Genomic DNA, 51536 nt, shown 5'->3' on the forward strand with positions numbered 1-51536 from the left:
GAACGGCCCCACGGATCCCTGGACGGCATGACGCCGAAACGCTACTGGGAAACCTGGACGCAAGAAAACCAATTAGCTATCGCATAAACGCTGGACTGCTAACGGGGGCCCAACCACTTCGTCTCCGACAACGCCTACTCCCCCTATGACAGCGAGCCCGGCCAAGACGTCAGCCTACCGATCAGCACAACTGAATACAGTCGCGTCAATGCGGAATTCATCTACCGCGGCAGCACCATCGACCCCACCAACCGAATCATCCTCCCAACACCTACCCACGAAGCAGACCACGCCATTGCCGTCGAAAACTGCATGAACACCATCCGAGCCCAGGCACCGCATCAAGCCGCGCTACAAGCCAGCAAGGTCTGGACAGCCATGCTCGACAGCAACGACTTCCCCACCGACGAGGACTGCACCACCCTCATCGCAAACTTCCAGTTCCCCCACATCCGCGACCGGCTCATGGCAGACATCCCAGGCATCGACGAACCACCACAACACATCCTCTTCGCGCAAACCGAGAGCGCGCCTAAATGGTCACGTATCGAGTGGGCACAACAACTCCTCATCCATGCCTACACCAGGACCAGTCCGCAACATGCCGCAGCCATCCTCACCACCATCGGCTATATCAACTGGTGGGAAGGCAGAGGCTCGAAAGCACATCAATACATGCAACTCGCCCTCGACACGGATCCGGGCTACCGCTTCGCTCGTCTCACGGACCAAATGCTCGGAGCCGGCATCATTGCCGGCTGGAACACCAACAAAGACACCGCCTACAAAACCCGGCTCGACATGCCTTGAAGGTTACAGCCGACCGATGATGCTCTGTGGGGTATCGGACTAGGGCTGGGCCTCTACACAGTCCCGTGTCCAAGCCCTGGCACCGTCCGGGAGATTGAGTTCATGGATCGGAGCGCGGAAGTGAGATTAACGAACTTCCATGGATCATCCACCGTCCCGCCATCCGAAAAAATCAAAACGCCGAAGCGCAATCAGTTCACCCGCTACTGGCGCGAAAAGCCTGGCTAGTGATCGATGCCGATGTGATCCTCTGGCTCAAGTGCCCACGCAACGCGATGGAGTATCGTTGCAACGCGCCCGCGTAGGGCATCCAACCAACGCGGTGAAGATTTTTCAGCGTAAGGGACGACAGGAGCGTTTGGCAGAGCACTGGTTGCGGTTTCAAAGGCGCTTTGCGCAGCTTCTTGTCGAGCGAGTAGAAGAGCGAGCGGGTAATAGCTGTTCATTCGAGTCTCCAATAATGGGAACGGCAACTAGCGGAGCATTTTCGGTAAGGAATTTCAGATTCCGGCAAGTCCTATCGAGGATCAGTCGACATTCTGCCGGCCCAGCCTCGCATAAACGTTGGGACGCTTGGATCGGAGGAAGAGGGCGTACAGGATGCCACCCAAAAACAGCGCGAAGGTAAAACTCATGAAGATCACAGTGAGAACGGCTGAACCGCCAATGAGTTCCGGGTAGTTGGCGATCGCCAAGTAAGTGATGACCCCTAGGAAAACGACACTGATCAGTGGCGCTATGATGCTCTTCCAAAGAGACTCCGGAGCAAACCGGCGGCGGCGAAGGAAGTAGACGAATACCGCAAAACTCGTGATAAACATCAGCAGCAGAACAGCAAAAGTGCCGCTTCCGCTTGCGATCGGATAAAGGTCATCCGGCGAGACACCCAGCGCAGTGAAGATGACCGTGGCGGCAGCCCAGATGAGTCCAACAGCCAAGGCCGAAATATAGGGAGACTTGTGCTTGGGGTGCACCCGACCGAGAACCGATGGCAAAGCATGATCGGTGGCCAATGCGAAGCTATATCTGGCAGCAATGTTCTGAATCGAAAGCATGCAAGCGAGTACCGAGGTGATAAGCAGCACTACAGCGACATCGGCAAAGACTTTTCCGACCAACGCCCCAACGGCGTCATCGAAGAGATTCACCGTGTTCGCCTCCGCTGCCGACTGCACATTCTCGGGTCCCAAAAACGCGATAAACGCCCACGCAGCGACCGCGTAGAAGAGCCCGATGCCGACGACGGCAATATAGGTGGCCCGGGGTATGGTCCGGTCGGGATTCTGTACTTCGTCCCGATAGATGACTGTGGCTTCAAATCCGAAGAAGTTACCGACGGCGAACAGGAGCGCCAAGCCTAGGGTTGCGTCACTTGGAGAGGGAAGGGCAAAGACCGCTCCCTGTACCGCCTCCATCCCCATTGCTAAGAACGACGCAATGTCAAACGTCACCACCACGGCCACTTCCAGGAGCATGACGACAGTGAGCACCTTCGCCGAGAGATCGATGCGGTTATACGCGAGGAGTGTGGTCACGGCGATAATGGCTAGCGCATACCAATACCAAGCGACATCCGGGCCATTCAGGGAATTCATAACGAAGCCCTGAAGGGTCACACCGAAGAACGAAGGTGCAAAGAATCCGATGAAGATGTAGCCAAACAGCGCGAGAAATGCGCCTCCAAGACCGGCAGGCTTTCCCAATCCGGCCGTAACGAAGGAGTAGAAGCCGCCTGGTCCTTTGACACTGCGACTCATCTTCACGAAGCCGACAGAAAATATCAGCAACATCAGAGTAATAAGTACATAGATGGCAGGTGCTGTCTGCCCGCTGAACATCAAGAGAACCGGCAGAGTTCCGGCCACTGTGGCCAGAGGTGAGGAGAAGGCCAGCACGTTCATTACCAGCTCTCCCACCCCCATGTTGCCGCTGAGCCGGGTTTCTTGGCTATGACGCGTCGCCTGAGGAGCGTCAATTGTGGTGTTATTCATGTCGTCCTCGTCACTGAGTTGTGAGTTCTGAATCACAGTATCGACGCCGATTGCCGTGGTGGTGTGCCAGCTTGAGACACCGCTTGCAGCGGCGCAGTCGCCTGGGGTCGACAACGGAGCACGCCGCTGACTAAGCGGGGCTGCGAATTCCGCTGCTGACATTGAGGAGGGTGCGTGTCAGCGCAACAGAACGGTCGCCTAACTGAGCAAGCTCCCCATCACTTCCGCTCCAATCGGCCCATCGCCGGGCACCATCCAGGAAAGTAAATATCACTCGGACGGTCTGAACAGATAGCTCGAAGCCCATCTCCTCCGCTGCGGCAATGTACATGTCCTCGTGCAGCCGCACCCATTGGTCAAGATCGGCGCGGACCTCGTCTTTGAGGAATCGTGCAACTTTGTCAGTGGCGACCAATAGGTCCCAGAGACCTGGTTCAGGTCTCTGGAGCTGTTGGGCCAGGTGGCCTCTAACGAGCGCAGCCCAGTATTCCTCGGCTGACGTCGCCTTCTCTGCTCCCGCAAGAAGGTCAAAAGCGAAGGCATGTGTAAACGACCGGAGCGCCTCAGCTACGATCTCGTCTTTTCCCTCGGGAAAGCTCGAGTAGATGCTGGGTGCCTTCACGCCTACCTCCCGAGCTAAAGTTCGCATGGTGACTGACTCAAAGCCGCGGGCCGTGGCGAGTTGCAGGAAGCCTGCCACGATTCGGCGCCGGGCCGGAGTCTGAATTGACCAATCACGCCCCGCCAAGAACCTTCTGACAGCGGCATTTGCTTGCACACGCGGCGATTCGCTCACATCATCCACTCCGTTTATCAACAGTGATAACTCCAGCTTAGCTAACGAACACTCGTTAGCCTAGGGGATGAATCTAACCGTCCTCTCAGCCATACATGATCGCCCATTCTCAAGAGCACGGAGGCCTCGACCGAATTGTTGTTCACCCGTCCCAAGATGAGTTCGTCCGAATAAGATGCGCGGCTGGCAATAGTCAGGCCAGCCCCAGACAGTGTCAGCGACCCCGGAGGCACAGCCCGTTTGCATCTGCTCGCCTGTACGGTTTGGAGGCCACCGTCCGACCATGGCAATTCGAGGAGCGCAGATGCCCCGGGCTCCGAAAACATTCTTACAGTGTGTCTACTTCGGCAGATCCGCCTGATCAGGGTGTTCTCCGATGTACCTAAAAGGACACCTGCCACAGCCAGGTCCGGACCGGCTGGACCTCCAAACGTGACCGGCAAGATGTGCGTTGCTGGGCAATGCTTACCAGAGTCATAGGTGACCGTTGAATAGGCAGCCGCTAAGAAGGCCTTGAGGTCCTGCGCATCTATAGAACGCTCGTCGTATTCGAGAAGGACGCCATCCTTCATCTTCTTGAAACTATTGATAGCGACTGATTCAAGGGACTGGACGGCCTCCACAAACGCTTCTACGGGCGGACGCGGAAAGGCTGGAGCCAGTATTTCCACCAGCAGCTTTCCCGGTTCACAGGCAATGAAAGCCATATCTTGGAGATTCACAATGCCCTCAGATCTCCGCGCGAAAAAGGAAAGCGGGCCGTAGCGCTTGAACACAGTGCCAGGAACAAGCGCTACGGACCGCAGCTTGCAGGGCTAAATGCCCCGAGTTGGCCACGGCCACGCATCGCTCGTGTCGCGGCCCTCCGACATCTCCTGCAGGAGTCGATGAACAGTCCTGCCAGAGCGCTTTAGTGCATGGTCGCTGCGCTCTCCGGGATCCGTCTCACTGGAGTGAGGTGAGGTTCGCAGCCACTCAACGTGCCGTCCTTGTGCGAGCTTCCTGTTCATCATCGGGATCAACCCTTAAGAATTAGTTGTGCCGTTTGGTCCCTTCCAGTTTGGGTTTTTGCGGACCTCTCCATCCGTGTCAGTTTGAGACACCGCAAAAGAACTCAGTGACTCAAACGCGAGCTGATACTGATAACAAAGATGAAGATCCCAGATGCAGCAATCAGAAGCGCCGCTGCACCAGGCGGCACGCTGTGGATACCTCGCATCGTTGCTGTCGCTCGCGGTTGAGGCCCAGGCTTGGTCAAATGGTCGCCGAATAAACGCAGCCCGGCAGCAACTAGGACCAGGAAGATGCCGAAGTACTCCATTTAGCCAACCCAGCGGGCGCTATAAGGATCCAGCGCCACGGCCAGATGCTTGGTTGTGTAATTCGCGTCTATCTGCGAGACCTGCATGGCACAGCTAAAACCGTCCGTGAGAACAAGCGCCGGGCTATCTCCTGTCGCAAGGGCAGGAATGATCGAGTGCTCCGCGACTTTCATCGACATGTCAAAGTGCTCAGCCTCGAAACCGAAGTTGCCGGCCACACCACAGCACGAGGACGATTCCACCAGTTTGGAAACCCCCCAGGCTTCCAGGACCCGTTTCTGGGCACCCGAGCCGAACACGGCATGCTCATGGCAGTGCGTTTGCAATACTGCTGATTCAGGCGGCAAGGCCTTCGGTTTCCATCCTCCCGCAACGGCTTCATCCAAGGCGACTGCGAAGGATCGCACCCTGGCCGCGACCCTCGCAGCAGCGGCGCCGCCGACCAGTTTCGGACCTTCGTCGCGGATGGTGGCAGCGCAACTGGGTTCGAGGACAACAATGTCCCGGTCTGTGCCGTCATCGAGCTTGCTGATCAACCGGGCCAGCCGTCGTCGAGCCCCTCCGCGCTGACCCGTGGAGATCCAGGTCAGACCGCAACAGGCGTCCGGCGTACAGCCTACGGTTTTGCCTGTGTCACCGAGCACTCGGGCAGCGGCCGGAACTACCTCGGGCCTGAAAGCGCGGGTGAAGCTGTCTATGAACACAAGGATGTCGGCGTTTTCCACGAATTTGGCCTCAGTCACCCGCCTTCGGATCTTGCCATTAGCCGCAAAAGCGGGAAGCCGTCGTCGAGCACTGATGCCCAACCACTCCCCCACAAGCCTGAAGGGCCGGAATGAGGTTCCCAAGTTGGCCAGTGGCGCCACCCGCGTCAGCACTGGAAGCCACCGGGGCAGCCACCCGATGGAGTAATGCGTGAAGGGCCGGATCCGTCCACGATAGTACTCATCGACCAATTCTGATTTCGCCTCGGCAATGTCTACGCCAGTTGGGCAGTCAGTGGAACAGGCTTTGCAAGATAGGCAAAGGTCCAGGGCCTCCCGGACTTCCGGGCTTGACCAACCATCCTTGCTGCTGCCATTTGCACGGGTCAGTTCCTGTAATACCCGGGCCCTGCCGCGAGTCGAATCCTTTTCATCCTTGGTAGCCCGGTAACTGGGGCACATGAACCCCCCGGTGGTGGAACGGCATCTGCCTACGCCGATGCAGGCGTGGGTATTACCCACAAAAGGACTCGAGACCGGTAGCAGTTCGCGATTTCCAGAGGAAAGTACGACGGCGCCACCCGGGTCTGCGCTTAGCTCAGCATGGTTGGGTCCGGGTTTGACGACACCTTCCAAAGCCAGCGATGCATCGAAGGGAAGTGGATGAACGATGATCCCGGGGTTGAGAATTCCGGCCGGATCCCAGATGTGTTTGAAGGCCCTGAAGATGCCCATCATCTCCTTGGAATACATCAATTCCAGCAATTCGCTGCGTGCCCTACCGTCTCCATGCTCACCGGACAGAGAGCCGCCATGAGCCACTACCAGCTTGGCCGCTTCACGGGTGAAGTCACCAAATACCTGGCGTCCAGCGTCGCTGCGAAGATCGTAGTCCAGCCGCATGTGAACGCAGCCCGCCCCAAAGTGGCCGTACATCAGGGCGGTGTATCCGTACCTTTTCACCAGTGGAAGGAGGTCCGACAGATAGTCGGCAAGCCGTTCCGGGGCTACCGCAGAATCTTCCCAACCCGGCCACGTTTGCACTCCGTCGATCCGCAGGGACGAGAGTCCGGCGCCGTCTTCACGCACACGCCACAGTTTTGCCCGCTCAACGGGGTCGGCGACGATCCTGAAATCAACAACGCGCCCATTCGCGCCGAGCCTGTCAGCCAGTTCCTGACACGAAGCGCCCGCCTGCTGCAAGGTGTCAGCCGAAAACTCCACCATGAGGAAAGCGCTGCCATCAGGCAACGACTCAACGCTGGCGGCTCCTCGCCGGTGCCGCATGATGTCCACGATAGAGACGTCCAGCCCCTCGATAGCGCTCGGCTTTGCAGCCAAAATGGAAGTGACATCACGCGCGGAATCGATGGTGTCGCGGTAGCCCAAACACAGCAGGGCTGTGCTGAGGGGCTTCGATACGAGGCCCACCTGTGCCCGCACAACAACTGCGCACGTACCTTCGCTGCCAGCTAATGCCGCGGCCACATCAAATCCGTGTTCCCGCAGCAGGTGGCCCACGTGGTAACCAGAGACCTGCCGGGGAATGGTCTGCAGCTCAACGCGGAGCCTGGCCATGTTCTCAGCGGCCAAGGCTTTCAGGCAGTCCGTGAGTTCCAGCGCTCGGGCAACTGAGTGGGTGTCAGTTTCGTCAACAGCGCGGAGGAAATTACGCCCGGCCTTCAAGTAGGCACCGTCCGCGGTGACCAGCTCCACTTCCCGCACATGATGCGTCATTCGCCCATAGGCCACCGAGTGATTTCCGCAGGCGTCATTGCCGATGGAACCGCCGATGGTGGCCCGGGTCAGAGAGGAAGGGTCCGGTGCAAATGTCAGAGTCCCCGTGGTGGCCTTTTCAACGTGCGCGCGCAGCTCACCGAGGACAACCCCTGCGTCGGCCCAAACTGTCCTATCTTCGGCGTCGAGAGCTCCTACCGTCTTCATGCGGCGAGAGAGGTCCATTACCAAACCGTCGCCGATGGCGTTCCCGGCCATCGAGGTACCCCCGCCGCGCGTAGTCATGGGAACTCCCAGGGCCGAACATACGCGCATAACTGTTCGTACGTCGTCGACGTTCCTTGGGAAGGCGACAGCGGCAGGTCTTACCCGATAATTCGATGCATCGTAGGAGTACTCAGACCGCCTTCGCGGAGAGTCGTCCACCTCTACGCCGTGATGTTCCAACCGGGCGAGCAACTGCCTCAGAGCCGTGTCGCCGTTGTCACCATGGGACATGGTTGCGTTCTCCATTCGTAGGGTTCCGGAAGAAGTTTAGGCAGCTGGGGTGCGCGCCAGACTGTGCCAAAACAGAACGGGCACAGCGGACGAATCCGCTGTGCCCGTTGGACTGATCAGCTGCTTACTTCAAGAACTCGGAAAGGTTGTCCTTGGTGATGAGCGTGAACGGCAGAGTGTAACGATTCTCCACATTTCCACCATTGAGGAAGTCAGTTACAACCTCAACTGCCTTGACGCCCTGCCCAGCAGAGTCCTGTCGGACCGTAGCTGACATTGTTCCGGCTTTGATGTCCTGCATGGCTGGTTCAGTACCATCAACGCCAACTACTGCCTTGAACTCGGCCGTCCGTCCCGCGTCAGCAATGGCAGAGGCTGCACCAATAGCCATCTCGTCATTGTTGGCCACTACGGCATCGATTTGGCCAGCGCCAAAGCGCTGAAGGGTGTCTTCCATATTGCGCTTGGCGTCGTCACGGCTTCCCTTCGCCTGGAATTCCGCCACGACCTTGAAATTCTTGTTGATCTTGCTGTCGAAGCCGTTCTTGCGGCGATCGGTCCAGGAGGCGCCGTAAATGCCGGCGGCGAACACGATATTGCCGCCTTCCGGAAGGGCCTTGTTCAGGTACTCGGCCTGCATTTCACCGGCCACGGTGTCATCCACGCCAATGTAGCTCTTGTACTCAACGTCTGAACCTTCGGCGAACTCGGTGGACAGGATGAACAGTGGAATGTTGGCGGCAATGACGCGCTTCGCCGCATTCTGGCTGGCCTCCCCGTCCAACGGCTGCATGATGACGGCGTCAACCTGTCGGGTGAGGAGATCCTCAACCTGGTTCAGTTCACTGCCAACGTCCTTCTTGGAGTCGGTGATGTTGAGCTTGACGCCCTTTTCATCAGCCGTCTTCTTCATGGCATCCGTCATGTGTGCCAGATCAGGGTCTTGGAGGTCAAGGACCACAACGCCGATGTTGTAGGACTTGCCTGCAGCCTCCGAGGTCCCGGGGGTACTGCTGCCCCCGCAGCCGGTGAGGGTAAGTGCCCCTGCGGCCAGCATTGCGGTGGTCACGGCGAGCTTTTGTCGAATTCCCATGATTGTTCCTTTCAGTGGTTCTGATTGCTTGGGGAGATTGTTTACTGCTTGTTGGTGGGCGCCGTCAGTCGGATTTCCACCGGTTCAGCAGGACGGCGAGGACCAGGATGATGCCTTGGACACCTTGCTGGTAGTACGACGAGACACCCATGAGGTTCATGCCATTCATGACCACACCCAGTAGGAGGACCCCGATGACCGTTCCGCGAATGGTGCCTACGCCACCGAAGAGACTCGTTCCTCCGATAACGACGGCGGCAATCACCTGAAGTTCATATCCGGTGCCGGCAACCGGTGCCGCGCCGTCCAGACGCGCAGTCAGAACCAGACCTCCCAGAGCCGCCGTCACGCCACCAATGAGGTACACGGTGAAGAGCACGCGGCTGGTTGAGATGCCCACCTTTTTGGCGGACTCTTCGTTGCCACCCACGGCATACACGTGCGAACCGAATTTGGTTCGGCTGAGAACAAATTCACAGATAACTGCGGCGATCAAGAAGATGATGACCGGGACAGGAACCGGACCGATGAAGCCCGAACCAAGCCATTCAGCAGGTCCGCTCAGCCCGGAAACAACCTGCCCGTCGGTCATGACCAGGACTGCCGTGCGGGCAATTGCCATGGTCGCCAGTGTTGCCAGGAATGGCAGGATGGCTCCCCAGACCACCAACGCTGCGCTCAGGAATCCAACCAGCAGGCCTACTGCGAGGCCTGCAACCAGGGGCAACCAGAAGGCGCCACCGCTTGCCGGGGCCAGCAATGCGAAGGTCATACCGGCCAAACCAACAATCGAGCCGACAGATAGGTCGATGCCGGCTGTGATCATAATGAACGTCATACCGAGGGCGATAAGCCCAATGATGGACGACTGCCGGACGACATTGACGATATTATTCACAGTCAGGAAGTTTGGTGCAGCGACGGCGAGAAAGACGAGGATTACTACGAAAAGAATGATGATCCCATAGTCACCAATGAAGCGCTTGACCTTGGTGGCCGTCATTCCTTCTTTCAGGTCAGCGGGTCCGAGCTTGGTCTTGATATTTTCCATTGTGAGACTCATGAGTGGCTCCCATTCGTAGTACCTGGAGTGGCCAACGCATCAACGACATCCCTTGATGAGGTGCTTCCGATTTTGCGGCGTTCTTCGGAGATGCCTGCACCGTCGTCGATGTAGTCATCCAACGTGCCGTGGGAGATGAGGTGCGCCACCTGCGCTTCGGTAACTTCACCTACCCGGAAGCGGCCCACTACTTGGCCTTGGCGCATGACTGCGAAGCGGTCTGCCACGGCAAATGCCTCATCCAGTCGGTGAGTGATGATGATGACCGCGATGCCAAGATCCTTGAGTCGCTGGGTCACTTCAATGAGCTTGTCCACCTTGGCTACCGACAGGTTTGCCGTTGGCTCATCCATGATGATCAGGCGGGCATCGAATGCCAGTGCCCTGCCAATCGCTACTGCCTGGCGCTGTCCGCCGGACAACCGCTTGACCTTAAGCCGCGGATTGATAGGGATATCCAAACGTTCGAGCACCCGCTTGGTCTCGAGTTCCATCTTTTTACGGTCAATAATCCGCAACAAAGGGCCGAGAATGTTTTTCTGCGGCTCCCGGCCCAGGAAGATATTGGACCGAACATCCAAGTTATCCGCCAAAGCGAAGTCCTGATAGACCATCTCCACGCCCTGATCGCGGGAAGCCGACGGGGTTGGGAACTCAGTCGCCTTGCCGTCCAGTTCAATCGAACCTCGGTCTGGTTGGTACACACCCGTAAGTACCTTCATCAGCGTAGATTTGCCGGCGGCGTTGTCGCCTAGCAGGGCAAAGGTTTCGCCGGGCTGGACATCGATGCTGACGCCGCGCAGGGCGGACACCGCTCCGAATGTCTTGTGTATGTCCTTCAGGGCGACCAGTGGAGGGGTCGCCGGTGGTGCTTCGGTCATCTCATCCTCGTTCGTTAGGGCCATGTGAATGATCCGGTGAAACACTTGAGTCGCGGCCAATCAAACTACGTTGTTTGACCTGCTGAGTCGGGATGGTTCTAAAGCCCCGAATCCGCGTGACCTTCGCCACACTGTTTCACTTACTAGAACTTTGACGGACTGGCGTTCAGAGGATGTGTGCCACTTTGGAACACGGAAATGATTCGTTTCAACTACAAGCCAAATGTAGCTTCTAAAGTGAATGAAGGACGCTAGAAGCAGTTACTTATGGCCACACCACAAGGCTGTAGCCATCGGCTTTGTGAAATAGTCGACGCTCACCTAACGAAAGAACCCAAACGATATCACCGTCGGGAGTCCTATCGTCAACGTATCCGTCATAGGGTGGCCATCCAGGCCTCTGCAAGCGGACAGCGTCCCCTGGCTCCGTCTTCTCCCAGAATCCGGCTGGCGGTGTCCAGCTGGCCCGCATTTCGTTCTCTGACTTATGTGCTGCGTTCATGTCCAGTTACCCATCCTTCCCATTGGCAACGGATCACCAAGGTGCTTTCAATGAAAATGCCTGCTCTGGGCCGCAAATGTCGTTGCGAGAACATCTGCGGCCCAGGCAGGCGGCCTTGTTACCTGATTAGCTCAGGTCTACTTCAACGGCAGTGCCGGTTCGGGCGGATTTCTCGGCGGCATCCGCAAGAATCAATGCAGCGCGGCCGTCCTCGAACCCGGGACTCCTGGAAGGCAGTCCTCGAACAGCACGGAGGAACTCTGCAACTTCCAGACGGTAGGCCTCTGCATAGCGCTCCAGGAAAAAGTCCTGGTAGGGCCCTATGGATTCAACGGATCGAGGTCCCCAGTGCCGAACGAGGTTATCGTTCTTATTCCCCACCTGCAGCAGTCCCTTTGACCCGAAGGCTTCGATCCGCTGGTCATAACCGTAGGCTGAGTGGCGCGAATTGATGATCGTCACGAGTTCGTCGTTGGACCCCCGCAAAGTGACAGCGGTGGAATCGAAGTCCCCCGCGAGACGGATGGCGTCGCTGAAGACGTTTGCACCATGCGCTGAAACTTCAACGATGTTTGGGATGAAGTATCGCGCCATATCAAGGTCGTGGATGGTCATATCCCGGAAAATTCCGCCGGACTGGGGAAGATAGGCTGCTGGCGGCTCGCCCGGGTCCCGGCTGGTGATCAGCAACTGCTCCAAGGCCCCGATTTCTTCGGCAGCCACGCGACGCTTCAGTTCGACGAAGTGCCTGTCAAAGCGCTTGTTGAAACCAAGAGCAACCGGAACGTCTGATCCTGCGGCTTTATCCCGGAATGCATTTACGCGGGAAATCTCCAAGTCGATTGGCTTTTCACACAGTACTGGCACGTTAGCGTCGATCGCCTTCTCCACAAGGTCCAAATGAGTCGCCGTGGGAGAGGCAACAATGACAGCATCGACCTCGCCGGAAGCGAACACTTCATCAGGATCGTCAGTCACCCGACCACCGAACTCGGCAGCTGTTTGTTTTGCCCCCTCAATGAACGGATCACAAACCCAGGACAGCGTTGCCTCGTCCAAGGTGGCCAGGCTCATGGCATGTACTTGGCCTATACGCCCGGTTCCGAACAGGCCGACTCTGCTCTGTTGCGTCATTGCAGATCTCCAGTTGTTGATGTTGAAGTACGTTTTGTTTACTAGTCGATCTTTTGCCGGCCCAGGCGCGCATAAACATCTGGTCGTTTGGACCGCAGGAGATATGCGTAGACAATCCCGCCAAAGAACAAGGCAAAAGTGAAGCTCATGAAGATCGCGGTCATGACTGCAGAGCCGCCGATAAGTTCCGGGTAATTGGTGATGGCGAGGTAGGTGATGAGCCCAAGAAAAACGACACTGACAATCGGAGCCACGATGGTCTTCCAGACCGAATCCGGGTTCAGACGCCGGCGGCGAACGAAATAGACAAGGACGGCAAAACTGGTGATGAACATCAGAAGCAGGACTGCGAAAGTGCCACTCCCGCTTGCAATCGGATACAAGGCCTCCGGGGCAACCCCAATGACGGTGAAAACGACGGTCGCGACGGCCCACAGTAGGCCAACGGCCAACGCTGAAAGGTAGGGCGACTTATGACGGGGATGCACCCGGCTTAGAATCGAAGGCAACGCTCCGTCTGCGGCCAGCGAGAAGCTATACCTGGCGGCGATGTTTTGGATCGACAGCATTGACGCCAGAATCGAGGTGATGAGCAGGACAATCGCAATATCTGCAAATATCTTTCCAACCAACACCGTGGCACCATCATTGAACAAGTTCACTGTGTTTGCTGCAGCTTCGCCTTGGACTTTGTCAGGCCCGATGAAGGCCGTGTAGGCCCATGCCGCCACGGCGTAGAACAATCCGATTCCCACCACTGCAATGTAGGTGGCTCTGGGAATGGTGCGGTCCGGGTTTTTGACTTCATCCCTGTAGATGACAGTCGCCTCAAATCCGAAGAAGTTCCCAACGGCAAACAGCAGCGCCAACCCCAGGCCGGCATCTGTGATCCACGGCATGGAGAAGCCGATCCCCTGAACCATCTCCCCTGATCCAGTTGCAAAAGCTGCGACGTCGAAAACAATGACTACTGCCGATTCCAGCAGCATGACGACGGTCAGAACCTTTGCCGAGAGATCAATACGGTTGTAGGCGAGGAGGGTAGTGATGGCAATGATGCCAAGCCCGTACCAATACCAGGGGATGTCAGGGCCGTTGAGTGTGTTGACCACGAAACTCTGGAGCGTCAGCGCGAAGAGGGACGGCGCAAAGAACCCGATGAAAATGTAGCCAAACAGCGCCAGCAGCGCTCCCCCAAGGCCCGCCGGTTTACCGAGGCCGGCTGTGACGAATGAGTAGAAACCGCCCGGAGCTTCAACGCTGCGGCTCATTTTGACGAAGCCAACTGAAAAAATCAGCAGCATGAGCGTCACCAGAAGGTAGATGCCCGGTGCCGTGTGGCCGCTAAACAGAAGCATCACAGGCAGCGTGCCTGCAACGGTAGTCAGCGGTGAGGAAAAGGCGAGAACATTCATCACTAACTCGCCTACGCCCATGTTGCCGCTGAGCTTGTGTTCCCGGGGTTGGGTCGGCGTTTTCGTCGTACCTCTTGTTGTGCTTGACATGTAATCCTCGTCACGAAATTTAGAGTGCTGAATCACACTATCGACGAGGATCGTGGAAGCACTGTACCAGCTTGAGACACGGGATCCCATGGGATATTCCACTCTGATTCAAGTCGTGGAATATCCCATGGGATTGGCTTTATCAGGTCCTTTTCTGCGCTGTAACCGAAGCAGACGGATCGAGTTTTTTCAGGTCCACAACGTCCTTCAACGGCTCGTGGGCCTTCCAACGCCTCAGGTTCCGGGCAAAACAGTCCACCACTTCTCCCCGCCAACCGATCAAGTCCCCGGAGGCATGCGGTGACACCAGGATGTCCCGCCGGCCCCACAGCGGATTAGCGGCGTCCAACGGCTCATGCTCAAAGACGTCCAAGGCCGCCCCACCCACGTGCCCGGAGTCAAGAGAGTCCATAAGGTCCTGCTCTACCACTACCGCCCCGCGGCCCACGTTCACCAAACGAGCTCCAGGCTGCATCTTTCTGAATCGGGAGGAGTTGAACAGACCCCGGGTTTCTTCTGTCAGCGGCAAGGTGAGCACCACATCATCAACGTTCCCCAGAAGCCGGTCAAGATCATCAAAGCCGGAGATCTGTCCCAGTTGTGAATCATTTCTCGCAGACCGACCCACAATGTCAACGTCCATTCCAGCAGCACGAAGGAGAAGAACGGTTTCGCGGCCAACCGGCCCCGGCCCCACAACCAGTACCTTGCGTCCCAACAGCGGCTGGGTTTCGCGATGCTGCCACGTCCGGGCCTGCTGAAGCTCGATGGTGCGGCGCAGGTCTTTGGTGAACATCAGCAATACCCCGAGTACCCATTCAGCTATGGGACGCTCACACACGCCGCGGGAGTTGCTGACGACAATGTCGCTGTCGATGATCTCGCGGGTCATGAGGCTGTCAACACCGATGCTGGATGTGTGTATCCAGCACAATTCGCCGGGTCCTACCTCTCGAAGAAGTTTGGTCCGGAAATCGTTCAGGAACAGGATCTCTGTTCCTGGCTGAGCGTCCCGAAATTCATCTGCAGTGCGCACCACGGAGACCTCAGCCTCAGCTTCCAACCGTTCAAGCGGAGGCAGCGGCCTGCCCTCCTGAACAATCACCATCACTTTCGGTCGTGACACCGTTTCCACTTCCCGGCCTCTCCCCTCAACGGCACTCCCCCGGTTGTTCTCGTGTTTGAACGCGTAGCTACTCACCAGCCACCCTGCCAACCGCTCATAAGGCCATACGGCAAGCGCTGTGGCTCCTCGTCGTGAAGGCCCTTCAGGAAGTCAAAGTCACAGCCTTCGTCGGCCTGGTTGACGTGATCTATAAAGAGCCGTCCGTAGCCCCGCCGATACTTCGGCTCCGGCAGTTTGAGTTCCGCGAGCCGGTTCTCAATCTCCTCGGCTGGGATATCCAGGTCCAGACGCTGGTTCTCTACGTCCAGCACAATAGGATCCCCGTCCCGAACAATGGCCAGCGGTCCGCCCACGGCGGCTTCGGGAGACACGTGCAACACTGTGGTTCCAAAGGCGGTGCCGCTCATTCTGGCGTCGGATATACGGACGATGTCACGGATACCGCGCCGCAACAGCCTCTCGGGTATAGGCAACATACCCCATTCAGGCATCCCGGGAGCTCCAACGGGCCCGCTGTTCCGCAAGACCAGAACGGAGTCCTCGGTGATATCCAACTCAGGATCGTCAATCCTGCGCCCAAGATCGTAAATGTCCTCGAACACCACCGCCGACCCCTTGTGCTGCAGCAGATCCTTCGACGCCGCACTACGCTTAATCACCGCGCCGTTGGGCGCGAGGGAGCCGCGGACGACGGCGATGCCTCCGGAGGCATCAAACGGGGCTTCGAGGGTGCTGACCACTACACCATCGGGTTCGGGGGCCGAACTGTAACCATTTTCAAGAGACTGTCCTGTGACGGTAATGGCGTCCTTGTTCAGCAGCGGCCCCAGTTCCTTGAGAACCGTGGAAATACCGCCCACCTGGAACAGCTGCTGCACCAAGTACTCGCCCGAGGGGCGGACGTTGACAATTCGAGGCGTACGTTGCGAAATCTCATGGAAGCGATCCAGCGGCAACTCGTTACCGACGCGCCTCGCGAGCGCCAGAAGATGCACTACGGCGTTGGTGGAACCACCCACGGCCATCAAGAGGGTTATGGCGTTATCGAACGCCTCTTTCGTCAAAACTTCGCTGGGTTTTGGTCCCTGTGACATGGCCATTTCCACGGCCCGGCGTCCTGTGGCTTCGGCCGCTTGGGCACGACGCGCGTCCACGGCCGGTATTGACGCAGTGCCCGGCAAACACATGCCAAGTGCCTCAACCAGCGACGTCATGGTAGAGGCGGTTCCCATTTCGCTGCAGTGTCCAGCAGAGGGCTTGGCCGCCGACTCAAGCTCGTCGAAGTCCGCCTCGGTGATTTTCCCTGCACGCAGCTCATCTGCGTACTTCCACGTGTCCGTGCCGACACCGAGCTGCTTACCCCTGAAGTGCGCGGGCTCTTGGGGCCCACCGGTGAGCATAATGGTTGGAACATCTGCACTAGCAGCACCCATGAGCTGGGCTGGAACGGTCTTGTCGCAGCCGCCCAGAAGCACAATGGCGTCCAACGGGTAGGCGCGGATGGACTCTTCAACGTCCATCGCCATAAGATTTCGGAATTGCATAGCCGAAGGCTTCATCAAGCTCTCGCCCAAGGAAATGGTGGGGAACTCAAGCGGCAGCCCACCGGCCATGAGAACACCACGCTTCACCGCGTCGGCCAGCAGCTTGAAGTGGATGTTGCAGTTGACAAGCTCCGACCATGAGTTCGCGATACCGATGACCGGCTTGTCCTTGAGTGCGAAGCGCGAGAAGCCCTCAGCCTGAATCGCCGTCCGGTGAACGAATCCCGTGAGGTCGTGGGGTGCAAACCACCGCGCACTGCGGAGGTCCTTATAGCTTGACTCTTCCATGTCTTATAGCTCCTTGGGTTAGATAGGTCTCGACAGGTAATTTGGTGACGATGACTACGCGGCAGATGTGCCGCCGTCGAACGCCATGCTGGTTCCGGTGGCAAAGGTTCCGTCGACCGCCAGGAAATATATGGCTGCCGCCACCTCGTCAGGATCCGCGAGCCGATTCAGCGGCACTGTGCGCTCTTTCAATGTGCGGGCTTCAAATGGATCCGGTGCCGCAGCAAGCTCGGCCCGCTGCATGGCCGTGTCAATTGGCCCAGGACAAACAACGTTCACCCGCACATGCGGGGCGAGTTCCATCGCCATGGCGCGGGTAAGTCCCACAACGCCTGCTTTCGCAGCGCAGTAGTGAATAAGCCCCGGCACACCCATGGCGGCGAGATCGGACGCCACATTGACGATCGACCCTCCACCGGAGCGCCTCATGTGGAGTGCCGCCTCCCTGGCCACATAAAAAGTGCCGGACAGGTTTGTCTGCAGCACCTCGTGCCAGTGGTCCTCGGTGAGGTCTTCCAAGGCAATATTCCCGGCTACACCCGCTGCATTGACCGCTACGTCCAAGCCACCCATTGCGTGCACCGCGCTCTGGACGGCATTCCTGACTGCCAGGGCATCGGAGACATCCGCAACCACGATGTGCGCACAGGTGCCGATCTCCCCGGCCACTCGCTGCAGTTCGGCAGGACGCCGTCCCAACAGTGACACAGTTGCGCCGCGTTTGGCGAAGAGCCTTGCGGTCGCTTCCCCAAGTCCTGAACTTGCCCCGGTGATGAGAACCCGAAGGGGTTCCGTTCGAAGTTGTTGCTCGCGGTCCATCATCAGTGACGGGCTCCTCTTGCTTGGCGGCGGACTAGTACGTCCCACTAAAACAGCGCGCAGCTGCCTCCAGCTGTCTCACATTGAGACACAGAGCACACGGACAACGTTCCTAGGCTAATCAACAGATGCCGCCGTCAGTCTGCGGCACTGCACCGCCGGACAGCGGTAGAGACTAAGGAGCGCTCTTGGAACAGCAAAACCGCATTGGAGTTGGCCTGATTTCGGTCGGATGGATGGGGAGACTGCATTCCCGCGCGTATCTGGCGACCAAGCAGTTCTTTCCTGAGTTGCCGCGTCATCCAGAATTGGTGATCGCGGCCGACCCGGACGATGCCGGACGCCATCACGCCGAAGACGCACTCGGCTACAAGGAAACGGCCACGGATTATCGCAAGGTGCTGGAAAACCCGGACGTGGACGTTGTATCTATTTGCTCGCCCAACTTCCTTCATCACGAGATAGCACTTGCCACCATTGAGGCAGGAAAACACTTTTGGATTGAGAAGCCCATGGGCCGCAGCGCCCATGAGTCGCGCGAGATTGCCCAAGGTGCCGAGGCCGCAGGACTCATTACCTCGGTCGGGTTCAATTACCGGCATGCACCCGCCGTGGCGGAAGCGCGGAGGCTGATCCGGTCCGGAACTCTGGGCAAGATCACCAATGTGCAAATTCGCCTCCTTACCGGATACGCCTCGGATCCGAACCAAGTCTTCACCTGGCGCTACGAGCAGGCACGTGCAGGATCCGGCGTCTTGGGCGACGTACTGAGCCACGGCTTCGACCTGGCTCAGTTCCTGGTAGGTCGCATCACGTCCTTGAACGCCGTCACCGAGACTTTCATTAAGGACCGACCGCTCCCCGCTGGCAACTCCTCGAATTCCTTCGATATGGGCCAGGCTTCCGAGGTCACGCAAAAGGTGGAAAATGAGGATTACACTGCCATGCTTGCCCGCTTTGAGGGTGGAGCAATCGGTATGTTTGAATCCACCCGCGTCGCCATCGGCCCGCACGCGGAATACATCATCGAGGTCTACGGCACCGAGGGATCATTGCGCTGGAATTTTGAACGTATGAACCAGCTGGAACTCGCCACCGACCGCACTGGCTATCGCACCATCATGACTCCCCCGTCCTTCGGCGAGTTCGGCCGCTTCCAGCCCGGCCCCGGCCCCGGCATCGGCTTCAATGACCTCAAGACCATTGAAGCGGCATTGTTCTTGCGTTCGGTGGCCGAAGGGAAACAACTAGGCCCGTCTGCCGCGGACGGCTGGTCAGCGTCCGAGCTCGTTGATGCCTCGCTGCGTAGCGCTGGCTCCGGCGATTGGGTCCAGGTCCCGGAGGTCTCCGGGAAGACGACCTACCAGGCTTAAGCACCCACAGTCATCTGCAAACAAGACGAGGCCGGATCATAATGATCCGGCCTCGTCTTTTGCGTATCTGATTACTTGGCGAAGCGGAACAGCTTCTTGTTGGCGAACTCGAGCATGCCAACCTTGCCCAGTTCACGTCCATATCCGGACTTCTTGACGCCGCCGAACGGTACGTCGGCTCCGCTGAGGTCGTAGGCGCCAATGAAGACCATTCCGACGTCGAGCTGGTTCCCTACCCGCTCGGCACGCTCGTGGTCGTCACAAATAACTACGGATCCGAGACCATACGGCGACGAGTTCGCGAGCTTGATGGCTTCCTCGTCACTGCTGACCTTGTAAAGCTGGGCAACGGGTCCGAAGAGCTCTTCACTGTAGACGTCCATGGCAGGGGTGATGTTGGTAATCACTGTCGGCGTGAAGACGTTGCCCTGCGGTTCATTATTGCCCACCAGGATTTCGGCACCCTGATCGAGGGCTCCCTGCACCTGCTCTTTCAGGAACTTGGTGGCAGAGTCTGAAGATAGCGGTCCGAAGTCGCCGTTCTCGTAAGACTGGCCGGCAATGGCTGCTTTGAACTTTTCGGAGAACTCGTCGAAGTACTTGTCCAGCACCACGATCCGCTTGGAGCCATTGCATGACTGACCGGTGTTGCCCATACGACCCATGACAGCCTTTTTTACGGCCTGATCCACGTCGTCAGTGTCAAGCACAATGAACACGTCGGCGCCGCCGAGCTCCAGCACACACTTCTTCAAAGCACGGCCAGCTTGCTCCGCCACGATTGCGCCCACTTGCTCGGAGCCAGTGAGAGAAACGCCTTGGATGCGGTCGTCAGCGATGATGTCTGAGATCTGCTGATGTGTGGCGAAGAGGTTGACGTAGGCGCCGTCCGGGAAACCTGCGTCGCGGAACAGCTCTTCAAGTGCCAGGGCAGATTCCGGGCATTGGCTCGCATGGCGAACTATCACGGTGTTGCCCAGGATGATGTTGGGAATCGCGAAACGTGCCACCTGATAGTACGGGTAGTTCCACGGCATGATGCCCAGAACTACGCCCAGGCCTTGGTAGCGGAAGAACGTCCGCAGACCATCGGCCACCTCGAACTCCTCGTCAGCCAGCCATTCCTCTGCGTGCTCGGCGAAGGCTGCGGCGATGGAACCGGAGAATTCTGCTTCTCCGGCTGCTTGCGCGAGGGGCTTGCCCATCTCCCGGTTGATGATGGCTGCAAGTCTGTCCTTGCGTTCTACGAACAGTTCGGCCAGGCGCTTGGCCATGGCAGCCCGCTCAGCCACAGTGGTGGTGCGTGACCAGTTCTGGTACGTCGTCTGGGCTGCACTCAGGCCGGCTTCGACCTCTGCGTCCGTAGCCGCCGGGTATTGGGCGTGGGTAGTTCCCGTGGCTGGATCAATAACGGCAAATGCGCTCATGATAGTACTCCTTGTCGGAAAATAGGGCTTGGTTGACCCGGTAAAAGGGTCAGGCGGGACCGTCGCATGACGATCCCGCCCGTTGCGCTTAGCGCTCGTCAGGTGCAGTGGTTGCTGCGTAGAAACGCTGGCGGGCGCGACCCTCCAGGTGCTTTGCAGTACCTTCCTGGCTGCCTGGGCGCTGCGAGGTCATGGGTACTCCCACGTCCCAGAAGGCTCCGTTGCCGGACAGGTACCGCCAAGGCTCTACGCGGGCAACGATGACTGCGGGCCCGTCCACTTCTTTGGCCTCCGTGAGCGCGTTCTGAAACTCCTCGACCGTGGAGGTTGACCAGGCTGCACAGCCCATGCTGGCGGCGTTGGCTGCAATGTCGAAGTCCAAGATCGCACCGTCAAGGCGGCCTGACTCATTGCTGCGTTCCCGGTACTGTGTTCCGAACTCCCGGCCAGGGCCACCTTTGGAAACCTGCAGCGGCCAGATGCACTGGTGCCCCCGGTTGTCGATCACAATGGTGATGATCTTCTTCCGTTCCTGTACAGCGGTGACCAGTTCCGTAGGCTGCATGAAGTAGGTGCCGTCACCGATCAACACGTACACCTCACCCGGTGCTTCTCCACGTGCGATCCGGTATCCGAGGCCGGCCGGAATTTCATGCCCCATGCAGGAGTTGGCGTACTCGAAATGGATTTCGGCACCGTTGGAAGGATCCCAAGCCTTGTGGATACCCTCAACCACACCACCGGAGCCCAGGATCAGTGCGTCCTGGTTGGTTGCCGTGCGGTTCAGAACATCGATGACCTGGGCCTGGCTCATGTTTTCACCGGGGAATGCCTGCAGATCGTGCTTGCGTACCTCGAAGGTGGCTTTTCGCGCGTCCGCGATGTCGCTGCGGTAATCATCGGAGGTGCCGTAATTAACGGCTGCCAGGCGGTCCCGCAGGGCTGCGAGGGACAGTTTTGCATCTCCGATGACGGGGAACGAACCCATCTTGTGGGCGTCGAACGAGCCAACGTTGAGGTTTACGAACTTCACGTTGGGGTTCTGGAACAACGAGTGTGATGCGGTGATGAAGTCCTGGAGGCGTGAGCCAACGGTGATGACAACATCAGCTCCGTCGGCGATCTCGTTCGCTCCAACTGTTCCGGTCACACCCAGCGCGCCCAGGTTCAGCTCGCTAATGGGCCCGCTGCCCTTACCTGCGTAGGTTTCCGTAACCGGGATGCCGAACTCAGCGCTGAAGCGTGCCAGTTCTTCCTGTGCCTTCGAGTACCGAACACCGCCCCCTGAAATCAGCAGGGGACGCTCGGCGTTGGCAATGATGTCGGCAGCATCGTTGTATTCGTCCTCCACAGCCGGGCGACGACGGATGTGCCACACCCTCGGGGTGAAGAAGGATTCCGGGAAATCGAATTCGGCGCCCTGGATGTCCTGCGGCAGACAGACCACGACGGCGCCGGTCTCCACGGGATCGGTGAGGACACGCATGGCCTCTGGAAGGGTGGACAGCAGCTGGGCCGGATGAGTGATCCGGTCGAAGTAGCGGCTGACCGGACGGAAGCAGTCGTTAGCGGAGACATCCCGCTCTACCGGATGTTCGATCTGCTGCAGCACCGGATCACCAAAACGGTTGTTGATGATGTCAGCAGGAAACAGGAGCACGGGGAGCCGGTTGGTGGTTGCCGTGGCGGCACCGGAAACCATGTTGGTGGACCCCGGCCCTGCAGAGGCCGTGCACGCAAGGGTAGCTGCGCGGTTGGAAGCTTTCGCAAACCCAATGGCCGCATGGACCATGGACTGCTCGTTTTTGCCCTGGTAGTGCGGGAAGTCCACACCATACTCGTCGATTCCCTGCGCCAAGCCAACGGAGTTGCCGTGGCCAAAGATGCCGTACATGCCGGGAACGAGGCGCCGACGTTCACCGTCCAATTCGCTGTACTGGACCTGAAGGTATTCAACGATTGCTTGTGCGACAGTGCGGCGGCGGACGGCCTTGTTGCCGACCACGGTGCCGATGTCGGCAGCGGCTGTGCTAGTCATGCGATCTCCTAAACTCGAAGGTGCGTCGGCATTTGCAAACCGATTCGCCCGAACTTCAGGTTTTCACCGTCGTGGGGCCGTGGTGTGTCCCACTTTGATACGCGGCTGTATCTGCAGCGGAAAATCGGTAGCGACCGGAAAACAGCAGCCGACGGCGGTACGCGTGTACCGCCGTCGGCTGCTGTTTTCTTGATGTCTCTTTAGTCGAAGCGATAAGGCTCCTGCGGTCCCACAGATGGCAGCGGCCGAGGACGCTCACAGGTGCTTTCGATCTCGATGTGGCGGCTCTGTTCCGAGGAGGCCTCGAAGGCGAGCAGGACTTCGAGCACGTGGTACGCGAAGTCCCCTCCGGTGCGAGGTTCCACGCCCTTACGGATGGCGTAGCCGAATTCAGCCAAGCCAATGCCGCGGTAGGCGTCGTCCCGATGCGTGATGGGCGTTTCGCGCCAGTCACCCCCACCCGGAGGAGTCATGTCCAGTGCCAGGTCACCGGGTTCGCCCCGGCGGAGGACGGGCGCGCCCGAGAAGTGGTCCGGGTTCGGTGCGGACAAGGAGCCACCCGTTCCGTAGATTTCCAAATGCGGCAGATTGTGGTTCCAAATGTCCCAACTGACCATGACGGTGGCTGTCGCACCGGACTCGAAGTCGAGGGTGCCGGTGACGTGTGTTGGGGTTTTGATGTGGATCACTTCACCGTCTTTGCCGGGGCGTGGGCGGGTCTCAGATGAACGCGGTGTAGTGGCAGAAACCCGTTTGACGGGACCGAAGAAGTTCACCAGGTTGGTGATCAAGTACGGCCCAATGTCCAGCATTGGGCCGGCTCCCGGGCTGTAAAAGGGGTCAACGTTCGGGTGCCAGTGCTCGTAGCCGCGGCAGGCGAAGGATGCAAAGGCAGCTACCGGCTCTCCGATCCATCCGTCGTCGATGAGCTTGCGGCTTGTCTGCATGCCGGAACCAAGGAAAGTGGTGGGGGCGGATCCAACTTTGACGCCTGCCTCGCGGGCGGCATCCAGGATCTGTTGTGCTTCCTCGAGTGAGGTGGCGAACGGCTTTTCCGAGAGGACGTGCTTGCCGGCGGCGATCGCTTGCAGCGTCACCGGCGCGTGGAGCTTGGGCGGAGTGAGGTTCAGGACCAACTCAACCTCATTATCGGCCAGCAGTTCATCCGGTGTGAGCGCTTTGGGAACCGAGTACTCAGCTGCCCGGGCTTTCACAGCTTCCGGATTCACGTCCGCGAGTGCCACGACGTTCACGTCCGGGTGGACACCGATCTTGTCCAAATATTGGTTGAGAACGTTTCCGACGCCGATTATGCCGACTCGAATGGGTTCCATGTGAATCTCCGTCAGTAGTTGGTGAAACCTTCCGGGGCGAGGACTATACCCCGCCCCGGAATCAGTTGCTATGGCTGATACTTTTCAGCTGGCCAGACGCGATTCGCGCGTCTTTGCCGTGGCTGTTTCGTCAACGGCGCCGTCGGTAATAACGACGCCATGCTTGGCGGCAGCCGCTTCCAAGGAAATCCGTGATTCGCGGTAGTCGTCCAGGACTGCGAGGACGTCGCGTTCCAGCGGATCACCGTATCCACCACCTCCAGGGGTGATGGATACAACCTTTTCACCGGACTGGAGATCGTAACGACCCACCACAGGGATCTCGCGTCGTTCGCCGGTTGTGAGATCTTCAACCCAGGTTGACGGCTCGGCACCGTCGTGGCCGCCGCGAACACCCTTCGGCGGGTTGATTTTGCCCTCGATTCCGTAGGTGAGCGTGACGCTTTCACCACGAGGTTCCATGGTCACGCGGGTCGCGAGTCCGCCTCGCTGCCTGCCGGCTCCGCCGGTGTCAGGAACCAGGGTGCGTTCGTGAACCAAAATGGGGTAGCGCTGTTCATCTACTTCGACGCTGTCGTGGTACAGCAATGCGCCGCATACGGGTCGCTGATACGTCGGCCAACCATCAACGTAAGGTGTTGCCGGGCCGCCTACGCCGCCAACAAGAATCTGGTTGACATAGGCGTTACCGTTGCGTTCGTCAATACCGGAGATGACCGACTTTGCCGGAGCCTGTCCGGCCGCTCCCTCAGCCGTACCGTAGCCGTCGTCGATTTGGGAGAAGGCGGCTTGAACAATGTTGACAACCCGATCGGCAAGGTTAGTAGTTCCCGATGAACACGAGTAGGGGTGTTTCGGGACTCCCACGGCGCAGCCGTCGCGCAGAAGCACTTCCACCCGACGGAAGGTGCCCGCGTTGCTCGGCAGGTTCTCCGGGATGCCGGAGAGGATGCCGGCCAAGGCAGCACCCGTAGCTGTAGCCTTTGTGAGGTTCAGACCGTTGGGGAGATTGTCCGGGTTGTCGCGCAAATCAATGACGATCTTGCCCTGCTTGGGCTTCACCTCAAGGGTGGCCTGCAGGTGCACGCCGTCTGCGCTGGTCCCGGGGAAAGGATCGTGAACCGAGGTGCCGTGGAGTACGTACTCGGGCAGCGTTTCGATCGCAGTCGCGGTGAGGCGTTCCGAATAGTCAAACCAAGCATCCACAAAGTCCACCAGGTCATCTACACCAAATTTTTCGGCGAGTTCGTGAATCCGGCGTTCGGCGATGCGCGACGCACCGACCGAGGCCAGGTAGTCGCCGTACCACTGGTCAGGTACACGGATGCGGGAACGACACATACGGATGATGTCGTCGATGTCCTTATGGTCGCGCTGAACACGGACACACGGGAAGATCAGTGCGCCTTCTTCATAAACATCCCGTGCTGTGGCGAAGAAGGTGGTGGGCAACGAGTTACCGCAGTCGGCTTGGTGGGCCTTGGTCACAGCGGTGAAGAGATGACGTCCCTGTATGAAGATCGGAACGAGGATCACGTGGTCGGCAGCATGCGAGTTGCCCATATAGGGGTCGTTGTGAAGGAACGCGTCGCCTTCACGGATGTCGTCGTGCAGCTCAACCATGTCCTCGCCGAGCGGTCCGGCACCGAATACGTGCACCGGGACGCCTTCTGCTGCTGCCAAGAGCTGGTTGTCAGCTGTCAGAACAGCACACGAAAAGTCGCGGGCAGTGTTGATGACAGAGGAACGGGCGGAACGCAGCAGGCCGTTGGTCATCTCGCGGACAATGCCGTCGAATGCATTAGCGAGGACCGAGAGCTTTACGGGATCGAATTCGCGTGTCATGGTTACGCCTCCTTACGGGTGAGGTAGATGTTGGATCGTTCGTCGAGCGTGGCGTTCCACTCCGGTGGCACCACGATGGTGGTTGTGGGCTGGTCGATGACAGCAGGGCCAACGATCTTGTCCCGGGGAGCAAGGGTGACTCCCCGGTATCGCTGGGTGCTGAAACTTTCGCCCCCGAACACAATGGAGTCCGTGCGGTGGACTTCAGTCCCACGGCCTACTTCGGCTTGGTCTTTTGTCAGCTCAGGCCGCGGGATTTCGACCCTGACGCCCCACGTGATGATCTCCACGCGGCTGTCCGGATCGTGCGTGCCGTTGCGGCGATCGTGCTCTTCGTGGAAGGCGCGCTCAACGATGCCCGCAGCATCAGCTGCAGTGTCGGGCGCAGCGTCCAAGTACACACGCAAATCCCAGGCCTGGCCCGGGTAGCGGGCGTCAACAAAGTAGGTGACATTAGGAGCGGCTCCCACACCATCGAACCTCTTGGCGAACACCTCGGCCTTCCCCGTTAGCTCCTCAACGGCCCGCGAAGCGGAGCCAGCGTCGAAGCTACGGGTGTCGTTGTGCAATGGCGAGAGGAATTCCGTAGCGATCGGAGCGCGATGCGCGCCGTAGGCCGCGAGCACGCCCGCGGTGGCGGGAATCAGGACGGTGTCAGCTTCCAGGAGCACGCCGATGGCGGCCGCCACCATGGCACCTGCACCGCCGCCCGCCACAATCAAGGCACCTCGCGGGTCAACTCCCTGTTCCAAGGAAGCCTGGCGGATTGCTGTTGCCATGTGGTTTGCGGATACATCCAAAATGGCCTGTGCCGCCTGCAGAGTATCCATGTTCAAGGGGCCAGCGATGCGGGTATCGATGGCGCGGATGGCAGCCTCACGGTTCAGCGTGAATCCGCCTTCAAATCCGTCGGCGTCGAGGTAACCCAAAGCTACGCAAGCGTCCGTGACGGTGGGTTCCTCGCCACCGCGACCATACGCGGCCGGTCCGGGGGTACTCCGGGCACTCTGCGGTCCCACGCGAAGCAGACCGCCGCCGTCGATCCATGCGATACTGCCACCGCCGGCGCCAATGCTGGAAACAGCCACCGAGGACAAACCTGTCAGGTGGCCCACAAAGGGCTCTCCCAGCCAGGCTTCCCTGGTGTGGCGAACGACGCCCTGTTCAACCAAGGACACGTCAAACGTGGTGCCGCCCATATCGCAGACCACCACAGTGTCCCGGTCCGGAGCAGCGGCCGCGCCAACCAAAGGTGCCATGGACGGGCCGGAGTTCAAGAGCAGTACCGGGCGGTCCAGAACATCTACGACGTCGAGCACGGCGCCTTCGGAAGTCACTACCAAAAGGTCACCACCGAATCCGTACTCTTCGAGGTCGGAGCGCAGTTTGCCAAGGTGGTCTGCCATGAGCGGCTTCAGCGAGGCATCAATTGACGCCGCCGACGAACGGCGGTATTCGCGAATTGTCGGGTTGGCCTCGTTGGACAACGTGTAGGGCACATCGGGCAGAATCTCTTCGATGAGTTCCGCGACGCGCTTCTCGTGGGCGTCGTTAATGATGGACCAGAGGAAGGAAACCGCGACTGCCTCGATCCCCTGCTCCCTGAAGGAACCAAGTACTTCGCGCACTTTCCCTTCATCCAGGGGCACCAAGATATCACCCTCAGCAGAGATCCGCTCCGTAATTTCGAAGGTCAGATGACGAGGGATGTACGGCGGGGGGTAGGCAGCTTTGGAGTCAAAGGCGTCCCGGCGTCCGCCTTCGCGGAGCAGGAGGGTGTCGGCGAAACCGTCAGTTGTCAGGAGAGCAGTCTTGGCCACCTTGCCGGTGAGGACTGCGTTTGTTGCGTGCGTTGTGCCATAGACGATGACGTCGGCATTGCGCAGGACTTCGTCGCCGCTCCAACCAACGGATTCGGCCGCCCTGCGAACAGAGGCTTCAAAGCCTGTGAACACACGGTCATAGGTAGTTAGTGCCTTACCTACCGCCATGTCGCCTGTGTTTGAACCAACCACCACGTCCGTAAACGTGCCACCGGTATCAACGGCGATGCGGTACCTCGCTTCACCTGGTTGTGTCTGTACTTCACTCATGGGTCATCTAACTTTCGTAGAGTTGGAGGGGTTATAGCTGGGGCTTGCCGACGCGGTTACGCAGCAGTCCCACCTTGTCGATTTCGATTTCCACCGTGTCGCCCGGTTCAAGCCAGACTGGAGGATTCCGCTTGGCTCCAATGCCTTGGGGCGTGCCTGTGGCGATCACATCTCCCGGCTCGAGAGTGAGGAAACTCGACAGGTAAGAGACGATGCGGGCTATGGGGAAGATCTGATGCTGGGTATTCGAGCGCTGAACTTCGATGCCGTTGACCCGTGTCGCGATGTCCAGCTTCTGCGGGTCTCCAACTTCATCCAACGTGACAATGGCGGGGCCCCACGGGGTTGATCCGTCCACGGCCTTGCCGGCCAGCCACTGGGTCCCGCGGTACTGGAGATCGCGTGCTGTGACATCGTTGAGAGGCGCGAGGGCTGCGACGTAATCAAGTGCTTCGTCCTCGGAGACCTCGGATGCCCGTCGACCAATGATGACGGCGACTTCTCCTTCGAAATCGAGGTTGTTGCTGACGTGAGCGCCGCCGATTTCGTCCTCCGGGCCAACCATGGTGGAGGCGAATTTGGCGAAGACGTCCGGATACTCGGGGAACGCACGCCCGGTTTCTGCAACGTGGTCTTTGTAATTGAGACCAATGCACAGAACCTTCGCCGGATCGGTGACCGGCGTGGTCAACCGGACCTCGTCCACTGCGCCTACCCGGGCCACCGGATCCTCGGAGGCAAGGGCTGTGATGCCGGAAGAAATGGCAGGGATCCGGTCACCGTAAAGCGACAGGAATTCACGTACGGAAGTTGTGGCACCGTGGATGGCTTCGGTGGAGCCTTGAAGGAGCAACTCCAGGTCATAGACGGCATCGTCTATCAGGACTCCGCCGCGGACACCCGATTCGTGGTGGTAGGAAACGATCTTCATGGTTACTTAGCACCTTCCGTTGCCGGGTTCTGGTTTGCCACAGCAAGCACAGCGTCGGCCAAGCGGTCAGCGATGTCCCCTGCAACCTTTTCGTCCATAGGGGTGGACAAGGACAGCAGATTGGCTGGAGAACCGAGCAAGCCGCGCTCATACGAAGCCCACCACAACTCGTGCTGAGTTTGCTCGTTAACCTTTTCCGCACCAGCAGGAACCGCGCGCAACAACGAACCGCGGCCGCGAATTTCCCAGCCAGCGTCAGCGATCTTCGCGTTCACAGAGTCGCGGGTGGTGTCGCCCAAGTGATTCAGCCTCTTTACTTCTTCTTGAGTGAAGAGCCTCAAAGCGACGGCTCCGGCGGCCATGCTGACCGGGTTGCCGGAGAATGTTCCACCGTGGGGCAAGCTGCCGGGACGAGTGGGATCCACTTCGGCCATCAGCTCAGCCCTACCGGCAACAGCGCCAACGGGGAAGCCTCCACCGATCAATTTGCCCGTGGTGAGCAAGTCCGGGGAAACACCATATTCACCGCTGAAGCCGTTGAATCCCAAGCGGAGGCTGATGACTTCGTCAATAATCAGGACAATCCCGTACTGCGTCGCGAGGTCCCTCGCGGTGTGCACGAACTCCTCGGAAATCCTGAGAAGACCGGCTCTGTTGGGCAACAGGTCCAGAATGATGGCTGCGTAGGAGTCGGGTGCTGCTTCAACTTCCTGGCGCAGGACATCAATGTCATTGAGGGGCACTGCGGTGACATCGTTGATCACGCCGCGGGTTACTCCACGCTGGTAGGCAGGCCCGCCCGGGACCAAGGCCACTTCAGATGTTCCGTGGTAGCCGCCCTTGGTGACGATGACTCGCTCCCGTCCGGTGCTCGCTCGGGCGATGCGGATTGCGGACATGACGGCCTCGGTGCCGGAGTTGGCAAATCGCACCTGGTCAAGGTCAGGCAGGCGGGAAAGCAGGAGATCCGCCAATTCCCACTCGTAGAGATTGGGGATTCCCCAGCTGGCACCGGCAGTGAGTGCTTTGGTCGCGGCCTCAGTAATCTCGGGGTGCGCGTTGCCATGAATCAGTGAGGTGAAGTTGTTGTTCGCATCGATTAGTTCATGACCACGGTCATCCCAGACCCTGTAGCCCTCACCTCGGATGGCATAGGGGCTCGGGGCCCCCGTGTAGTACGTAGAGCGGCCGTAGCCGCCAGGCAGCAGAGGGAATCCACGAGGTCCTCTGCGCAGGTGCGGGTCCTCCGAGAGGTTGCTCTGCGGGGTTGTTTTCTGGCTTTCTGTTCCCACTTGGTTCTCTCCAGTCTTTCAGTTCACGAGGTCGATGAGCGGTTGCCCGGTCAGGGCCAGGCGGACACGTTCAACGGCACCCTCTTGAAGTGCACCTGTGGAACGGTTGGAGCGCCAGGCAATGTGGGGCGTCAGGATGGTGTTGGGCGCTGAGCGAAGCGGGTGTTCTGCCCCGAGGGGTTCCTCGGCAAAGGTGTCGATGCCTGCACCTGCGATGTGGCCGGAGGTGAGTGCCTCGGCGAGGGCTGATTCCTCGATGAGACCGCCACGGGATACGTTGACCACCACTGCTCCCTTTCGCATGCGCGCCAGAACATCCTTGGAGATCAGGTTTGCGGTATCAGCGGTCAGCGGCAGGTGAAGCGATACGACGTCGGAATTTTCCAGGATGTCGTCCAAGGTGGTCAGGTCCACAAAGCTCTCCGTCACGAACGGGTCGTAGGCCCGGACCCGCGCCCCAACGGCCTGGTACATGCGGGCAACGTGCTGGCCAATGCGCCCCATTCCCAGGACCCCGACCTCAAGTTCGGACAGAACCGGGGTGTCGTAGCCGATGGTCCCGGCCCAACCAAGGTTCTGGATCGATTCGCCACCTGCCGGCAGACGGCGGGCCAATGCCAAACCCATCGCAAACGCGTGCGATGCCACCTCCTCTGAGGCTGTTCCGGGGACGATTGACACGGGGATCTCTGCCGCGGTGGCTGCATCAACATCGATGTTGTCGTAGCCGATTCCATACCTGATGACAGCCTTGCACTTGGACATCACAGGGAAGTCTGCGGCTGTGAGTTTCGCGTAAGGGGTGATCATCACGATGTCGGCTTCGGGAAGGCCTTCCCGGAAGGCTTCAACGTCGGCAGCCGGGTTGAGTGTGTAACCGAACTCCTCTGCGAGCGCGTGCTCGCGGTCCAGGTTTGGAAAGTGATGTGGGGCCACAAGAATGGTTCCCTGGGCATCGCGGGTCATAGTCGTCGTCCTGTTCGTTGAGTACCCTCTTCATCTGCCGAGCACCCGTTGTAGGGTGCCGGTGTGCGGGTGATTTCAAGTACAACGCGATATGTGCAGGTTCATCCGTACCAATTCGAGACACTGGGGTGGGACAGTGTCCCACCGGTTGCTGTCGGGGGGCCAGGACCCAAAAAGGCAGCCTGACATCAATGGTGGCCGGCTGCCTCACTGCGCAGTTTTGGGGTTATAGGTCGAAGCCTCTACTGCGGAAGTAGTCCATCCGGCGGTAGAGGGTGGAGCGGCCAATCTGCAACGTCTCTGCCGCAAGGCTCCTGTTTCCCGACGCTTCCTGCAGCGCGGTTCGTAGCTCGCTGAGTTCGGCGTCCTCCAGACGGGACAACCGCCCTTTGGTCAAGACCCGGTGGAACCCTTGCGGGAGATCGTCTACGGTAACTTCCGCTCCGCTGGCGCGTTCAACGGCATTGGACACTACGGCGCGGAGCTGGTCGATGTTTCGCGGCCAGTCAGCATGCGTCAGCGTTGTTAGTAGCCGTCGGGACAACCTTCGGTCCCCCATCTCTTCTGCAATCGCCACCGCAAGCTGGGGAATGTCCTCCCGCCTGTTTCGCAGCGGCTCAACCATAATTTCCAAGACGTCGAACGCCTCTGACAGTATCAATGTGGCATCGGTTGGGTGAGTGATGGTGAACGCAAGCTTGGTGGTGGCATTGCCCCGAAGGTTCCGGGCGAGCTCTGCTGCCTCGCTCTGGGAAAGTTCGTCGGCATGTTCGACGATCAACGTCGATGGCAGCTCAGTGGATACTCGATGAATCACGTCCCGGAGTTGGTTGTTCCGGAGCGAGCCACCCCTCGCATCCACCACCACGTGCTGCCCACGAGTGTCCGCAATTGCGCCAGCGAGCCGACGTTTTCCGCTACCGAGCTCTCCAATGATGACGACGGAACGCTCCTGCTCTACAGCTTTGCGGGCAAGACTCAAGGTGCGCTTGAAGCCCATGCTCGTCCCGTCAACATGCTTCAACAGCCTGTCTGCCGCATCCGGCAGGGAAGCCGGCGGCACCGCCTGATGGGTATTTGCTTGGGTTGAACGTTCCTTGGTAGGTGCGTGTGGGCGGACCACCACGATTGCCCCTACGTTGGCTGCAGATAAGGTCACGGGCGAAACTTCCAGGGTGGAGATCCCAGGCCCCTGGAGCGAGACCTCACAATTGAGTTCGCGGCCGGAGGACATGACCGCTTTCGCATACCCGGAGATGACGGAGACGTCGCCGTCCTCCAAGGTCGCCGTTGCCGTTGCGTTGAGCAGGGAGTTCTTGCCGTCCAGGGCAATCACTGCCCGGTTGCCGCGCCGGCGGGAGATCCTCAAGTATTCGCTGAGTAGAGCCCGCTCCTTTGATGAGGTCCTCACTTCGATGTCGCGCTCAATGCGAGAAGCTACTCCCTCCAGCATCAGCAAAGTGGACGACGGCTCCAAAGAGGTGACCCGGTTGCCGGGTAGAGTCAGTCCGATGACGGCCCGAACCCTGTTGTGGAAAGGGTCTCGGACGAGGGAAGCGAAACACCAGTTGCCGCGCATGTCCTCACGGAAGTGCTCTTCGGGCGCGAGCCAGACACCCCGCCCCTCTTCAAGGGCTAGACCTTCACCATTGCTTCCACAGCTCTCCTCCAGGAGTGAATATCCGGCGGGGAAGCCGTCATCCCGTAGGTAGTCCGCTTTGACCAGTACACCGTTGGGTGCCGTCAGGTTGACGTAACCGCCAAGGTCCGCGGCGACCTCGTCCAGCTTCTGCAGGTGTGGCCCTGCCGCCTGGATGGTGTGTTCGTCCACGCGACCCTCGTCAAAGAATCCTCGGTCTGCCACAGCATCAACGCCGGCTGCCCTGCTCCTGTACCAGGAGCGCGCGACGATGGGTCGGATTCCGCTGAGGTCGGCATGGGGCTGCATGAGGAAGAGTTCGCGTAACCGATCGATTTGAAGCAGCGGCTCTCGCGGCACCCAAGGGGAAAGTACTTCTGCAGAGGACATGTCAATTGGTTCTTTCTGCTGGAGCCAGGTATTCAGGAAACGACGGCGGTACCACCGCGGCGGCGGGAGTCAAGCCACTTGCGCGCCCGGCCTCGACTCTTGGGGCGGAAAGCCTGTTGCGCGTGCCAGTTGTCGTTGTGAGCCGCATCGTCTTCCACAGCGCGCGCGCTGATATAGGCGGCGATCATGCCAGAAAGCCCACTGCCAAAGGTCATGCTGCTTCCTTTGGCCCCCCGGTTCGAATCTTCGCTAAACATGATCCGTTCCTCCCTGTTAAGGCACTGATAGTGACGGGACCAGCCTGTGCTGGCTTGCGCCACTTTCAGAGTAGCTAACTAATGGTCGTTAGCCAAGAGTTTGCGTAAAGTTGGACCGCGTTAAACCTGTAGGGCGAGAAGCGTTCTTCCGAAGCGGCCGCCCACCGAACTGCTGCTAGGGTCAAACAATGAGCAGCATGTCCTACAAGGTGGCAAGAGACACCTTCGCCCGACGTTTGGAAGAGTGGGATTGGGCCGACCAGAGCGCGTCGCGTCGGAATATACTCGAGGCCTTCCTAGAGCTCGCCATCGCCAACGGGTTCAACTCAGTATCAATGCGAACCATCGCCAATGCCGTCAACATCAAGCCCCCAAGCCTCTACTCGCACTTTCCAGGCGGTAGAGATGAAATTGTGGCCGACTCCCTGCGCTGGCATTTCCATAGATTCGGCTCGGCTCTTCTGGCAGCCGTGGACCAGGCACCATCAGCGGGCGAATTCTGGGACGAGATGGTGAGGGTGCACTTCACCCGACAAGTAACACTTCCGGAAAGCAATCTCTGGGATCTACTGGTTGCTACTGACAGAATGGCACACATACTCCCCACTACGCTGCGCGCTCAGGTTGACGACTGGGTAACCCTGCACCAAAACATGTACGTAGCAGCCGCCATTGACATGGGTTTCGCGAAACCTGAAGAACGAGTAAAAGTGGTAATGACCCTCCTCGAGGGCGCCACACGATGGGCTTCCACAGACGTTAACGAAGAAGGTCTAGCGGCTCTCACCGAACAGGCCATAACCCTATCGCGAACCATTCTGGCCCTGGATTTCTAAGCCAAGACCCCGCACCTCTCGCGGCGGCGGAAAAGGCGCCCTCGCCGTTTCCGCCGCCGGCCCGAACCAACAAGCCGTCGCCCCGCTCTAGCGGCACGCAGCGACATCCGACGCCCGACGTCCGGACGTCGAATCTAAACCGAAGCCAGCCTTTCAAGTGTCGCGGAAAGAGCATCCGCCAACTCTCGCCCCTTGGTCTCAAAGTGTCGCGAAAAGTACTTCGTGTGCTCCTCGTGCTCATGGAAATGATGCGGAGTTAGGACCCCGGAAAACACAGGCACGTCGGTTTCCATCTGAACCCGCATGAGTGCATCCACGACACTGCTGGCAACAAACTCGTGGCGGTAGATACCCCCGTCCACGACCAGCGCCGATGTCGCAATGCCGTCGTACCGCCCGGACATGGCCAACCGACGAACAATCAGGGGAATTTCGAACGCTCCGGGAACTTTGTAGACGTCGACCTCAACAATGCCGAGTTCCTCAAGTCGCTCCTGGAAGCTATCAAGGGCGCGGTCAACGATATCTGAGTGCCACTGGGCGCCGACGATGGCGGCGCGAAAAGGGGCTGCGTTTTGGGAAGACAAAGGGTGTTCCTTTCGTGGATGTACACCAAGAATTCTGCCACGTAGACCATCGCCCCATCCGCGCATGACCTGACAAGAACAGATCAGGCATTCTGGCCCGGAGACCTCCGCGTCCTCACAGTTATCAAACGTCACCCATTGTGAAATCCAGCTCACATGCGCCGATGACCCCCGGGCGGCTCCACCTCATCAGCCCACGCCAACGGGAATAGCCCACACCCGCCGAAACGCCCGGCAACCAGCGCCATGCGACGAAGGCCTTGTCGCGGCCCCAGCCACTCAAGGGGGCAAAAACGCACATCAATTTTTCAGTCCGTTGACAACGGTCGTGTGGTTTACGTAACATATTCACATACAGTCACTACTGAATGGATATGCAACATGCTTACTGCAGATGCTTCACAGGCCGCGGAGTGGCGGTCTCTCCGAAAGGAAATACTGGCGGGTGACGCCCCTTTCCGTTCTGAGAAACTGCACGAACGGGCCCAGGCCACGCGTCGCTCTGTTCTTCAAATGATTGCCACAGCTGGTCAGGGCCACATTGGCGGGGACTTTTCTGTCACCGACATCCTCACAGTCCTCTTCGACGCGGTACTCGATGTTGACCCCGAAGACCCCCGCAAGGACGGTCGAGACCAGTTTGTTCTCAGCAAGGGACACTGCGCAGCTGCGCTGTACTCCACGCTCGCCCACTGCGGCTTCTTCTCAGCCGATGAGCTGAAGACCTTCATGGAACCGCTCTCGGCCTTGAACGGGCACCCGAACCGCGTCAAGGTCCCCGGTGTTGAAACCAACACCGGCCCCTTGGGTCACGGCCTTCCCGTCGCCGTGGGCGCGGCCATCGGCGCCAAGCTCCGCGGAAACGGCGCTAACGTGTACGTCGTCCTGGGCGACGGCGAAATGCAGGAAGGCAGCAACTGGGAGGCGCTGATGTCTGCATCACACCAAAAGTTGGACAACCTTCACGTCATCGTTGACCGTAACCGGCTCCAGCAGGGCGCACGCACCGAGGAAACCAACGGACTTGATCCGCTCGACGCCCGCCTCGCCTCTTTCGGCCTTGAGGTTAGGGTCATTGATGGCCATGACTACAACGCGCTCATCGAAGCAATGGCTCCCTCGACCACAGGTTCCCCGGTAGGTGTCATCGCCAATACGACCAAAGGCAAGGGCGTGTCCTTTATCGAAGATCGCGTTGAATGGCACCACAAGGTGCCGTCCGCAGAACAGACCACTCAGGCATTCCAGGAGCTCTCATGACCACGACCACTGTGCTCAAAGAAGCACCCACATTCGACAACCGGCAGGATTTCGCGGATGAGCTGATCCAACTGGCCAGGACAGATGAGCGCGTCGTTGCGGTCTGCAACGACTCGGTAGGGTCCAGCAACCTGACCAAGTTCCGGGACGAATTCCCGGACCGGCTGATCAACGTCGGCATTGCTGAGCAGAACATGGTCGGAGTCGGGGCTGGTCTGGCCAACGCCGGACTCATTCCGTTTGTATGCGCGGCCGGCCCCTTCCTCACCGGGCGGTCCCTCGAGCAGATCAAGGCCGATGTCGCTTACAGCCAGCACAACGTCATCCTATGCGGGATGAGCCCCGGCATGGCTTACGGCGAACTTGGGCCAACCCACCACTCCGTTGAGGACTTCTCTTGGCTCCGTGCCCTGCCGGGCTTGGATATCGTGGTTCCGGCCGACGGCGACCAGACCCGCGCTGCTGTCCGCAACGCCGTCGCTAACCCGCGCCCCACCTACATCCGTGTCGGCCGTTTCAAGGTCCCCAAGGTATCGGACCACGATTCGAGCTTTGAACGCGGCAAATTCGTCATAGCCCGCGAAGGGTCCGATGCGACCATCATTGCCAACGGTACTGAGGTTTCCCGCGCTCTTTGGGCAGCCGCTTCCCTGGAGGCAGAAGGAATCTCCGTCCGTGTTCTGAACGCGACCTACTTGAGCCCGCTCGATGAGGAAGCTATCGTCACCGCCGCCCGTGAAACCGGCGCAATTGTCACCGCTGAGGAAGCCAATGTCGCTGGCGGTCTCGGCGCAGCGGTTGCAAGCGTAGTAGGCCAGCTTGAGGACGGCGCCCGCGTGCCCCTCCGCATCCTGGGACTTCAGGACTTCGCTCCCACCGGCAGCACCCAGTACCTGTTGGGACACTTCGGTCTTGAGGCAGATGACATCGCCAAAGCAGTCCGTGGAGCTTTGAACCGTGTCTAGCCAGAACCGTGCCGACGCCGGGTCTTCAGTCATCGTCGCAGTGGACCAGGGCACCAGCGCAACCAAGGCACTCATCATGAACGCAGCCGGTGACATTCTTGGCCGCGCCCATGTGAGTCTGACCCAGCAGCACCCGCAGCCAGGTTGGGTGGAACAGGACCCGCTCGCCATCAGGGACAGCGTCATCTCCGCCATCGGTCACAGCCTAAAGGCATCAGATTCAAAGTCAGTTCTGGGCATCGGCCTCAGCACCCAGCGTGAGTCAATCATGATCTGGGACAGGGCTACCGGGCAGCCACTGGGTCCGATCCTGGGTTGGCAGGATCGTCGAACCGCGCAACGAGCAAAGGATTTGCTCAGCCAAGGGGCAGGTCCTCTGGTGGAGCGCGTCAGCGGACTGCCGATTGACCCGATGTTCTCGGCTCTCAAACTTCAGTGGCTGCTGGACAGTGTTGACCCCAATCGGCGGCTTAGCCTGGGCGGTAAGATCGCGGCGGGCACCGTGGACTCATGGCTGGTGTTCTGCCTAACGGGACAGCACCGCATCGAGGCCGGTAACGCTAGCCGCACCCAGCTCATGAACCTTGAAGCCGTGGATTGGGATGCCGAGCTCCTGGATCTCTTCCGTGTTCCGACTCTGGTACTGCCGGAGATTGTGGCTTCAAATGAACCCAGCGGCCCCCTGACCGTTTCCGAGGCTGCAGGTGCACCCGTCTGCGCGGTATTGGGTGACTCCCACTCCGCCCTGTATGCACACGGCGTTCGTGAACCCGGAACCGTAAAGGCCACATACGGTACGGGCAGCTCCATCATGGGTCTGTTGACGGTCGCTGCTCAGTCTGCGCCACTGGACGGTCTTGTCAAAACCTTGGCCTGGCATGATGGTGCGCCGCGGTACGCCTTTGAAGGGAACATTCTGGCAACGGGAGCCACGGCCATGTGGCTTGCCCAGGTTTTCGAGGCAGACGTGGCCCACTTGGATTCTCTGGCCAGGACTGTTGAAAGCAGCGGAGGGGTAAACATTGTCCCCGCCTTCGCTGGGCTGGGCGCCCCATGGTGGGACGAACGTGCTGAAGCGTCCATCAGCGGTTTCAACCTGGGTACCTCAGGAGCCCACTTGGCTCGCGCAGCGTTTGAGTCGATTGCACTCCAAATCGAGGATGTACTGGCGGCTGCGGAGAAGTCCATCTCCACACCGATTCGTTCCGTCCTCGCCGATGGGGGCCCAAGCTCAAACAGCTGGTTGATGCAGCTGCAATCGGACCTGAGCCAGCGCACCGTTCTGCGCAGTAATGTACCTGACCTATCCGCTCTGGGCGTTGCTCACATGGCGGCCATTCAAAGCGGGTTGTGCAGCGCCGATGACATCGAAGTGGTTCCGCGCAGCCGTACAGAGGTCCGTCCGCAGATGACTGCGGCCGAGGCCTCGGCACGGAAATTGAGCTGGTCCCGGGCTGTCGCACGGGCGCGCTGGACTCCGCCTATCGAAACCGGATTCGGCGATCTACACGACGCCTCTCTTGCGTCCACGGCGAAAGGAACAGCAACATGACAGACCAAATCGGGTCGAAGATCTTCCAGGGGCACTTCAAAGGCCGCCGAGCTCTTGTGACAGGTGGCGGCAGCGGGATCGGCCTTGGAATTGGCCAGGCCTTCGCCGAAGCCGGGGCCTCCGTGCTTCTGGTTGACCGCAGCCCCAAAGTCGCCGATTCAGCTGCCGTGCTGAGGGAGGCGGGATACGACGTCGAACATGCACTAGCCGACGTCGCCAATGAGGAGCAGGTGAAAGGAGCATTTGCCCGCATTCTCGATCTCTGGGGCGGTTTAGACATCCTGGTCAACAACGCGGGGATCATCACGATCTCCAACCTCGAAGATCTCAGCGTTGAGGAATTCAACAAGGTGCTAAACGTAAACACCACGGCAGTTTTCTTGTGCTGCAGAGAAGCCGCTCCCCTGCTGAAAGCCAGTAATAACGGCGTCATCCTGAATGCATCCAGCGGCCAAGGTCGTCAGGGCTTCATCTTCACTCCTCACTACGCTGCCAGCAAGTTTGGGGTGATCGGACTCAGCCAATCCCTTGCCAAAGAACTCGCACCATCCGGAATCCGGGTCAACAGTTACTGCCCCGGGATCGTGAAAACGGAGATGTGGGAATACAACGACCACGAATGGGGAAGCCGCCTCGGCAACTACAAGCCCGGCGAGCTCATCCAGGAATGGATCGATGGAATCCCGCTCAAGCGCCCCGCCGAGGCATCGGACGTCGCAAACTTACTGCTCTTCTTGGCTTCCGACGCAGGAAGCTACATCACCGGACAGGCCATCAACATTGATGGCGGAATGTTCATGAACTAGCCCATCTCAAGTGCCAACGGAGTCAATCATGAGTCAACAATTAGCACACCGCGCAGGCGGGGCGGACCCGATGGGTCCCGATACCAAGACACCACTATTTTCAAGCCTCAGCGCCCGCCTTTTCTCGGGAAGCGGAGGTGCGCTGATCGGCCTCATTGTGTTGTTCATCATCTTGAGCATCATGGCCCCAAACTTCCTGACGGCCAGGAACCTGATCAATGTCCTTGATCAAGTGACCGTGCTGGGAATTCTCTCAGTAGGTGCAACGGCCGTCATCATCACAGGCGGAATCGACCTCTCGGTAGGTGCAGTTCTGGGACTGTCCACGATGGTGCTTGGCTGGCTCTCGCATCAGGCCGGGTGGCCCATGTGGTCGGCCATGCTCGCAGCGATCGCCATTGGAGCCCTGGCCGGCTGCCTGAACGGCCTGGGTATCACCTACGCTCAGCTGCCACCATTCATTGCCACACTCGCCATGATGTCAATCGCCCGCGGCATGGCAAACCTCATCACGGACGGCCAGCAGATCGTCGGGTACCCGGAGTGGTTCTTTAATCTCTCTTCCGAACGCTACCTCGGGTTCTTCTCGGTGGTTCTCATGGTCCTCATTGCCCTCTACGTGGCCGGATGGGCTTGGCTGAAGTACCGGTCGTCCGGTCGCTCTATCTATGCAATTGGCGGCGGCGCCGAAGTAGCACGTTTGGCCGGAATCAACGTAAAAAAAGTCACCATTTGGGTTTACGTCGCTGCCGGCGCGCTTGCCGGGCTGGGCGGAATTGTGCTTGCCAGCCGGCTGGACTCCTCTCAGCCCAGCGCCGGTAGCGGCTACGAACTGGACGTCATCGCCGCCGTCGTCATTGGCGGCGCGAGCCTCAACGGCGGAGTAGGACGTATCGGAGGCACCATCATCGGCGTGCTGATTATTGGTGTCCTCCGGAACGGCCTGAACCTACTCGGCGTCTCCCCCTTCATCCAGCAAATCGTCATCGGTGCGGTTATCGCTGTAGCCGTCATGGCCGACGTCCTGCGCCGCAAGCGCTCCTGATCCCTCTCCGGGACGTCTCGGGTGGTCCGACGTCCCGGAGAGTTCCAAAACCTCGCTATTTATCAAAGGAGATATAAAAATGTTCAAGAAAATCGCACTGACGGCCGTGGCCGTCGTCGCAACTTTCAGTCTTGCTGCTTGTTCCGGAACCTCAGGTAGCACTGGGGGTGATGGGGGGAACGAGCAGAAAACAATCGGCCTTGCTGTTGCAAATCAGCAGGCGGACTTCTTCAACCAGATCCGCCAGTCCGTCGAAGCGGCTGCCAAAGAACAAAACGCGAAAGTTGTTGTGGCGGACGCTAAGGGTGATTCCAACACCCAGGTCTCCCAGATCCAGGACTTCATTACCCAGCAAGTAGATGCGATCATCTACATTCCAGCTGGTGCGACGGCAGCAACAGTTCCCGTACGCGCAGCAAAGGCTGCGAACATCCCACTTGTTGCTGTCGACCGGAATCCCGAAGGAGCACCGGGCAACACCTTCATTGCCACCGACAGCGTGGCCGCTGCAAAAACGCTGGGCGAATGGGTCGGCAAGACCGTCAACGGCCAGGGGCAGTTGGGCGTCATTCAGGGCCAGATCGGTACTACTCCCGAACAGGCACGGGATGAGGGCTTCAAGGCTGGAATCGCTGCGACCCCGGGCATCAAGGAGGTAGCTCGTCAGGCATCACAGCAGTGGGCTCAGGACGAGGGTTACCAGATCGCCACCGACATGCTCCAGGCAAACCCAAGCATCAATATCTTCTTCGGGCGTGCTGATGCCCTTGCTTTGGGCGCCGCACAGGCTGTCCGCAACGCCGGTGTCAGTGGTGTCACCATCGTAGGGTTTGACGGTGACAAAGCAGGTCTCGAGGCAGTGAAGAACGGTACTTTGGCAGCAACAATTACTCAGCCCACGCAGGCGATGGGCAAGCTGGCTGTCGAATCGGCTATCAAGCTGGCCAATGGTGAGGAACTTCCAGCCGAGCAGCTACAGGAGGGCGTTCTTACCACTAAAGAAAACGTCGACGGATTCATCGCCAACCACCCGTAACCAACCTAGCGGGCGGCGCCCAGACTGCGCCGCCCGCACTGGCCATTTCCTAGTCAACGGAGCCTAAAATGCCTACTGAGGAAACCCGCGGCCTTAGAGTCAGCGGCGTCACGAAACAATACCCAGGAACTACTGCAGTGCAGGACGTCGACCTGGACATCTTTCCCGGGGAAGTCGTCGCTCTTCTTGGTGAGAACGGCGCCGGAAAGTCCACACTTTCCAGCATCATCGCCGGTGTCACACAACCGACAACCGGCTCCATGACTTGGAACGGTAACCCGTATGCCCCGGCAACTCCTGGAGAGGCCATCGCGTCCGGGATCGGACTGATTCACCAGGAAATGCGCCTTCTGCCTGATCTCACGGTTGCCGAAAATGTGATGGTTGGGCGTTGGCCTATGCGCGGTGGATTTCTCGATGCCAAGAGCATGCGGGAAAAGGCCAAAGCACAGCTTCAGCGGCTGGGCTTCAAAGGCACCATGGATGCTACCGTCCGTGATCTAAGCGTCGCCGGGCAGCAACAAGTCGAGATTGCCAAGGCGCTGATGCTCAACGCATCGCTGCTTATCTTGGACGAACCCACTGCTTCCCTGGGACAGTCTGAGACTGATGCTTTGTTCGAGTGCGTACGGTCGCTGCAGGCCGAAGGGGTTTCCTTCATCTACGTCAGCCACAGGCTTGCAGAGATAGCACAGATTGCAACCCGCATCGTAGTTCTGCGGGACGGCCGCAAAATCACCGAGCATGCCTCAGGTGAGGTCTCCCCTAAACAGTTGGTCGAAGAGATGGTCGGCCGGCCAGTAGATCGACTTTTCCCTGAAGTGGCTCCTCCCTCCAGCAAGGTAGTACTTGAGGTCAAGGACCTTACTGACAAAGCAGGGAACTTCAGTGAAGTTTCCTTCAACGTCCATGAGGGTGAGATTTTCGGGATAGCCGGAATCGTGGGTGCGGGACGCACCGAGTTAGTACGTGCCATAGCGGGGGCACAACACCGGCACGGCGGCAGCGTGCAGCTCGACGGAAACGTCCTGAAGTCAGATGACCCTATGGCGGCCATCAAGGCGGGCATTGTTCTCATCCCTGAAGACCGCAAACAGCAGGGACTTGTCGTCTCGGACACGATCGAGAACAATATCGCATTGCCCAATATGGCCAAGATATCCACCGGCGGATGGATTGCGCCCTCGAAAGTTCGCAAAATGGCCAGCACTGTGGCCAAGAACATCGGCATGAAGGGGAACGTAAGTTTGCCGGTTGGCTCCCTGTCCGGTGGTAACCAGCAAAAAGTTGTCATCGGAAAATGGCTCGAACGTGATCCGCGGCTAGTAATTCTCGACGAGCCCACCCGTGGCATCGATGTGGGCGCACGCGCATCTATCTATGAAGTTATCGCCGAACTCGCCCGGAATGGCAACGCAGTGATTGTTGTCAGTTCCGACCTAGAGGAAGTCCTCGGCTTGGCCCACCGCGTAATGGTTCTCGCCCGCGGGCAGAATCAGGGCATCTTGGACGCCAGCGAGGCCTCCCCTACCCGTGTCATGGAACTGGCGACGAAGTAGTGGAAAGGAAGCGTGAAATAATTTCATCCTTAGCCTGCAGATCTAGCGAAGGACAAACGTGGCTCCGCGAAACAAGTCTCTCTCAACCGAACAGCTAGGCCTGGTGGTCAGAACTGCGCGGATGTACCACGAGCAGAAGCTCAGCCAAGCCGAGATCGCTGAACAACTGCACGTATCTCAGTCGCGGGTGTCACGGTGGCTTTCGGATGCCATCAGGGAAGGCATTGTCAGAACCATCGTCGTTGCTCCACCTGGTGCGGAAACCGATCTAGAGGAAGCAGTAGCCGCTAAGTACGGCCTTCAGACTGTCGTTGTTGCGGAGGTCCACACAGACGATGAGCCTTCAATCATTCGAGCTTTAGGTACAGCAGCAGCACGCTACCTTGAAGTAACACTGACAGGCGGCAACAGGGTCGGCCTATCGTCATGGTCTGCAACCCTCCTCGCAACGGTTGACGCCATGGCACCACGAAATGTCAAAACGGCCGAAACTGTGGTTCAGGTGATCGGCGGAGTCGGTAAACCCACCGTCCAGGTGCAGGCCACGCATCTCGCGGATCGGCTTGCCAGCGTTACCAAGGCGACCCCGCGCTATCTTGCGGCGCCTGGAATCGTCTCCAGTCGCGGCGGACGGGATGCGTTGATGGAGGACCCCTTCGTGGCTGAGGTCGCCGCAGAGTGGGACCACCTGGACACCCTGCTACTTGGTATCGGCAGTATAGAACCCTCTCCCCTATTGCGGGATTCCGGAAACTCACTCGGCGAAACCGACCTCAGTGGGCTCGCGGCGGCCGGCGCCGTTGGCGACGTTTGCCTTCGATTCTTTGACGAACACGGTTCATTGGTTGAGTCCAGCCTGAACGACAGGGTGCTCGGCATCAGCCCGGAGCAGATGCTCTCTATCGGTCGGCGAATCGGGGTCGCCGGCGGCACAAGAAAATATGCCGCCATAAGGGCAGCGGCAGCTGGGAAATGGGTCAACGTACTCATCACTGACAAAGAAACTGCACTGAAGCTCGAAGCAGACTCAGTGCCTATCAAACTTACAGAGGAACATCATGAACACCCCCCTATCATTCGCACTTGACGGCCGAACAGCTTTGATCACCGGAGGAGGCTCAGGCATCGGCCAGGCCATCGCGCTCGGTATCGCTCAGCAGAATGGGTCCGTAGGAATCGTCGATCTCCCCGGGGACGGGCCGGAAGAAACATTGCATCTCCTCCGCGCGGCCGGCGCTAAAGCCACCTTTGTCCAGGCTGACGTCACCAATGCTGAACAACTTCAAGAGGCGGTCTCTAAGATTCAGGCCGACCTCGGCCCCCTCACCATGGCTGTGAATTCCGCTGGGATTGCCAACGCGGCGCCGGCAGAGGACATGCCCTTAAACCAGTGGCAGAAGGTTTACGATATCGACGTAACCGGTGTCTTTCTCAGCTGCCAGGCCGAAGGACGGGCCATGCTCCAAAACGGAGGAGGTTCCATCGTCAACATAGCCTCGATGTCGGGGTCCATCGTCAACCGCGGCCTTACTCAGGTGCACTACAACAGTGCCAAAGCAGCAGTCATCCACCTTAGTAGGTCCTTGGCTATGGAATGGGCTGAGCGCGGTGTGCGCGTCAATGCCTTGAGCCCCGGATACACGATGACGAAGATGAACTCGCGACCGGAAATGGTCGATCAAATGGAAGTCTTTGCCCAAGAGACACCAATGAAGCGGATTGCCGACCCTTCAGAGATGGCAGGACCCGCAGTTTTCCTTCTTTCTGAAGCCTCCTCCTTCGTCACAGGAATTGATCTCTTGGCCGACGGCGGTTTCTGCGCCCAATAGTTCGCGATTCCAACTGAGTGGGACTTAGCGTCCAATCCAAAACGTCTGCGATCACATCCGGCGGACACCTGCCAACCACTCAACGGGGCCAGCTTTCTTCTCAAGAAACCGATTAGGGCTGAGCACGGGTGAGCGGCTCCTAAGTCTCGCAGCTCGATCCCATGAGCCCTAAGCACCGCTTACCTGAACCAGAAAGCTTCTCCTATGTCGAACGAAAATGTCATCACCACCCTGGAAGAGCAAGAACTGTCATGGACCGATCTGGACAAGAAGGCTGTTGACACCGTTCGGGTGTTGGCCGCTGATGCCGTGGAGAAGGTCGGCAACGGTCACCCTGGTACGGCGATGAGCTTGGCTCCGGCAGCGTACCTGCTGTTCCAGAAGCTGATGCGTCATGACCCGAAGAACCCGGACTGGATCGGACGCGACCGCTTTGTCCTGTCCCCCGGTCACACGTCGCTGACCCTTTACATCCAGTTGTTCCTCTCCGGCTACGGTCTGGAACTGAAGGACCTTGAGGCGCTGCGCACTTGGGGTTCGTTGACCCCGGGTCACCCGGAGTACAAGCACACCGCGGGTGTGGAAATCACCACCGGCCCGCTGGGCCAGGGCCTGGCCTCGGCTGTTGGTTTCGCGTACTCGCAGCGTCGTCAGCGTGGATTGTTCGACGCCGATGCTCCCGCCGGCGAGTCGCCGTTCGACCACACCATCTGGGTTATCGCTTCCGACGGTGACCTTCAGGAAGGTGTAACGTCCGAGGCTTCCTCGCTTGCGGGCCACCAGGAACTGGGCAACCTCGTTGTGATCTACGACGAGAACCACATCTCCATCGAAGACGACACCGACATCGCCTTCACCGAAGACGTCCTCAAGCGCTACGAAGCCTACGGCTGGCACACCCAGCGCGTCGACTGGACCAAGACCGGCGATTACGTCGAAGACGTCCAGGAACTCTACTCAGCGCTGCTCGCTGCCAAGGCTGAGACGAACAAGCCGTCCATCATCTCGCTGCGCACCATCATCGGCTACCCGGCACCGAAGAAGCAGAACACCGGCAAGATCCACGGCTCCGCCCTGGGTGCCGAAGAAGTCGCGGCACTGAAGACCGTGCTCGGTTTCGATCCGGCCAAGTCCTTCGACGTTGACGAAGAAGTTCTGGCACATGCCCGCAAGGTCCTGGACCGCGGTGCCGAATCCCGCACTGCCTGGCAGAGCTCGTTCGAGGCATGGCAGTCCGCCAACCCCGACGCCGCTGCCCTGCTGGAACGCGTTGAAGCCAAGAAGCTGCCCGTGGGCATCGACGCCGCGCTTCCCGTGTTCGAAGCCGGCAAGGACGTTTCCACCCGCGCAGCTTCCGGCAAAGTCCTGAACGCAATCGGCCCGGTCCTTCCTGAGCTTTGGGGCGGTTCTGCGGACCTCGCCGAGTCCAACAACACCACCATTGAAGGCTCGCCGTCGTTCATTCCGACGTCCCGTTCCACGGACGCCTGGAAGGGCAACCCGTACGGCCGTGTACTGCACTTCGGTATCCGTGAGCACGCTGCCGCGTCGATCGTGAACGGCATTTCCTTGCACGGCCGCACCCGCGCGTTCTCCGGCACGTTCCTGATCTTCAGCGACTACCAGCGCCCGGCCATCCGCCTCGGTGCGCTGATGGGTGTGCCGTCCCTGTACGTCTGGACGCACGACTCCATCGGTCTGGGCGAAGACGGCCCCACCCACCAGCCCGTGGAGCAGCTCGCCTCGCTGCGCGCCATTCCCGGCCTGGACGTTGTCCGTCCCGGCGACGCCAACGAGGTCTCCGCCGCATGGAAGGCCATGCTGGAGAACCACGAGAACCCCGCAGGCATTGTCCTGACACGTCAGAACATCCCCACGTACGCCCGCGGCGAAGGCGAAGCAAGCGGCGACACGTTCGGCTCCACCGCCGGTGTTGCCAAGGGCGGCTACGTGCTTGCCGAGGCCTCCAAGGACGGCGAAACCGTGGACGCGCAGGTCATCCTGATCGGCACCGGCTCGGAAGTCCAGCTCGCAGTCCAGGCCCGCGAAGCCCTCCAAGCCGAAGGCATCGCCGCCCGTGTTGTGTCCATGCCGTGTGTTGAGTGGTTCAACAAGCAGGACGAGGCCTACCGCGAGTCGGTACTCCCGGCCTCCGTGAAGGCCCGCGTCTCCGTTGAAGCAGGCCTGGCACTGGGCTGGCGCGAATTCGTCGGCGACGCCGGCCGTTCCATCTCCCTGGAGCACTTCGGCGCCTCCGCTGACTACAAGCGGCTCTTCAACGAATTCGGCATCACCGCCGAAGCCGTTGCCGCCGCCGCCAAAGACTCCCTCGCAGACTCCAACGCATAACAGTCTGCTTCCCTCTCACAAGGAGAAAAACACATGACCAGCACTCCCACGCAGCAGCTCTCCGACGCCGGCGTCTCCATCTGGCTTGATGACCTCTCCCGCACCCGCCTTGATACCGGCACGTTGCAGAAGCTCATCGACGAGAAGAACGTGGTTGGTGTGACCACCAACCCGTCCATCTTCCACGCCGCGATCACCGCCGGCACGGATTACGACGCCACCATCGCAGCCCAGGCCGCGGCCGGTGCCAGCATCGAAGAGACCATCTTCGAAATCACCACCACGGACGTCGCTGACGCCTGCGATCTCTTCGCACCGATCGCCGCCGCCACCAACGGTGTGGACGGCCGCGTCTCCATCGAGGTGGACCCCCGCCTCGCGTGGGACACCGCAGGCACCATCGCCGAGGCAAAGCACCTCTACGCCAAGGTCAACAAGGACAACGTCCACATCAAGATCCCCGCCACCCTGGAAGGCCTCGAAGCCATCACGGCAACCCTGGCCGAGGGCATCAGCGTCAACGTGACCCTGATCTTCTCCCTGGAGCGCTACCGCGCGGTCATCAACGCTTTCCAGTCCGGCCTCGAGCAGGCCAAGGACAACGGACACGACCTCTCCAAGATCCACTCCGTAGCATCGTTCTTCGTCTCCCGCGTGGACTCCGAGATCGACAAGCGCCTCGACGCCATCGGCACCGATGAAGCCAAGGCACTCAAGGGCAAAGCGGGCGTCGCGAACGCACGCCTTGCCTACCAGGTCTACGAAGAGCTCTTCTCCACCGAGCGCTGGGCAGTGCTGGCCGAAGCCGGCGCCCTCCCCCAGCGCCCCCTGTGGGCCTCCACCGGCGTCAAGGACCCGGCCTACCCGGACACCCTCTACGTCACCGAACTGGTAGCAGCAGGCGTGGTCAACACCATGCCGGAAAAGACGCTGGACGCGACGTTCGATCACGGCGTAGTCACCGGTGACACCATCACCGGCAGCTACGACGAAGCGAACGAGACCCTCAACGCCCTCGAAGCGCTCGGCGTCTCCTACAACGACGTCGTGACCCTCCTTGAAACCGAAGGCCTCGAGAAGTTCGTGGGCTCCTGGAAGGAACTCCTCGCCGACGTCGAAGGCGCACTCGCCACCGCACCGCAATGAAACGCGCCAAGCAGGTAATCGATGACGGCCAGGCAATCGCACAGGACTGGACATCACTTCAGGTCGGCGACTTAGTTGACGTTATCGACCCCGGCGGATTCACCTACACGGCCTGTATCGAGATCATAAGCAAAGAATCGGACATCGCCTGGATCAGAGCATGGGGCGTCGGAACCCGGCGTCTGCTACACGAACTCGACGGAACCCGGCTGCACCGCAAGGAAAAGCCCTAGGTAAGCCCATCCCCCGAAATCTCTGCCAAGGACGTACCTCCCACAGAGCACCATCAGCATCAATCGAGAAGAAGTAGAGGAAGCCATGACCACATATACCAACAGTTCCAGCCCGCGCAAACCCCTGATCGCGGGGAACTGGAAGATGAATATGGACCATGTTCAGGGCGCGGACCTCTTGCAGAGTCTGGCCGAGGGCCTGTCGGAGGCAAATCACGATCCACAGCGCGTTGAGGTTGCCGTTTTCCCGCCGCTCACAACTCTTAGCACCGTCCAGGCTCTCATCCAGGACGATGGTCTGGATCTGGTCTGTGGTGGTCAGGACCTTTCCCCCTATGACTCCGGTGCCTACACCGGAGATACCAGCGCCCAGTTCCTGGCAAAGCTGGGCTGCAGGTATGTCCTAGTTGGACACAGCGAACGCCGCACCATCCACAACGAGACCGATGACGTCCTGAATGCAAAGGTGAGGGCAGCTTACCGTCACTCCATCGTGCCCGTGCTCTGCGTCGGCGAAGGCTTGGAAATCCGTCAAGCCGGAACGCACGTTGAGCATACGCTCACCCAGTTGAGGGCAGGCGTCGAGGGGTTGACGGAAGAGCAGGCACCTAGGCTTGTGGTCGCGTATGAGCCTGTCTGGGCCATCGGAACAGGGGAAGTTGCCGGCCCCCAGGACGCCCAGGAGATGTGCGCCGCTATCCGCGCGGACCTGACAGAACTGTTCGACGCCGACGTGGCCGCCAGAGCCCGGCTCCTCTACGGAGGCTCAGTAAAGGCCAACAACGCCGCCGCCATCCTCAACGAGCCTGATGTTGACGGTGTGCTAGTCGGTGGCGCCAGCCTTGACTCAGCAGAATTCGCCAGAATCGCATGCGCTGAGAAGCCCCAAACTGCTGCCCCGGCTTTGTGACTGCGCACTCGACAACGGACGTAGGGTGCGGTGTTCGCCATTGCACCGTAGGTCTCTTGACGCAATTCCCACCGGCTGCACGAAAACCCCGGAATCGCTACCAAGTCGCCCTATCCGGATGAATGGCCCGCCAGTCCCATGCAAGCATCGGTTCCGCTTTCTGAATCAGGACTGATTTCACTGCTCGGAGAGCCTGTGCAGTGAGTTCTTCTGTGACGCCCAGGCGCCAACATGTCAAGGTTTAAGCTGACGAAACGGAATCTCATGGGTGTGACCGCGGCCAGATGCCGCAGCTTAGGACGGAAATGTTGTGGTTGTCCTTGGCGTCATGGATCCAAGTTCCTCGCATAGCCGGTTGCTGCTAACACCCACCTTGTTCCAATGCTTCTACATCTTTGTTTTGACCACTGGCCAGCAAGTAGACGTGCTCTCTTATGACTGGTTGTCTTCTTGTTGGAACGGTGACAAGAGCCATCGGTGGAATGACACAGCGGCTAGTCCGCTTTCCTACTTTGGAATTGTGATTCCAAGCCTGGCCATGCGCCGGTAGATGGTCGCCCTGCTGATGCCGAGCTCAGCTGCCGCCCCGCTTACTGTTACCCCTGGCATAGAGAGACACCTGACTATTTCGTCACGTTCAAGAGATTCGATCCTGCTCAGCTGCGGACGGCGCCCACTTAGGAGGTAGGGGGGCAGGTGGCTGATGTCGATGGTCTCTGTGCGGGCGGCCGCGGCGTGTATGACAGTGAAGAGTTCGTCGATATTTTCCGGCCAGCCATGGGCCATTAGTGCCTTGCCCGCGGCAGCGGTGAAGTTGATTTCCCGCAAACGGGTTTGGCGGGCAGCGTATCTGGCCAGGTGCAGAACATCGTCGCCGCGTTCCCGCAGTGCCGGAACGGGAACCACTGTGTCGACCATCCCCGCCAAGGGATGCGGGACGCCGTCGAGCCTCTCGGCAGTGACGGCCCATGCGAGCGTCGGTGCGCTTCCGCCTTGGGACGTAGGAAGTGATCTCAGTGCTCGGAGGGCCTGGGCATGGAGTTCTTGCGCAGCCCACGCGGGCAACACGTCGACGTTTTCGACAATGACAGCGGTTGCCGGCTTGGCCAGCTCGGGGGTCCAGAGTGACAGCCACGCCTCGACGTCACTGGGTGTGGGGGCGGCAGCAGAGAGGATGCGGCTCCCCGGGTGAACCTGCCGCATTGCCTGTGCCAGGAGGGTAGCTCGCCCCGCGCCCTGCTCGCCTACGGCGGCGACAACCCGTCCGGAGGCAAGGGCGTGAGTCGCCTGGTCGAGGGCATTTGTCCAGGCTGACGACATCCTGCGCACGGTTCCGGCCGCCGGTTCGAGCTTGCCCCTCTGGACGCGGAAGACGCCGCCCTTTGGCCCGACTTTTTCCTTCCGGCCCTGTGACCTCGCGAGCATTAAGGCGGAGGTGTTACCAGCCGCTGATTCGGCCAATGCCAGCAGCAACTGGGGGGACGAACGGGACCACGTGGTGATATTGACGCTGCCTTCCAGCAATCCAGAAACCGGATCGAAGACCGGGACGGCAGCGCAAGTGTAGGTCCGGAGGCTGGCACTGTAGTGTTCGTCAGCCCGGACGAGGGTAGGGATGCGGTCAGCCAACGCGAGCCCCATCCCGTTGGTCCCGGCATCCCGTTCGGAAAACGCGAAGCCCGGCGCCAAATGAACCTTGTCAAGCGCCCGTAAGAGAGACGTGTCTCCGCTGAGCCTGTTCAGGAGCAGGCCCCCGGCATCGGTGAGCATGAGGCTCAGGGGCTCGTTCGCCAATGTGCTGTAGAGACCCGTCAGCACTTCTTGGCCGCACTGGAAGAACAGTGAGTCGGTCCCTGCCGAGCCAGCCCACGTCGGCTCCACTTCCTCGGCAGAAACCCCGTATTCCTCGCTTCGCTGCCACGAAGCAAGCAGGCGCTTGGCAGGGGTGATGAGCTGGCCGGCGTCCGTGGTTGGGCCCCCGTTAGCAGTCCAGCGTTTATGCGATAGCTAATTGGTTTTCTTGCG

The 51536-nt window shown here is 59.5% G+C and carries 40 protein-coding genes; 16 read left to right on the forward strand and 24 right to left on the reverse strand.

Features of this window, described 5'->3' with window-relative positions:
- Positions 1-312: 312 nt before the first annotated feature.
- A complete protein-coding gene (locus ACLRGI_RS21750) occupies positions 313-810 on the forward strand; it encodes a DUF4192 family protein (RefSeq protein ID WP_419203535.1) in 498 nt (165 codons plus the stop codon).
- Between the two features lie 527 nt (positions 811-1337).
- Here the strand turns inward: ACLRGI_RS21750 and ACLRGI_RS21755 are convergent.
- The 12 genes from ACLRGI_RS21755 to ACLRGI_RS21810 form a co-directional block, all read right to left on the reverse strand.
- Positions 1338-2801: an APC family permease gene (locus tag ACLRGI_RS21755; RefSeq protein ID WP_402937206.1), complete on the reverse strand. Its 1464-nt coding sequence runs from the start codon at positions 2799-2801 to the stop codon at positions 1338-1340.
- Positions 2802-2931: 130 nt separating this feature from the next.
- A complete protein-coding gene (locus ACLRGI_RS21760) occupies positions 2932-3606 on the reverse strand; it encodes a TetR/AcrR family transcriptional regulator (protein ID WP_402937208.1) in 675 nt (224 codons plus the stop codon).
- A 32-nt stretch (positions 3607-3638) separates the two neighbouring features.
- Positions 3639-4304 (reverse strand): carboxyltransferase domain-containing protein, encoded by a 666-nt coding sequence (locus ACLRGI_RS21765; protein ID WP_402937209.1) that lies wholly within the window; start codon positions 4302-4304, stop codon positions 3639-3641.
- A 614-nt stretch (positions 4305-4918) separates the two neighbouring features.
- The gene (locus ACLRGI_RS21770) at positions 4919-7873 is read right to left on the reverse strand and encodes an FAD-binding and (Fe-S)-binding domain-containing protein (protein WP_419203536.1); all 2955 of its coding nucleotides are present in this window, start codon (positions 7871-7873) and stop codon (positions 4919-4921) included.
- 109 nt (positions 7874-7982) lie between these two features.
- On the reverse strand, positions 7983-8951 hold the full coding sequence (locus ACLRGI_RS21775; RefSeq protein ID WP_419203537.1) for a sugar ABC transporter substrate-binding protein: 969 nt from the start codon (positions 8949-8951) through the stop codon (positions 7983-7985).
- Positions 8952-9015: 64 nt separating this feature from the next.
- Entirely contained in the window at positions 9016-10014 is a 999-nt protein-coding gene (locus ACLRGI_RS21780; RefSeq protein WP_419203538.1) for an ABC transporter permease, read from the reverse strand.
- Complete coding sequence (locus ACLRGI_RS21785; RefSeq protein ID WP_419203539.1) at positions 10011-10895, reverse strand: ATP-binding cassette domain-containing protein; 885 nt, start codon at positions 10893-10895, stop codon at positions 10011-10013. The genes ACLRGI_RS21780 and ACLRGI_RS21785 overlap by 4 nt, the downstream gene beginning before the upstream one ends.
- Positions 10896-11523: 628 nt before the next feature.
- A complete protein-coding gene (locus tag ACLRGI_RS21790; RefSeq protein WP_419203540.1) occupies positions 11524-12531 on the reverse strand; it encodes a Gfo/Idh/MocA family oxidoreductase in 1008 nt (335 codons plus the stop codon).
- A gap of 41 nt (positions 12532-12572) precedes the next feature.
- On the reverse strand, positions 12573-14036 hold the full coding sequence (locus ACLRGI_RS21795; RefSeq protein WP_419203541.1) for an APC family permease: 1464 nt from the start codon (positions 14034-14036) through the stop codon (positions 12573-12575).
- 142 nt (positions 14037-14178) lie between these two features.
- Positions 14179-15162, reverse strand: coding sequence for a D-2-hydroxyacid dehydrogenase (locus tag ACLRGI_RS21800; protein ID WP_419203542.1), 984 nt, complete (start codon positions 15160-15162; stop codon positions 14179-14181).
- A 71-nt stretch (positions 15163-15233) separates the two neighbouring features.
- Entirely contained in the window at positions 15234-16994 is a 1761-nt protein-coding gene (locus ACLRGI_RS21805; RefSeq protein WP_419203543.1) for an IlvD/Edd family dehydratase, read from the reverse strand.
- Positions 16995-17048: 54 nt separating this feature from the next.
- Complete coding sequence (locus ACLRGI_RS21810; RefSeq protein ID WP_419203544.1) at positions 17049-17816, reverse strand: SDR family NAD(P)-dependent oxidoreductase; 768 nt, start codon at positions 17814-17816, stop codon at positions 17049-17051.
- Positions 17817-18001: 185 nt separating this feature from the next.
- Here ACLRGI_RS21810 and ACLRGI_RS21815 point away from each other — a divergent pair, with 185 nt between their 5' ends.
- Positions 18002-19186, forward strand: coding sequence for a Gfo/Idh/MocA family protein (locus ACLRGI_RS21815; RefSeq protein ID WP_419203545.1), 1185 nt, complete (start codon positions 18002-18004; stop codon positions 19184-19186).
- A 71-nt stretch (positions 19187-19257) separates the two neighbouring features.
- On the opposite strand, the gene ACLRGI_RS21820 is transcribed toward ACLRGI_RS21815, so the two are convergent.
- The 10 genes from ACLRGI_RS21820 to ACLRGI_RS21865 all read right to left on the reverse strand — a co-directional run bounded on the left by ACLRGI_RS21820 (position 19258) and on the right by ACLRGI_RS21865 (position 33398).
- Positions 19258-20613, reverse strand: a complete 1356-nt coding sequence (locus ACLRGI_RS21820) for an aldehyde dehydrogenase family protein (protein WP_419203546.1) — start codon at positions 20611-20613, stop codon at positions 19258-19260.
- 88 nt (positions 20614-20701) lie between these two features.
- The gene (gene iolD, locus ACLRGI_RS21825) at positions 20702-22651 is read right to left on the reverse strand and encodes a 3D-(3,5/4)-trihydroxycyclohexane-1,2-dione acylhydrolase (decyclizing) (RefSeq protein ID WP_419203547.1); all 1950 of its coding nucleotides are present in this window, start codon (positions 22649-22651) and stop codon (positions 20702-20704) included.
- Between the two features lie 200 nt (positions 22652-22851).
- Entirely contained in the window at positions 22852-23985 is a 1134-nt protein-coding gene (locus ACLRGI_RS21830; RefSeq protein WP_419203548.1) for a Gfo/Idh/MocA family protein, read from the reverse strand.
- A gap of 84 nt (positions 23986-24069) precedes the next feature.
- The gene (locus ACLRGI_RS21835; RefSeq protein ID WP_419203549.1) at positions 24070-25830 is read right to left on the reverse strand and encodes a hydantoinase B/oxoprolinase family protein; all 1761 of its coding nucleotides are present in this window, start codon (positions 25828-25830) and stop codon (positions 24070-24072) included.
- A gap of 2 nt (positions 25831-25832) precedes the next feature.
- The gene (locus ACLRGI_RS21840) at positions 25833-27923 is read right to left on the reverse strand and encodes a hydantoinase/oxoprolinase family protein (protein WP_419203550.1); all 2091 of its coding nucleotides are present in this window, start codon (positions 27921-27923) and stop codon (positions 25833-25835) included.
- A gap of 31 nt (positions 27924-27954) precedes the next feature.
- Entirely contained in the window at positions 27955-28854 is a 900-nt protein-coding gene (locus tag ACLRGI_RS21845) for a fumarylacetoacetate hydrolase family protein (RefSeq protein WP_402937234.1), read from the reverse strand.
- A 2-nt stretch (positions 28855-28856) separates the two neighbouring features.
- Positions 28857-30146 carry an aspartate aminotransferase family protein gene (locus tag ACLRGI_RS21850; RefSeq protein WP_419203551.1) on the reverse strand — a complete coding sequence of 430 codons (1290 nt, stop codon included), beginning with the start codon at positions 30144-30146 and terminating at the stop codon, positions 28857-28859.
- Positions 30147-30164: 18 nt separating this feature from the next.
- Positions 30165-31112, reverse strand: coding sequence for a C-terminal binding protein (locus ACLRGI_RS21855; RefSeq protein ID WP_419203552.1), 948 nt, complete (start codon positions 31110-31112; stop codon positions 30165-30167).
- A gap of 226 nt (positions 31113-31338) precedes the next feature.
- On the reverse strand, positions 31339-33141 hold the full coding sequence (locus ACLRGI_RS21860) for a sigma-54-dependent Fis family transcriptional regulator (RefSeq protein WP_419203553.1): 1803 nt from the start codon (positions 33139-33141) through the stop codon (positions 31339-31341).
- Between the two features lie 32 nt (positions 33142-33173).
- Positions 33174-33398, reverse strand: coding sequence for a hypothetical protein (locus ACLRGI_RS21865; protein WP_054808183.1), 225 nt, complete (start codon positions 33396-33398; stop codon positions 33174-33176).
- 188 nt (positions 33399-33586) lie between these two features.
- Here ACLRGI_RS21865 and ACLRGI_RS21870 point away from each other — a divergent pair, with 188 nt between their 5' ends.
- A complete protein-coding gene (locus ACLRGI_RS21870; protein WP_419203554.1) occupies positions 33587-34234 on the forward strand; it encodes a TetR/AcrR family transcriptional regulator in 648 nt (215 codons plus the stop codon).
- Positions 34235-34368: 134 nt separating this feature from the next.
- On the opposite strand, the gene ACLRGI_RS21875 is transcribed toward ACLRGI_RS21870, so the two are convergent.
- On the reverse strand, positions 34369-34821 hold the full coding sequence (locus tag ACLRGI_RS21875; protein WP_419203555.1) for a 6,7-dimethyl-8-ribityllumazine synthase: 453 nt from the start codon (positions 34819-34821) through the stop codon (positions 34369-34371).
- A 381-nt stretch (positions 34822-35202) separates the two neighbouring features.
- On the opposite strand from ACLRGI_RS21875, the gene ACLRGI_RS21880 reads away from it, so the two are divergent.
- The 13 genes from ACLRGI_RS21880 (at position 35203) to tpiA (ending at position 49511) form a co-directional block, all read left to right on the forward strand.
- Complete coding sequence (locus ACLRGI_RS21880; RefSeq protein WP_419203556.1) at positions 35203-36081, forward strand: transketolase; 879 nt, start codon at positions 35203-35205, stop codon at positions 36079-36081.
- On the forward strand, positions 36078-37046 hold the full coding sequence (locus tag ACLRGI_RS21885; RefSeq protein ID WP_419203557.1) for a transketolase family protein: 969 nt from the start codon (positions 36078-36080) through the stop codon (positions 37044-37046). Before ACLRGI_RS21880 ends, ACLRGI_RS21885 begins: the two co-directional genes overlap by 4 nt.
- Positions 37039-38598, forward strand: a complete 1560-nt coding sequence (locus tag ACLRGI_RS21890) for an FGGY-family carbohydrate kinase (protein WP_419203558.1) — start codon at positions 37039-37041, stop codon at positions 38596-38598. The genes ACLRGI_RS21885 and ACLRGI_RS21890 overlap by 8 nt, the downstream gene beginning before the upstream one ends.
- The gene (locus ACLRGI_RS21895) at positions 38595-39404 is read left to right on the forward strand and encodes an SDR family NAD(P)-dependent oxidoreductase (RefSeq protein ID WP_419203559.1); all 810 of its coding nucleotides are present in this window, start codon (positions 38595-38597) and stop codon (positions 39402-39404) included. Before ACLRGI_RS21890 ends, ACLRGI_RS21895 begins: the two co-directional genes overlap by 4 nt.
- A gap of 28 nt (positions 39405-39432) precedes the next feature.
- Entirely contained in the window at positions 39433-40449 is a 1017-nt protein-coding gene (locus tag ACLRGI_RS21900) for an ABC transporter permease (protein WP_419203560.1), read from the forward strand.
- Positions 40450-40528: 79 nt separating this feature from the next.
- Entirely contained in the window at positions 40529-41485 is a 957-nt protein-coding gene (locus ACLRGI_RS21905; RefSeq protein ID WP_419203561.1) for a substrate-binding domain-containing protein, read from the forward strand.
- A gap of 68 nt (positions 41486-41553) precedes the next feature.
- Complete coding sequence (locus ACLRGI_RS21910; protein ID WP_419203562.1) at positions 41554-43044, forward strand: sugar ABC transporter ATP-binding protein; 1491 nt, start codon at positions 41554-41556, stop codon at positions 43042-43044.
- A 58-nt stretch (positions 43045-43102) separates the two neighbouring features.
- Positions 43103-44131 (forward strand): sugar-binding transcriptional regulator, encoded by a 1029-nt coding sequence (locus ACLRGI_RS21915; RefSeq protein WP_419203563.1) that lies wholly within the window; start codon positions 43103-43105, stop codon positions 44129-44131.
- On the forward strand, positions 44103-44873 hold the full coding sequence (locus tag ACLRGI_RS21920) for an SDR family oxidoreductase (RefSeq protein WP_419203564.1): 771 nt from the start codon (positions 44103-44105) through the stop codon (positions 44871-44873). Before ACLRGI_RS21915 ends, ACLRGI_RS21920 begins: the two co-directional genes overlap by 29 nt.
- Positions 44874-45077: 204 nt before the next feature.
- Positions 45078-47222 (forward strand): transketolase, encoded by a 2145-nt coding sequence (gene tkt, locus ACLRGI_RS21925; protein ID WP_419203565.1) that lies wholly within the window; start codon positions 45078-45080, stop codon positions 47220-47222.
- A 33-nt stretch (positions 47223-47255) separates the two neighbouring features.
- Positions 47256-48368: a transaldolase gene (gene tal, locus ACLRGI_RS21930; RefSeq protein WP_419203566.1), complete on the forward strand. Its 1113-nt coding sequence runs from the start codon at positions 47256-47258 to the stop codon at positions 48366-48368.
- On the forward strand, positions 48365-48601 hold the full coding sequence (locus tag ACLRGI_RS21935) for a hypothetical protein (protein ID WP_419203567.1): 237 nt from the start codon (positions 48365-48367) through the stop codon (positions 48599-48601). The genes tal and ACLRGI_RS21935 overlap by 4 nt, the downstream gene beginning before the upstream one ends.
- An 85-nt stretch (positions 48602-48686) precedes the next feature.
- Positions 48687-49511: a triose-phosphate isomerase gene (gene tpiA / locus ACLRGI_RS21940; RefSeq protein WP_419203568.1), complete on the forward strand. Its 825-nt coding sequence runs from the start codon at positions 48687-48689 to the stop codon at positions 49509-49511.
- Positions 49512-50018: 507 nt separating this feature from the next.
- On the opposite strand, the gene ACLRGI_RS21945 is transcribed toward tpiA, so the two are convergent.
- Entirely contained in the window at positions 50019-51461 is a 1443-nt protein-coding gene (locus ACLRGI_RS21945; RefSeq protein ID WP_503409130.1) for an AAA-type ATPase lid domain-containing protein, read from the reverse strand.
- Positions 51462-51536 lie beyond the last annotated feature (75 nt).

Origin of the sequence: Paenarthrobacter sp. PPS72 (genome assembly GCF_048537125.1) — a bacterium.
Classification (GTDB): Bacteria; Actinomycetota; Actinomycetes; order Actinomycetales; family Micrococcaceae; genus Arthrobacter; species Arthrobacter nitroguajacolicus_E.

What these genes read in the sequence shown, in the direction of transcription:
- ACLRGI_RS21865 (WP_054808183.1), bottom strand. Translation starts at nt 33,398, where the DNA reads ATGTTTAGCGAAGATTCGAACCGGGGGGCCAAAGGAAGCAGCATGACC.
- ACLRGI_RS21820 (WP_419203546.1), bottom strand. Translation starts at nt 20,613, where the DNA reads ATGAGCGCATTTGCCGTTATTGATCCAGCCACGGGAACTACCCACGCC.
- tal (WP_419203566.1), top strand. Translation starts at nt 47,256, where the DNA reads ATGACCAGCACTCCCACGCAGCAGCTCTCCGACGCCGGCGTCTCCATC.
- ACLRGI_RS21770 (WP_419203536.1), bottom strand. Translation starts at nt 7,873, where the DNA reads ATGGAGAACGCAACCATGTCCCATGGTGACAACGGCGACACGGCTCTG.
- ACLRGI_RS21765 (WP_402937209.1), bottom strand. Translation starts at nt 4,304, where the DNA reads ATGGCTTTCATTGCCTGTGAACCGGGAAAGCTGCTGGTGGAAATACTG.
- ACLRGI_RS21795 (WP_419203541.1), bottom strand. Translation starts at nt 14,036, where the DNA reads ATGTCAAGCACAACAAGAGGTACGACGAAAACGCCGACCCAACCCCGG.
- tkt (WP_419203565.1), top strand. Translation starts at nt 45,078, where the DNA reads ATGTCGAACGAAAATGTCATCACCACCCTGGAAGAGCAAGAACTGTCA.
- ACLRGI_RS21910 (WP_419203562.1), top strand. Translation starts at nt 41,554, where the DNA reads ATGCCTACTGAGGAAACCCGCGGCCTTAGAGTCAGCGGCGTCACGAAA.
- ACLRGI_RS21830 (WP_419203548.1), bottom strand. Translation starts at nt 23,985, where the DNA reads ATGGAACCCATTCGAGTCGGCATAATCGGCGTCGGAAACGTTCTCAAC.
- ACLRGI_RS21870 (WP_419203554.1), top strand. Translation starts at nt 33,587, where the DNA reads ATGAGCAGCATGTCCTACAAGGTGGCAAGAGACACCTTCGCCCGACGT.
- ACLRGI_RS21860 (WP_419203553.1), bottom strand. Translation starts at nt 33,141, where the DNA reads ATGTCCTCTGCAGAAGTACTTTCCCCTTGGGTGCCGCGAGAGCCGCTG.
- ACLRGI_RS21855 (WP_419203552.1), bottom strand. Translation starts at nt 31,112, where the DNA reads ATGACCCGCGATGCCCAGGGAACCATTCTTGTGGCCCCACATCACTTT.
- ACLRGI_RS21935 (WP_419203567.1), top strand. Translation starts at nt 48,365, where the DNA reads ATGAAACGCGCCAAGCAGGTAATCGATGACGGCCAGGCAATCGCACAG.
- tpiA (WP_419203568.1), top strand. Translation starts at nt 48,687, where the DNA reads ATGACCACATATACCAACAGTTCCAGCCCGCGCAAACCCCTGATCGCG.
- iolD (WP_419203547.1), bottom strand. Translation starts at nt 22,651, where the DNA reads ATGACTAGCACAGCCGCTGCCGACATCGGCACCGTGGTCGGCAACAAG.
- ACLRGI_RS21805 (WP_419203543.1), bottom strand. Translation starts at nt 16,994, where the DNA reads ATGGAAGAGTCAAGCTATAAGGACCTCCGCAGTGCGCGGTGGTTTGCA.
- ACLRGI_RS21755 (WP_402937206.1), bottom strand. Translation starts at nt 2,801, where the DNA reads ATGAATAACACCACAATTGACGCTCCTCAGGCGACGCGTCATAGCCAA.
- ACLRGI_RS21920 (WP_419203564.1), top strand. Translation starts at nt 44,103, where the DNA reads ATGAACACCCCCCTATCATTCGCACTTGACGGCCGAACAGCTTTGATC.
- ACLRGI_RS21885 (WP_419203557.1), top strand. Translation starts at nt 36,078, where the DNA reads ATGACCACGACCACTGTGCTCAAAGAAGCACCCACATTCGACAACCGG.
- ACLRGI_RS21780 (WP_419203538.1), bottom strand. Translation starts at nt 10,014, where the DNA reads ATGAGTCTCACAATGGAAAATATCAAGACCAAGCTCGGACCCGCTGAC.
- ACLRGI_RS21845 (WP_402937234.1), bottom strand. Translation starts at nt 28,854, where the DNA reads ATGAAGATCGTTTCCTACCACCACGAATCGGGTGTCCGCGGCGGAGTC.
- ACLRGI_RS21840 (WP_419203550.1), bottom strand. Translation starts at nt 27,923, where the DNA reads ATGAGTGAAGTACAGACACAACCAGGTGAAGCGAGGTACCGCATCGCC.
- ACLRGI_RS21880 (WP_419203556.1), top strand. Translation starts at nt 35,203, where the DNA reads ATGCTTACTGCAGATGCTTCACAGGCCGCGGAGTGGCGGTCTCTCCGA.
- ACLRGI_RS21835 (WP_419203549.1), bottom strand. Translation starts at nt 25,830, where the DNA reads ATGACACGCGAATTCGATCCCGTAAAGCTCTCGGTCCTCGCTAATGCA.
- ACLRGI_RS21750 (WP_419203535.1), top strand. Translation starts at nt 313, where the DNA reads ATGAACACCATCCGAGCCCAGGCACCGCATCAAGCCGCGCTACAAGCC.
- ACLRGI_RS21895 (WP_419203559.1), top strand. Translation starts at nt 38,595, where the DNA reads ATGACAGACCAAATCGGGTCGAAGATCTTCCAGGGGCACTTCAAAGGC.
- ACLRGI_RS21785 (WP_419203539.1), bottom strand. Translation starts at nt 10,895, where the DNA reads ATGACCGAAGCACCACCGGCGACCCCTCCACTGGTCGCCCTGAAGGAC.
- ACLRGI_RS21790 (WP_419203540.1), bottom strand. Translation starts at nt 12,531, where the DNA reads ATGACGCAACAGAGCAGAGTCGGCCTGTTCGGAACCGGGCGTATAGGC.
- ACLRGI_RS21810 (WP_419203544.1), bottom strand. Translation starts at nt 17,816, where the DNA reads ATGATGGACCGCGAGCAACAACTTCGAACGGAACCCCTTCGGGTTCTC.
- ACLRGI_RS21900 (WP_419203560.1), top strand. Translation starts at nt 39,433, where the DNA reads ATGAGTCAACAATTAGCACACCGCGCAGGCGGGGCGGACCCGATGGGT.
- ACLRGI_RS21905 (WP_419203561.1), top strand. Translation starts at nt 40,529, where the DNA reads ATGTTCAAGAAAATCGCACTGACGGCCGTGGCCGTCGTCGCAACTTTC.
- ACLRGI_RS21775 (WP_419203537.1), bottom strand. Translation starts at nt 8,951, where the DNA reads ATGGGAATTCGACAAAAGCTCGCCGTGACCACCGCAATGCTGGCCGCA.